General features: G+C 64.3%; 53 protein-coding genes (1 of these 53 running past the window's edge). 22 read left to right on the forward strand and 31 right to left on the reverse strand.

The window, feature by feature from the left end:
• The 11 genes from ACJD00_RS15445 to ACJD00_RS15495 form a co-directional block, all read right to left on the reverse strand.
• Positions 1-1,208, reverse strand: the 5' portion of a protein-coding gene (locus ACJD00_RS15445; RefSeq protein WP_418907778.1) for an amidase. The gene continues 235 nt to the left of window position 1, outside the view; the window shows 1,208 of its 1,443 coding nt (coding positions 1-1,208); the start codon lies at positions 1,206-1,208; the stop codon falls past the left edge of the window.
• Between the two features lie 29 nt (positions 1,209-1,237).
• Positions 1,238-2,608, reverse strand: a complete 1,371-nt coding sequence (locus ACJD00_RS15450; protein WP_418907779.1) for an MFS transporter — start codon at positions 2,606-2,608, stop codon at positions 1,238-1,240.
• Positions 2,609-2,996: 388 nt separating this feature from the next.
• Complete coding sequence (locus tag ACJD00_RS15455) at positions 2,997-3,764, reverse strand: aspartate/glutamate racemase family protein (RefSeq protein WP_418907780.1); 768 nt, start codon at positions 3,762-3,764, stop codon at positions 2,997-2,999.
• Between the two features lie 13 nt (positions 3,765-3,777).
• Positions 3,778-5,211, reverse strand: coding sequence for an amidohydrolase family protein (locus tag ACJD00_RS15460; RefSeq protein ID WP_418907781.1), 1,434 nt, complete (start codon positions 5,209-5,211; stop codon positions 3,778-3,780).
• The gene (locus ACJD00_RS15465; protein WP_418907782.1) at positions 5,208-5,975 is read right to left on the reverse strand and encodes an aspartate/glutamate racemase family protein; all 768 of its coding nucleotides are present in this window, start codon (positions 5,973-5,975) and stop codon (positions 5,208-5,210) included. The genes ACJD00_RS15460 and ACJD00_RS15465 overlap by 4 nt, the downstream gene beginning before the upstream one ends.
• Positions 5,972-6,640, reverse strand: coding sequence for a GntR family transcriptional regulator (locus ACJD00_RS15470; protein ID WP_418907783.1), 669 nt, complete (start codon positions 6,638-6,640; stop codon positions 5,972-5,974). The genes ACJD00_RS15465 and ACJD00_RS15470 overlap by 4 nt, the downstream gene beginning before the upstream one ends.
• A gap of 17 nt (positions 6,641-6,657) precedes the next feature.
• Complete coding sequence (locus tag ACJD00_RS15475) at positions 6,658-7,986, reverse strand: MFS transporter (protein WP_418907784.1); 1,329 nt, start codon at positions 7,984-7,986, stop codon at positions 6,658-6,660.
• Between the two features lie 247 nt (positions 7,987-8,233).
• Positions 8,234-9,685 (reverse strand): amino acid permease, encoded by a 1,452-nt coding sequence (locus ACJD00_RS15480; protein WP_418907785.1) that lies wholly within the window; start codon positions 9,683-9,685, stop codon positions 8,234-8,236.
• 140 nt (positions 9,686-9,825) lie between these two features.
• Positions 9,826-10,506: a GntR family transcriptional regulator gene (locus tag ACJD00_RS15485; protein WP_418907786.1), complete on the reverse strand. Its 681-nt coding sequence runs from the start codon at positions 10,504-10,506 to the stop codon at positions 9,826-9,828.
• 93 nt (positions 10,507-10,599) lie between these two features.
• Positions 10,600-11,961 (reverse strand): LssY C-terminal domain-containing protein, encoded by a 1,362-nt coding sequence (locus tag ACJD00_RS15490; RefSeq protein ID WP_418907787.1) that lies wholly within the window; start codon positions 11,959-11,961, stop codon positions 10,600-10,602.
• A 102-nt stretch (positions 11,962-12,063) separates the two neighbouring features.
• Positions 12,064-12,435 (reverse strand): DUF3817 domain-containing protein, encoded by a 372-nt coding sequence (locus tag ACJD00_RS15495; protein WP_418907788.1) that lies wholly within the window; start codon positions 12,433-12,435, stop codon positions 12,064-12,066.
• A gap of 201 nt (positions 12,436-12,636) precedes the next feature.
• On the opposite strand from ACJD00_RS15495, the gene ACJD00_RS15500 reads away from it, so the two are divergent.
• From ACJD00_RS15500 to ACJD00_RS15520, 5 genes are read left to right on the forward strand one after another with little or no spacing between them, the layout of a single operon-like run.
• Positions 12,637-13,368 carry a dipeptide/oligopeptide/nickel ABC transporter ATP-binding protein gene (locus ACJD00_RS15500; protein WP_418907789.1) on the forward strand — a complete coding sequence of 244 codons (732 nt, stop codon included), beginning with the start codon at positions 12,637-12,639 and terminating at the stop codon, positions 13,366-13,368.
• A complete protein-coding gene (locus ACJD00_RS15505; RefSeq protein WP_418907790.1) occupies positions 13,365-14,138 on the forward strand; it encodes an ABC transporter ATP-binding protein in 774 nt (257 codons plus the stop codon). The genes ACJD00_RS15500 and ACJD00_RS15505 overlap by 4 nt, the downstream gene beginning before the upstream one ends.
• Positions 14,135-15,358 carry an MFS transporter gene (locus ACJD00_RS15510; RefSeq protein WP_418907791.1) on the forward strand — a complete coding sequence of 408 codons (1,224 nt, stop codon included), beginning with the start codon at positions 14,135-14,137 and terminating at the stop codon, positions 15,356-15,358. Before ACJD00_RS15505 ends, ACJD00_RS15510 begins: the two co-directional genes overlap by 4 nt.
• A 15-nt stretch (positions 15,359-15,373) precedes the next feature.
• On the forward strand, positions 15,374-16,894 hold the full coding sequence (locus tag ACJD00_RS15515) for an ABC transporter substrate-binding protein (protein WP_418907792.1): 1,521 nt from the start codon (positions 15,374-15,376) through the stop codon (positions 16,892-16,894).
• Complete coding sequence (locus ACJD00_RS15520) at positions 16,891-18,654, forward strand: ABC transporter permease subunit (RefSeq protein WP_418907793.1); 1,764 nt, start codon at positions 16,891-16,893, stop codon at positions 18,652-18,654. Before ACJD00_RS15515 ends, ACJD00_RS15520 begins: the two co-directional genes overlap by 4 nt.
• A gap of 70 nt (positions 18,655-18,724) precedes the next feature.
• On the opposite strand, the gene ACJD00_RS15525 is transcribed toward ACJD00_RS15520, so the two are convergent.
• From ACJD00_RS15525 to ACJD00_RS15540, 4 genes are all read right to left on the reverse strand, one after another.
• Entirely contained in the window at positions 18,725-19,870 is a 1,146-nt protein-coding gene (locus ACJD00_RS15525; protein ID WP_418907794.1) for a glycerate kinase, read from the reverse strand.
• Between the two features lie 111 nt (positions 19,871-19,981).
• Positions 19,982-21,775, reverse strand: coding sequence for a glyoxylate carboligase (gene gcl / locus ACJD00_RS15530; protein ID WP_418907795.1), 1,794 nt, complete (start codon positions 21,773-21,775; stop codon positions 19,982-19,984).
• Positions 21,776-22,123: 348 nt separating this feature from the next.
• Complete coding sequence (locus ACJD00_RS15535; protein WP_418907796.1) at positions 22,124-23,008, reverse strand: 2-hydroxy-3-oxopropionate reductase; 885 nt, start codon at positions 23,006-23,008, stop codon at positions 22,124-22,126.
• Between the two features lie 34 nt (positions 23,009-23,042).
• Positions 23,043-23,840, reverse strand: a complete 798-nt coding sequence (locus tag ACJD00_RS15540; protein WP_418907797.1) for a hydroxypyruvate isomerase family protein — start codon at positions 23,838-23,840, stop codon at positions 23,043-23,045.
• Positions 23,841-24,139: 299 nt separating this feature from the next.
• Here ACJD00_RS15540 and ACJD00_RS15545 point away from each other — a divergent pair, with 299 nt between their 5' ends.
• The 3 genes from ACJD00_RS15545 (at position 24,140) to ACJD00_RS15555 (ending at position 26,737) form a co-directional block, all read left to right on the forward strand.
• Complete coding sequence (locus ACJD00_RS15545; protein ID WP_418907798.1) at positions 24,140-24,280, forward strand: hypothetical protein; 141 nt, start codon at positions 24,140-24,142, stop codon at positions 24,278-24,280.
• Between the two features lie 162 nt (positions 24,281-24,442).
• Complete coding sequence (locus ACJD00_RS15550) at positions 24,443-25,972, forward strand: NCS1 family nucleobase:cation symporter-1 (protein ID WP_418907799.1); 1,530 nt, start codon at positions 24,443-24,445, stop codon at positions 25,970-25,972.
• Between the two features lie 24 nt (positions 25,973-25,996).
• Complete coding sequence (locus ACJD00_RS15555) at positions 25,997-26,737, forward strand: aspartate/glutamate racemase family protein (RefSeq protein WP_418907800.1); 741 nt, start codon at positions 25,997-25,999, stop codon at positions 26,735-26,737.
• A 90-nt stretch (positions 26,738-26,827) separates the two neighbouring features.
• On the opposite strand, the gene ACJD00_RS15560 is transcribed toward ACJD00_RS15555, so the two are convergent.
• From ACJD00_RS15560 to ACJD00_RS15570, 3 genes are all read right to left on the reverse strand, one after another.
• Positions 26,828-28,192: an MFS transporter gene (locus ACJD00_RS15560; RefSeq protein WP_418907801.1), complete on the reverse strand. Its 1,365-nt coding sequence runs from the start codon at positions 28,190-28,192 to the stop codon at positions 26,828-26,830.
• Between the two features lie 74 nt (positions 28,193-28,266).
• Positions 28,267-28,902, reverse strand: coding sequence for a GntR family transcriptional regulator (locus ACJD00_RS15565; RefSeq protein WP_418907802.1), 636 nt, complete (start codon positions 28,900-28,902; stop codon positions 28,267-28,269).
• A gap of 145 nt (positions 28,903-29,047) precedes the next feature.
• Positions 29,048-29,728, reverse strand: a complete 681-nt coding sequence (locus ACJD00_RS15570) for an SDR family oxidoreductase (RefSeq protein WP_418907803.1) — start codon at positions 29,726-29,728, stop codon at positions 29,048-29,050.
• Positions 29,729-30,053: 325 nt separating this feature from the next.
• Here ACJD00_RS15570 and ACJD00_RS15575 point away from each other — a divergent pair, with 325 nt between their 5' ends.
• The 4 genes from ACJD00_RS15575 (at position 30,054) to ACJD00_RS15590 (ending at position 33,917) form a co-directional block, all read left to right on the forward strand.
• Positions 30,054-31,040, forward strand: coding sequence for a siderophore ABC transporter substrate-binding protein (locus ACJD00_RS15575; protein ID WP_418907804.1), 987 nt, complete (start codon positions 30,054-30,056; stop codon positions 31,038-31,040).
• A 99-nt stretch (positions 31,041-31,139) separates the two neighbouring features.
• The gene (locus ACJD00_RS15580; protein WP_418907805.1) at positions 31,140-32,120 is read left to right on the forward strand and encodes an ABC transporter permease; all 981 of its coding nucleotides are present in this window, start codon (positions 31,140-31,142) and stop codon (positions 32,118-32,120) included.
• On the forward strand, positions 32,113-33,165 hold the full coding sequence (locus ACJD00_RS15585) for an iron chelate uptake ABC transporter family permease subunit (protein ID WP_418907806.1): 1,053 nt from the start codon (positions 32,113-32,115) through the stop codon (positions 33,163-33,165). Before ACJD00_RS15580 ends, ACJD00_RS15585 begins: the two co-directional genes overlap by 8 nt.
• A complete protein-coding gene (locus ACJD00_RS15590; protein ID WP_418907807.1) occupies positions 33,162-33,917 on the forward strand; it encodes an ABC transporter ATP-binding protein in 756 nt (251 codons plus the stop codon). Before ACJD00_RS15585 ends, ACJD00_RS15590 begins: the two co-directional genes overlap by 4 nt.
• Here ACJD00_RS15590 and ACJD00_RS15595 read toward each other — a convergent pair.
• Positions 33,914-34,381 (reverse strand): hypothetical protein, encoded by a 468-nt coding sequence (locus tag ACJD00_RS15595; protein WP_418907808.1) that lies wholly within the window; start codon positions 34,379-34,381, stop codon positions 33,914-33,916. The two genes, ACJD00_RS15590 and ACJD00_RS15595, sit on opposite strands and share 4 nt — an antisense overlap.
• Positions 34,378-34,890, reverse strand: coding sequence for a DM13 domain-containing protein (locus ACJD00_RS15600; RefSeq protein WP_418907809.1), 513 nt, complete (start codon positions 34,888-34,890; stop codon positions 34,378-34,380). Before ACJD00_RS15600 ends, ACJD00_RS15595 begins: the two co-directional genes overlap by 4 nt.
• 156 nt (positions 34,891-35,046) lie before the next feature.
• Between ACJD00_RS15600 and ACJD00_RS15605 the strand changes: the two genes are divergently transcribed.
• Both ACJD00_RS15605 and ACJD00_RS15610 read left to right on the forward strand, forming a co-directional pair.
• The gene (locus ACJD00_RS15605; RefSeq protein ID WP_418907810.1) at positions 35,047-35,748 is read left to right on the forward strand and encodes a response regulator transcription factor; all 702 of its coding nucleotides are present in this window, start codon (positions 35,047-35,049) and stop codon (positions 35,746-35,748) included.
• Positions 35,745-36,902 carry a sensor histidine kinase gene (locus tag ACJD00_RS15610; RefSeq protein WP_418907811.1) on the forward strand — a complete coding sequence of 386 codons (1,158 nt, stop codon included), beginning with the start codon at positions 35,745-35,747 and terminating at the stop codon, positions 36,900-36,902. Before ACJD00_RS15605 ends, ACJD00_RS15610 begins: the two co-directional genes overlap by 4 nt.
• Positions 36,903-36,928: 26 nt before the next feature.
• On the opposite strand, the gene ACJD00_RS15615 is transcribed toward ACJD00_RS15610, so the two are convergent.
• Positions 36,929-37,723 (reverse strand): hypothetical protein, encoded by a 795-nt coding sequence (locus tag ACJD00_RS15615; RefSeq protein WP_418907812.1) that lies wholly within the window; start codon positions 37,721-37,723, stop codon positions 36,929-36,931.
• A gap of 10 nt (positions 37,724-37,733) precedes the next feature.
• Positions 37,734-38,963: an MFS transporter gene (locus tag ACJD00_RS15620; RefSeq protein ID WP_418907813.1), complete on the reverse strand. Its 1,230-nt coding sequence runs from the start codon at positions 38,961-38,963 to the stop codon at positions 37,734-37,736.
• A 66-nt stretch (positions 38,964-39,029) separates the two neighbouring features.
• Here ACJD00_RS15620 and ACJD00_RS15625 point away from each other — a divergent pair, with 66 nt between their 5' ends.
• Positions 39,030-40,457, forward strand: coding sequence for a phytoene desaturase family protein (locus tag ACJD00_RS15625; protein ID WP_418907814.1), 1,428 nt, complete (start codon positions 39,030-39,032; stop codon positions 40,455-40,457).
• Between the two features lie 114 nt (positions 40,458-40,571).
• On the opposite strand, the gene ACJD00_RS15630 is transcribed toward ACJD00_RS15625, so the two are convergent.
• Positions 40,572-40,901 (reverse strand): nuclear transport factor 2 family protein, encoded by a 330-nt coding sequence (locus ACJD00_RS15630; protein ID WP_418907815.1) that lies wholly within the window; start codon positions 40,899-40,901, stop codon positions 40,572-40,574.
• An 18-nt stretch (positions 40,902-40,919) separates the two neighbouring features.
• Positions 40,920-41,675 (reverse strand): SDR family oxidoreductase, encoded by a 756-nt coding sequence (locus ACJD00_RS15635; RefSeq protein WP_418907816.1) that lies wholly within the window; start codon positions 41,673-41,675, stop codon positions 40,920-40,922.
• 68 nt (positions 41,676-41,743) lie between these two features.
• Between ACJD00_RS15635 and ACJD00_RS15640 the strand changes: the two genes are divergently transcribed.
• Positions 41,744-42,439 (forward strand): TetR/AcrR family transcriptional regulator, encoded by a 696-nt coding sequence (locus ACJD00_RS15640; RefSeq protein WP_418907817.1) that lies wholly within the window; start codon positions 41,744-41,746, stop codon positions 42,437-42,439.
• A gap of 58 nt (positions 42,440-42,497) precedes the next feature.
• Here the strand turns inward: ACJD00_RS15640 and ACJD00_RS15645 are convergent, their stop codons facing one another.
• From ACJD00_RS15645 to ACJD00_RS15660, 4 genes are all read right to left on the reverse strand, one after another.
• Positions 42,498-43,406 (reverse strand): dihydrodipicolinate synthase family protein, encoded by a 909-nt coding sequence (locus ACJD00_RS15645; RefSeq protein ID WP_418907818.1) that lies wholly within the window; start codon positions 43,404-43,406, stop codon positions 42,498-42,500.
• Positions 43,407-43,489: 83 nt separating this feature from the next.
• Entirely contained in the window at positions 43,490-44,467 is a 978-nt protein-coding gene (locus ACJD00_RS15650) for an ArsA family ATPase (protein ID WP_418907819.1), read from the reverse strand.
• Positions 44,458-44,724 (reverse strand): cory-CC-star protein, encoded by a 267-nt coding sequence (locus ACJD00_RS15655; protein ID WP_418907820.1) that lies wholly within the window; start codon positions 44,722-44,724, stop codon positions 44,458-44,460. The genes ACJD00_RS15650 and ACJD00_RS15655 overlap by 10 nt, the downstream gene beginning before the upstream one ends.
• The gene (locus ACJD00_RS15660; protein WP_418907821.1) at positions 44,721-46,427 is read right to left on the reverse strand and encodes a carbon starvation protein A; all 1,707 of its coding nucleotides are present in this window, start codon (positions 46,425-46,427) and stop codon (positions 44,721-44,723) included. The genes ACJD00_RS15655 and ACJD00_RS15660 overlap by 4 nt, the downstream gene beginning before the upstream one ends.
• A 284-nt stretch (positions 46,428-46,711) precedes the next feature.
• On the opposite strand from ACJD00_RS15660, the gene ACJD00_RS15665 reads away from it, so the two are divergent.
• Entirely contained in the window at positions 46,712-47,794 is a 1,083-nt protein-coding gene (locus ACJD00_RS15665) for a Fic family protein (RefSeq protein ID WP_418907822.1), read from the forward strand.
• A 69-nt stretch (positions 47,795-47,863) separates the two neighbouring features.
• Here the strand turns inward: ACJD00_RS15665 and ACJD00_RS15670 are convergent, their stop codons facing one another.
• Together ACJD00_RS15670 and ACJD00_RS15675 are read right to left on the reverse strand one after the other, a co-directional pair.
• Positions 47,864-48,655, reverse strand: coding sequence for a carbonic anhydrase (locus ACJD00_RS15670; protein WP_418907823.1), 792 nt, complete (start codon positions 48,653-48,655; stop codon positions 47,864-47,866).
• A 122-nt stretch (positions 48,656-48,777) separates the two neighbouring features.
• Positions 48,778-49,377, reverse strand: a complete 600-nt coding sequence (locus ACJD00_RS15675) for a GNAT family N-acetyltransferase (RefSeq protein WP_418907824.1) — start codon at positions 49,375-49,377, stop codon at positions 48,778-48,780.
• 105 nt (positions 49,378-49,482) lie between these two features.
• Here ACJD00_RS15675 and ACJD00_RS15680 point away from each other — a divergent pair, with 105 nt between their 5' ends.
• From ACJD00_RS15680 to ACJD00_RS15700, 5 genes are read left to right on the forward strand one after another with little or no spacing between them, the layout of a single operon-like run.
• Positions 49,483-50,130, forward strand: a complete 648-nt coding sequence (locus ACJD00_RS15680) for a TetR/AcrR family transcriptional regulator (protein ID WP_418907825.1) — start codon at positions 49,483-49,485, stop codon at positions 50,128-50,130.
• A gap of 3 nt (positions 50,131-50,133) precedes the next feature.
• Positions 50,134-51,741, forward strand: coding sequence for a carboxyl transferase domain-containing protein (locus tag ACJD00_RS15685; RefSeq protein WP_418907826.1), 1,608 nt, complete (start codon positions 50,134-50,136; stop codon positions 51,739-51,741).
• Between the two features lie 5 nt (positions 51,742-51,746).
• Positions 51,747-53,777, forward strand: a complete 2,031-nt coding sequence (locus tag ACJD00_RS15690) for an acetyl/propionyl/methylcrotonyl-CoA carboxylase subunit alpha (protein ID WP_418907827.1) — start codon at positions 51,747-51,749, stop codon at positions 53,775-53,777.
• On the forward strand, positions 53,774-54,277 hold the full coding sequence (locus ACJD00_RS15695; protein ID WP_418907828.1) for a MaoC family dehydratase: 504 nt from the start codon (positions 53,774-53,776) through the stop codon (positions 54,275-54,277). Before ACJD00_RS15690 ends, ACJD00_RS15695 begins: the two co-directional genes overlap by 4 nt.
• On the forward strand, positions 54,274-55,098 hold the full coding sequence (locus tag ACJD00_RS15700) for an HpcH/HpaI aldolase/citrate lyase family protein (RefSeq protein WP_418907829.1): 825 nt from the start codon (positions 54,274-54,276) through the stop codon (positions 55,096-55,098). Before ACJD00_RS15695 ends, ACJD00_RS15700 begins: the two co-directional genes overlap by 4 nt.
• 12 nt (positions 55,099-55,110) lie before the next feature.
• Here ACJD00_RS15700 and ACJD00_RS15705 read toward each other — a convergent pair whose 3' ends face one another.
• Positions 55,111-56,220, reverse strand: coding sequence for a hypothetical protein (locus ACJD00_RS15705; protein WP_418907830.1), 1,110 nt, complete (start codon positions 56,218-56,220; stop codon positions 55,111-55,113).
• Positions 56,221-56,313: the final 93 nt, after the last annotated feature.

Consider the following 56,313-nt stretch of genomic DNA (forward strand, 5'->3'; position numbering starts at 1 on the left):
GGATCCACCGCCGGGACACTGGCTACCGGAAGCAATAGAATCTGGAACTCATCGAGGAAATGAAGCATCTGCGACCAGATCTCATCGCGGGCATCAAGCGCCTGCCGATACTCGGCTACCGAATAATCCGACGCACCCAAAATGGAGCTACGCATCGGCTCACTCACCTGATCCTCGCGCCCCTGCGCCAATTCACGCACCTCGGGCATACCTGCGGTAGTGCGCAACCGGATAAAGGTTTCTGCTGCACGTTCAAGGGCTGCCGGACGACGCCGGACGGTCCGCAGACCACGAGTAGCGAGGGCCTCGGCCGCACGTTGCACCACCTCCACGACGTCGGCACGCACCGGGAAATTACCTTCTCCGTCGCACCAGGCGATCGCGGAAGGTTGCTCGTGGGCCGGGCGAGGTGCCACCGGGACCGTGTTCGGGTCGATACCGTCCGGGCCGGCGAGCACCTGCAATAGCGTGGCGTGGTCCGCGACCGAGCGCGCCAACCAGCCCACCGAGGAGAGCCGGTGCAGTACCGACATGGAGTTTGGCGCCGGGAAAGAATCTGGACGCGGAACAAAGGGCAACATTCCGGTCTGCGGGATCAGTCCAACGGTGGGTCGCATACTCGTCAGCCCCGTGCAGTGCGCGGGCCAGCGGATGGAGCCGCCGAAGTCGGTGCCAAGACCAAAGGCCGCCATTCCGGCGGCGACCGCCGCACTGTCGCCGCCGGATGAACCGCCGGAGGTGAGTTCGCGATTCCAGGGATTCCAGGTGTCCCCGAAGACCGGATTGCTCGAATGGGTTGGCACGGCCAGTTCGGAACAGTTCGCCTTGCCCACCACGATCGCCCCCGCATCGAGCAGGCGCTGCACGGCAGTGGCCGAGGCATGCGGATGGTAATCCTTCAGCAAGGTACTGCCCGCGGTGGCCCGCATTCCGGCCACCGACAAGGTGTCTTTGACCGTAAAGGGAACACCATGCAGTGCTCCGAGCCACCGCCCACGGGCCGCCGCCGCGTCGGCGGCCCGTGCTTGTTCCATGGCCAGGGGGTTGAGCGTCACCACCGCGTTCAACGCCGGATTCGCTCGGTCGAGAACTTTCAGGTGTAGCGCCATGCAATCTTCGGCGCTGATCTCACCAGCGCGGATGCGGCGAGCCCATTCGGTGGCCGGTACGCCCAATGTGGTGCTGATGTCGTCGGTGAGATGACTCATGGCTTTCCTGTTCCTTGTTGACCGGAGATTTATCGCGTGTGCGGGTCGCTGGCACTACCGGCCTCCGTCATAGCGATCTTGCTGGTTTCCTTGGCGAGGTAGACGCACAACACCATCAGTCCCAGCGCCAAGGATAGGTAACCGGCCACCGTGAATCCGGTCTGTGTCAGCACGATCAGTTGCATGGCGATCATCGGGGCGAAGCCGCCACCGAAAACGCCGGCCATCTGGAAGCCCACGGCCGACCCGGTGTACCGAACCTTCGTGGCAAAAAGCTCCGGAATGAAAGAGGCGATTGGCGCATACATGGCCGCCACGATCACCAAGCCGATGGCCGGCGCGATCAGCACTAGGAATGGAATGCGCGAATCGAGCATCGCAAAGAAGACGAAGCTATAGGCAATGCCTGCCAAGGCGCCGCCGATCATCACCGGGCGCCGACCCAACTTATCGCACAGCGAGCCAAAGAACGGCAGTGCGATCATCTGGGCGACGGCAGAAATCGTGGACGCGGCCAACGCCAGTGACTTGCTCAAGCCGAGGTGCTCGGTACCGTAGACCAAGATAAACATCGCGAAGATGTAGAACGCGATATCGCTACCGATGCGCGAGCCAATGGCCAGAGCCAGTTCCTTCTTGTAGTGCTTGAGCACGTGAAGCAGCGGGGCCTTGACCTCGCTGGCGCGCTGCGCTTCCTCCCTGGCCTCGGCCTGGGCGAATACCGGGGATTCCGCCAACTTCACGCGAATGTACAGGCCGATGGCCACCAGTGCGAAGCTAACCAGGAACGGGATGCGCCAACCCCAGCTGAGGAACTGCTCCTCGGTGGTCACGGCGGTAATCAGCGCGAAGACGCCGGTGGCCAACAACAGTCCGGTCGGCGCGGCGGTCTGCACCATGGAGCCGAAGAAGCCGCGTCGCCCCGAGGTGTCCGACTCGGTGACCATCAGCGCCGCGCCGCCCCATTCTCCGCCTAGGCCCAAGCCCTGCACGAAGCGCATGAGCACCAGCAGAGCCGGTGCGGCCACGCCGATCGCCGCGTAGGTCGGCAGAAGACCTACGGCGGCGCTGGCCAAGCCCATCATCAAAAGGGTGGCCACCAGAACGTTCTTGCGCCCAATCTTGTCTCCATAATGGCCAAAGAGGGCCGCACCCAGAGGCCGCACCACGTAGCCCACGGCGTAGGTGGCCAACGCCAGCAATAGCCCGGTGGCTGGTTCGGAGCCCGGGAAGAAGAGTACCGGGAACACAATGGCTGCGGCGGTGCCATAGGCGAAAAAGTCGTAGTACTCGAGCGTGGTGCCCACGAAGCTTGCGGCGACTACACGCTTCATGGAGTTATCGCCGCCCCGAGGCTTGGAACCCCTGGCGGAACGCTGAATGGCTGATGTGCTGGGCATGGGCCCTCCTGATACTGCGTGGGTGGGTGGCGTGTGTTGCGCGGTTGAAACCGTGGTGCCACGCCGTGCCACCGGTGAAGATACTGCGGATCGTCTCTGAATTCAGAGTGGCCGACCCGGGATCTACCGGTGCCGGAATTTGGGATCCCGTTTGTGGATCCCAAATAAATGATTGCGTGATCCGCATCACTGAGCAATGCCTATTTGGGCTGTAATTTCAGCCAAAAATCCCATGATTTCGCGGATCCCTACCTGCCGCTTGGATGAACCTTCAGGCGGGAAGGGCCGGCAGTCCACCGCTCAAGATCATGGCGGGACGGACGCCACGCAGCACGAGGACCGGCGCGCCATGGCGGCGCACCGGTCCTCGCAGAAGGGTCGATCGTTGCTAGCTGGAGAGCAGTCGGCCCCAGCGTGCGTCCAGCGGCGCTCCCCCAGCCAGCGTCAGGGCATGCCAGAGCGTCACGGCCACCGAGTCGAGCACCGGTAGTCCGCTTTCGGCTTCCAACTGTTCCACCACGGGTGCTCCGTAGAGGTTGGTGCACAGGAAGATCAATGCATCGGGATTCGTAGCAAGCAACTGCCGCGAACCATCGAGCAGGTCCCGCGGTTGGACACGGGCAAAGGACTCGTTGTCGCTCAAATCGAAGTGACGACTTCCGGTGATCTGCACTCCGCAGTCGGCGTAACGCGCCGCGATCTGCAGGTTCACATCCGGGGTGTAGGGCGTGAGCAGACCGATGCGCTGTAGCTCGAAGCGGTCGAAGGCTTCGAGATAGGCCAGTGTGCTGGTGGTGGCCGGGATACCGGTGGCCTCGGTGATACAGGCCGCGATCTTCCGATCGTGCTCGGCACCCAGCCAGGATCCGCTGGTCCCGTTCCAGGCGATGACGTCCACATCGGCGGTGGCCAGTAGCTCGGCGGCGGCCTGCATGCCGGCCACGTCGAACTGCTGATCCGAATCTGCGTCCAAGGCGATCCGGGTGACCGGGATGCGGGTGCTGTGCACCGTAACGTCGTCCCGGTCCCCGAGGATTCGGTAGGTCTGCGGCTCTAAGCAGGTATTCGAGGAGGGAACGATCATGCCCAGCCGGAGCGGGCGGGTGGCCGAGGTGTCGGCCGTCAACGCGACCGACTCGGTCAGGTTTTTCAACATAGCGGCTCCTTGATTAGCGGACGGTCAGCGGGGCTGGATGGGGTTGGCCGAGCGATGGCCAGTTCACCGCTTCGGAGTAGCGCGCCTGCGGTAAGAAGCGTCCCACCGCGCCGGGGTCGGTGAAGCCTTCGGCATCGAGCACGACGGTGCCGCGGCTGAGCACGGTCTCGGGCCAGCCGCGCAGTTCCATCCCTTCGAAGGGTGAGAAGTCGGTGCCCATGCGAAGCGTCGTGCCATCCACCGCGCGCATCTTAGCGGGGTCGATGAGCACCAGGTCGGCGTCGAAGCCTGGTGCGATGCTGCCCTTGCCGACCAGCCCGTTGAGTCGGGCCGGGGCGGTTGCGAAGACCGAGACGAAAGTCTCCAGCCCGCTCAGGTCCTCGCCGACCATGTGGGTGTAGGTCACCGGCAGACGGGTTTCCACACCGGGCAGGCCGTGGGGCATCATCCGCAGATCGTCCAGACGCTCACGCTTCTGGCTCAGATTGTAGGCCGAATGATCGGAGGCGACCGTGTCGATGGCCCCGTCGGTGAGGCGCTGGCGCAGCGCGAGCATGGTGGCCTTGTCCCGCATGGGCGGGCAGCAGGCGTAGAACTCGGGCAGCTCGCCTGCGTAGACCTCGTCGTTCAGTGCCACGTAGTGCGGGCAGGTTTCCGAATGGATCGGCAGGCCACGCTCGCGGGCGGCGCTGACTAGATCCACGGCGCCCGGGGTGGACTGGTGCACAAAGTAGACCGCGGCGCCGGTGTATTCGGCCATATCCAGCACCTCGCGCACGCTGGCTTCCTCGGCCAGCTCCGGACGGGTGGCCGGGAGGTGCTCGATGCTAATCTGCCCCTCCTCGGCATGCCGGGTGGTGCAGTCCACGATGATCGGGTCATGTTCGGCGTGCACATAGGCCAGCCCGTCGATCCGCGCCATTTCGCGCAGCACCTTGATCATGGTGTCGCCGTCGGCCATGGTGGTGCCGCGGTTGGTGGTGTAGAGCTTGACCGAGCGGATGCCGCGTTCGACCAGTGCGTCGAGCTGCGCCGGTACCGTCTCGTCCCAGTCGATCACCGAGGCATGCAGGGCCACATCGCAGCGTGCCTGGTCGAGCAGCGAGAGTTTATACTCGGCGGCTTCGAGGGGGCTCTGGCTGGTGTCGGCGGGTATGCCGAAGTCCAGAACCGTGGTGGTGCCTCCGGCCAACGCCGCGGCGGTGGTGGTGGCGTAGTCGTCTACGGTGTCGTAGCGCCCGGTGCGCTGGGCGATATGGCAATGCCCGTCCACTCCGCCGGGAATTACGAGCTTTCCGCTGGCGTCGATGATGCGCTCGGCTGCGGGTACGGGTTCGCTGGCATCGATGACGCGCTCGATGAGTCCGCCACGGATGAGCACATGCGCGTGGCGCCGCCCGTCGGCGTTGACCACGAGCCCGTGGGCGATGACCACTGTGTCTTTCATGCCTTTACCTTTTCCGCTGTGCCCTGTCGGGCAGCTAGTTGTGCGTCGAGGGCCGCGGAGAGTCCGCGGCGTTCCTTGCGAGGGGGTGGCCCGTAGGAGCCGGCGCGGTGCGTGCCGCTATGCAGGGCCACAATGGCCTCGGTGAGTTTCACGCCGGCGGAGATGCCGTCAACCACGGGTACCGGGATCTGGTCGGAAACCTCGCGGGCCAATCCGGCCAGCGGCGCTCCGGCCAGAATGATCACATCGGCTCCGTCGTGCTCCACAGCGTGGCGAGCGAGTTCCACCAGCTTGTCGCCGAAGTCCCGCTGCACGGTGCCGATGCCGCCGAGCGGGTCGCTCAACGAGTGGATCGAGGCGAGCCGCGAACCGTAGCCATAGGATTCAACGGTGTCGCGGTACCAGGCGGTGATCCGCGCGGAGATCGCGATGATCGAGAAGCGGCTGCCTTGCAGCGCGGCGGCCGCTAAGGCGGCCTCGGTCATTCCGATCACCGGCACCTGGCACAGTTCTTTGAGGGCAGGCATCCCGGGGTCGCCAAAGGCGGCGACCAGCACGGCGTCGTGGCCGGGGTTCTCCGCGATCGCCTCGGCCACCGCGGGTGCGGCGATCAACGACTCGAGACGGGTTTCGATATATTGCATGCCCGTGGCGGCGGTCCGTACGCTCAGCTCGGTGTCGGCCGCGGCGCTGCGTTGCGCCTCGGCGGCGATCAGCGCGCTGACGTCGTCGGAGATATTGGGGTTGATCACTAGTAGTTTCATTGTTGTCCTGAGGTGACGGTGGCGTGCAGTTCGGGAAACTGCGCACGGTATTTGGCGATGTGACGGGCCGATTCGGCGGCGGCGGTGTCCGGCTCACCGCTCGCGATGGCCGCCAGTAGCCGACGATGTTCGCCGATCAGTTCGGCGAGGTCATCCACGTGCCGGAAGAGCCAGTGCAGGCGTCCGGTCAGTGGGGCCAGTGCGGCCCGTAGCAGGTCGTTGTCGGCGATGTCGATGACGCGGTCGTGGAACTCGTTGTTCGTGCGTTGCGCCTTGTCGCGGCGGCCGGCCGCAAGGAGCGCATCGGCCGCGTCCAGTAATTCGGAGAGGTCTTCCAACTGCGTTGCGGTGGCTCGTTCGGCCGCCAATCGGCAGGCCAGAACCTCCAGCGCCCCGCGCAGATCGAAGAGGTCTCGCACGTCTTTTTCGGTGAGTGAGGCGACCAGCGATCCGCGGGTGGCCTTTTCGACCACCAGACCCTCTTGGCGCAGCATGCGTAGCGCTTCGCGCACCGGCAGGCGCGACACACTGAACTCCGCGGCCAGATCGCGTTCGATCAGCCGGGTGCCCGGTGCGTAGTATCCATCGAAAATACGTTGACGGATGGTGTCGCGCACCTGTTCGCGTAGTGGTGCGGCCTTAGGGGTTCGCGGATCGCCGGTCATGGGTTTGCCTTTACTTCTTAGATGGCCAGTCGCTTGGAGTAGTCGAGGGTAATCACGGAGATCCCCATGATCAGGGCCGACCCGACGAAGTAGAGCAATGCCCAGGTGTAGCCGCCGGTGGCACCCACGATCAGACCCACCGCGATGGGAGTGAGGAAGCCGGCGATATTGCCACTGAAGTTCATCGCGCCACCGAGCACGCCGGCGTTAGCACGGCCGCCTAACGTGGCCGGAACGGCCCAGAACAGGCCTACCCAGCGCAGGAAGAACAGCACGATCGACAGCATGATGACCGCGGTAATCGGATCCGGGATCACGGTGGTACCCACCAAGCCTAGGGTCACCATGACCGCCGAGAGCCCCAGCAGCGTGCGCATGACCTTATTGGTGCCAAAACCCTTGCTCTGCAGGGTGTCGGCCAAGCGTCCGCCGATAATTTCCCCGACGAATCCGGCGCCGAAGATCACAAAGGTGGACCAGCCGATTTCCTTCAGGTCGAAACCCTTGGATTCCGAAAGATACAGCGGGCCCCAGGTAAGCAGGCCGTAGAAGACACCGTTGAAACCGAACCAGCCGAAGCACATGGACCAGAAGGAACGGTACTTCAGGTAGTTGCGTAGCTTGCCCTTGCCGTTGCTGCCGGCATTGGCTTCGTCTTCTTCGCGGTGCGCAGCCTCGATATAGTCGGCTTCGGCCTCGCTCATGGATGGGTGACTGCGGGGGTTATCGCGTACGTACCACCACACGGCCCAACCCAATAGCACGGTGGCCGCACCGGCGATGATAAAGGCCCAGCGCCAGGAACCGGTCAACGCGATCAGGCCGGCAATGGCGATGCCGCCAAGACCCGCACCCAGTGGGGCACCGGCATCCAGAATGGTGGCACCGCGGCCGCGTTCCTTCGCTGGCATCCACAGGGCGTTGAGCTTTCCGCCAGCCGGCATCACACCGGCCTCGGTCACGCCGATACCCATTCGAGCGATGAACATGGACAGGAAACCACCGGAAAGGCCGGAGGCCGCGGTGGCCGCTCCCCAGCCCACGCAGGAGGCGGTGAGCATTTTGCGGGGACCGAAACGGTCGATCAACCAGCCGACCGGTACCTGCATTGCCGCATAAGTCCAGAAGAAAGCCGAGAGCAAGAGCCCCAGCAGTTCCGGTGGCAGGTTGAATTCTTTCTGAATCATCGGCAGAGCGACCGAAATCGAACCACGGTCGATGTAGTTCACGGTGACCAGAATCAGCAGCAGAATGAATAGTTTCCAGCGCACATTGGTGACCTTGGCGGTCGAATCGGTGCGCGGCGCGTCCTTGAGTGGAGGGGATGTTCGTTGGTTCGTAGACATATAACGTCCTCGTCGAAGCTGCGGTGTATGGGGGCGGCAGTCGACGGGGCGCGCTTCCCATCGTGGTGCGTTCGCACGGCATCCTGCCTTGGGATCCCAAATTGGGATCCCATTTAAGATTAGGTGTGAGCCACGCCACCAACAAGGGCGCTTTGGGCTTCTTTTCCATCCCAAATCCGCATGAAGAAGGGGGCCGCAGGTGCGTAGCAACGCACTCGCGACCCCCGCTAACCCTCGGTGACTAGGGCTACCGCAGACCGTCCACGGATTCGACCTGATGCTGCAGTTCGAGCTCGCCATCGGGCTGTTCATCGAATTCGTCGTTTTCGGGCGCTTGCTTACCGCGCACGAAGAACCAGTAGCAGGCGCCAAGAGCCAGCACCCAGACCGCGCCGGTAATTAGCGCGCTACGGGTATCGGGCACCACGCCGATCATGACGATCACGAAGATCATGAAGGCCACGGCTAGGTAGCTGCCCAGCGGCCAGAAGGGAATCTGGAAACCTGCGGACTTCAGGCCCCTGCGGGCAATTTCGCGCTTCATCCCAATATGCGAGAGCAGAATCATCAGCCACACCACAACGGTGGCGAAGGTAGCCAAGGCGGCGATCAGGAAGAAGATCTGATCCTCGAACCAGATATTGAGCACCACGCCGATCAGCAACGCCACAATCATCGACAGCGAGGTCACCCACGGCACGCCATTGGCGGTGGTTTTGGTAAAGACCATGGGCGCCTGGCCCTGCTTGGCCATACCGTGAATCATGCGTCCGGCACCGAAGATATCGGCGTTGATGGCCGAAAGCGCTGCGGTGATCACGATGAAGTTCAGCACGTGAGCCGCCGAGGACAGTCCGATGCTCGAGAAGATCGATACGAAGGGGCTTTCATCGCCATTGATGGTGTTCCACGGCTGAATGGACATGATGACGCCGAGGGTCAGTACGTAGAAGAGCAGAATGCGGATCGGAACCGAATTGATAGCCTTCGGAATCACCTTGCGTGGATTCTGCGCTTCACCGGCGGTGATGCCAATGACTTCGGTGCCGCCGAAGGCGAACATCACGATGGTGAAGGACATGAGCATGCCCATGATGCCATTGGGCATGAACCCGTCATGCGAGAAGAGATTCGAGATGCCTGCGGCACCTTCGGACTGGTTGCCCAGGCCAAAGACGATCACGGCGATACCACCGGCGATCATCGCGATGATCGCCACGACCTTGATCAGCGAGAACCAGAATTCCAGCTCACCAAATACCTTCACGGAGAGCAAATTGACCGCGGCGATAAAGAAGACCACCGCTAGGATCCAGATCCACCGCTCAACATTCGGGAACCAGAAACCCATGTAGACGCCGAAGGCAGTGACATCGGCCAGTGCGACAACGAACATTTCGAAGGTATAGGTCCAGCCCGTCACGAACCCGGCGAAGCGTCCCACATAGCGGGTGGCGTAGGAGCCGAAGGACCCGGAGATCGGATTGCGCACCGCCATCTCACCGAGGGCACGCATCACCATGAACACCACGGCGCCGCCGATCACATAGGCAAGCAACACCGCCGGACCTGCCATTTGGATGGCGCCGGCCGAACCGTAGAACAGCCCTGTGCCGATGGCCGAGCCGAGCGCGATGAACCGGATGTGCCGGGTACTTAGTCCTCTTTTGAGACTCTGGGCGGGTTGGCTGGTTCTCACGATACTCCTTGGAACTGCGGACTCTTACACACGGCCCACGAGGGCCACGCCCTCTATGTAATCGCGCTCACAAGTCTGCCGTACCGCAGAATTCACACCGGCCGTCCGGAATCCCGGACTACCCGATTGATATTCAAGAGTTAGTGAATACCGGCCTCGGTTGCAGCTTCATCCTCACGGGCTCGCTTATCGGCGAGGCTACCGCGGCTGGTATTCAGGTGCTGCTCGACCAACCGCTTGACCAGCTCGACATCGCGTTCCGCGATGGCCTCGAAAAGTAACTCATGCTCGTGGGCCATAGTCTGCAGATCGTCGTGTTGCGCCAAAAGCCAACGCATTCGCGGAGCCAACGAACTTTGCAACTCCAAGAGCAAATCGTTGCCCGCCAGCTTGATAACCACTTCGTGAAAGCTCGCCCCGGCACGTCGCGCCGTGGTGTAATCCTGGTTCGCCGCGGCAGCCAACTCCCGGTCGAGCACCTCGCGAAGTTCCGCCAGTCCTTCCCGAGTATGGCGTTGTGCGGCCAGGGTAAAGGTCATGGCCTCGAGCGCCGCGCGCACTTCGTGCAGGTCGGCCACGTCGGAGGCCGAAAATTCGCGGACCGTGGCCCAGGTGCGCGGACGCGGAGTCACCAAACCTTCGGAGACCAGCACCCGCAGAGCATCGCGGATGGGCAATCGGCTGACACCGAGTTCTTCGGCGAGATCGCGCTCCACCAGACGGCTACCGGGCTTGCGCACGCCATCGATAATTTCGTTCCGGATTTGCTCGATGACACGCACCGATTCCGGTTCGAAGTCCTTACCTGCCAAGCCATTCACCTGCTTTACGCCGTCAACTGTCCGTTGTTAATTGTTGCTTAAAAATCGCCATTTAAGGGGAAACGCGAAAGAACTCGTTCACAATTTCTTGGTCTACGCCTCGAGTGCTGGACGCGGTTTCACGCGGACCCAGGCGGCGGCCCGATCACTTGTGATACCGATCAGGGCCACGCACTGCAGGGTCGCCATGGTCAGTGTCCCATCCAAACGAATACTGACCCCGGGTGAAAAGTAATCAAGAGCTGTCAATAAGACACCCGCCGCGAGGGTCGCCATCAGCACAAATCGAGCCCGGTGGCGGCGCTTGAACATCAGACGCACCAGTTCGATTTGGAAGGCCAACAGCACTACGAAAAAGCCGATGATCATGGCCACCCAAGTGGTCCTTTGCCAATCGTCAATGGGCTGATCGACAAATCCAGATGGGTCGGTCACCGCCGAGATCGCCGTGATCAGGGTAATGGCTATGGCCAGCAGACCGCCGGTGACCATACCCAGCGGTGCCTTGGTCAGGGCCTCGTGCGAATGGCGGATCTGCACCTCTTCGCCCTCATCCGAGGACTGCGCCGCAACTTGGCTGACATCGACAATTGGCAGGTTGCCGTCGGTGATAAAGCGGTCACCGCCACCGTTTCGGCTGTGGTAACCGGTGGTGAAATTCTCCAACACGCTGACCGTCAATTCGGGAGTGTGCTCGGTCATCGAGCTGATGACGTGATCGCGTTCGATATCGGTATTCTCGTCGATCCGGTGCGTGATCTGCATGGTGAACAACGACAGACCGACGTTCGAATCGAAAGTACCGGCACCTAGCCAATCCACGTCCGTGCCGCCGGGCAAGAGCCACCCTTGCGGGGTGTGCCAGAACCTCACGTGATGGCGCTTCTTGGGATTGCCCTCCACCTCTTGCTGATAGGCCACGTTTTGCGGGCGACCGAAGAGCATCAGCGGCGACACCGGGGCGGTGGGATAACTGCGCCGGAAGATCGTGGAAACTACGATCTTCAACGCCGAGCTCAGCGTGACGTCCTCCGCGCGATGCCACCCGGCCTGGCGCATGGCCTGGTCAAGCTGCGCCAAGGAGCCGTTGACCGCAAGGTTGATCGGATCTCCGAGCAAGCCATCGGCAGTTCGCGAACGCCCGAAGAAGTAATCCGGGACGTAGAGATCCGAAAGCATCCGGTGAATGCGCGGCAACGCCAAATAGGCCAAGATAGCCCAGACGGGGATAAATAGTAACGGCCCAAGGACGTGCCGAAAGCCCTGGGTGGAGACCACTACCGCGAGCCAGAGGGCGGCCACGGTTGCGAAGAGAAAGAAGATCCGGTCTACGAGCGTCGAATGCGAGACCGGCTGCTGCATGCTCAGCGCCCAGCGGCGCACCGAAGCACGGCTCGCATCAAATTTCGCGTCGTCTTTCACCCGGTCTATGGCGGCTCGCCAATCCCACGGCATCGTCCCGGTCGTCCTTTCGGTGGCTAATGTGCGGGCTTAGCGCCCCGTCTTCATTATGGCCGCCCCCGGGCACGCCGCGAGGTCATCGTGGGGATGACTTTTCTAACCGGAGACGCGTAACCGCCCAGAACGTGCCATCCACAGCTCGAAGGGCCAGGTAAGGAACGGGAGCGTGGAGACCGCGCAGCCGAGAAGGAATACCCAGATTTTCCAGCGGAATACCACCGCCGCGGCGAGCGCGGAGGCCAAGAAAAGCAGCCAGGTTATACCGTGGGCCCAACCAAAAATCGTCACGCCGAGGGCATTTCCGTTGATCACGTATTTAAACAGCAAGGACGTGAGCATGCCGACCCACGTGAGGCATTCGAGCAATGCAATACCCCGAAAGACGCCGGCGACCCAGCGCTGTTGCACTGCGGTGCCACGGGCCGGAAGCGTGCTCGGCGTGGAGGTCATTTCCTGAGTTAATGACACGTGGGTTCCTTGTGCTGTCTTGGTTGATGGTTAACCTCACCAGAATATCGAGGTAGCGCCGGCCGAGGGGCAGTTGGTAAGGCAGCTAACATTCTGCGCTGCCCCCTACGTCGTGGAACGTAAAGCTACTCTACCGTAGTTTTGATATTGCAACTCATTCGCAATAAGGTTTAGGTGCCCCTCCGAACATTGCGAGCCACCATGAAATCACCCGCCGTAGAATTCGACGCCCTGCACCTGAGCGTTGGCCATACCGAACTGCTGAAGAATCTCAGCTTCCGCATTGAGGAAGGCGAACGCGTCGCGCTCATTGGCCGTTCCGGTTCCGGTAAATCGCTCTGCGCCGGGCTAATGCACGGTGCCACCGGCCCGGCGCAACAGAGGCGCGGCTCCGTGCGTCTCTTCGGACAGGACCTACGTTTCAGTGCGCGCAAAGACCGGGCGGCTCTCACCCGTGTCAGCAGCATGTCTCAGGATTCCTTCACCGCGCTTAACCCTCTGGTGCGCGTGGGTCGGCAGCTCGCCAAGGCCTTGGGCGCGCCGAGCGGCAATGACCCGCAGGTCCTGCAGATGCTCGAACGGGTCGGCTTCGAAGACCCGAGCCCGGTGGCGCGTTGCTACTCCGGCACGCTCTCCGGCGGGCAACGACAACGCATCTGCCTCGCGATGGCCCTAGCCCAGCGCGCCGATCTGCTCATTCTCGACGAGCCCACCACCGCACTGGATATGGTCACCCAGGCAAGTATCCTGCGACTGATCGATCAGACCGTGACCGAGCTGGGCGCCACGCTGGTCTTCATCACCCACGACCTGCCCGTGGCGGCACAGCTCTGCGACCGCGCGATCGAATTGCGCCACGGGACGGTGCATACGCAGCGTAGCCTGGCCCTGTCCGAAGCAGCGCACCCGCACGCACTGGCGGCGAGCGCATGAGCACCTTGCAAGCCCACGCACTGAGTAAGCGCTTTGGCCGCGGTCGGCAGGCACGCCAGGTGCTCACCGATGTGAGCCTGAGCATCGCGCCCGGTGAACGGCTAGGGCTCATTGGCCGTTCGGGAGCCGGAAAGACCACGCTGGCGCGCATCTTGCTGGGCCTGTTGCCGCCCGATGCCGGCAGCCTGGAGTTCGATGGGCAGGCGGTTCGGGCCACCGCGCGCTCCACCCTGCACTGGTACCGGCGCGCCGTGCAATATATACCGCAGGATGCCGCGGCAAGCCTCAGCCCGCGACTGACGGTGGCCAGCGCGCTGGCCGAACCGATGAAATACCTCGCCGTGCCCGGGGACCGGAAACTGCAGGCCCGTGCGGCCCTCGAGGCCGTCCAGCTACCGGCGACGGTGCTCGAGCGCTATCCGCAGGAGCTTTCCGGCGGCCAGGCACAGCGCGTGGCAATCGCCCGTGCCCTGTGCACCGGGGCGCAACTTCTGCTTGCCGACGAACCGGTCAGCGGCCTCGATCCGGAATTACGTGAGGCGGTGCTCAACTTGTTCATCCGGCTCGGTGCCGAGCGCGGCTCCGGAATGCTCTTCATCACCCACGACCTGCACGCCTTGGAGCGGCTCTGCGAGCGCACCCTGGTGCTCGATGGTGGGCGCATCGTCGAGCAAGGCGCTACCAGCGACATTCTGCGTAACTCCACCGCCGACTTCCCACGGCTGTTGCGTGCCTCGGTACCGGTGCCCCGGAGCGCTGTGAGCCGGTGAAGGCGAGCTCCACCCTGCGGTTCGCGCTGATCGCCCAGTGCGGATGCAATATCGGTTTCTTCGCGGTCATGCCGCTCCTGGCGCATGTGCTGGCCACCTCGCATGCGCTGAGCACCAGCGCTATCGCCCTGGTGCTGTCGCTACGCACCTTTAGCCAACAGGGCATGTTCTTGCTCGGCGGGATGCTCACCGACCGTTTCGGGGCGCGATCCACCCTGGTCTGTGGCTTCGCCCTGCGCATCGTCGGGTTTATGGCCTTGGGCTTTAGCGGGACGCTACCCTGGCTGGTGCTCGGTGCGCTGTGCACCGGCATCGGGGCGGCCCTGTTCTCCCCCGCGCTTCAGGTGCTCGTCTCACGGGCCGGTGCCAACTCTGCCCGCGGCACCGCCGGAAGTTTCGCCCTGTTTAATATGGTCGGCGAAATTGGCACGGCGCTGGGACCGCTAGTGGCGCTGCTTTTGCTTCCCACCGGTTTCGCGGCGCTGGCCACCGGCTGCGTGCTGCTTTTCGCGGTACTTGCGGTCGTCGCTTGGCGCGTGGTCCCGCCGCACCGAGCGGCGCCCTCCGGTGCCCGCCCCAGCAGGTCGCGGCCCAGGTTTTCCCGGCGCTTTCTCGCCTTCACGATCTTCAGCGCCATTAACCTAGTGGGCTACAACCAGCTATATCTCGGGCTGCCGGTGGAACTGCGCCGCATCCAGGCGCCGGGAGCGAGCATCGCCTGGATCTTCCTGGGGATCTCGCTGTTGTCCATTGCCTGCCAGCTGCCCTTGGCACGCCTCGGACGCCACCTGGGCCCTGGCGCCACCCTGCGCACCGGTTTCGGGCTCATGACCCTAGGGTTCGGCACGCTGGCGCTCGCGGCGCTGAGCCCGGGACGCGAACCGTGGAGTTACCTGCCGGTGGGTTGCATGGTGCTGTGCTTCATCCTCGGGCACCTATTGGTCGGCCCCACCATTTTGCACTTATGCAGTCAGGGTCCGGAGGCTTCGCGCGGCGCCCGGCTCGGCTTGCAGGCCAGCGTTTCGGGTGTCGCGGTGCTACTCACCGGGCTCGTCCTCGGCCCGCTGCTAGAACGCGCGGCACACAGCGGACCGCTGGCCGCACTGCCCTGGGCCCTGCTTGCAGTGCTCGGGCTGCTCAGCGCCGCGGTGATCACCCGCACCATACCGCCCGTGGCGGCCTCGGCCACCGCGGAATCCCAGCTTTCAACCACCAACTAAAGGAGTTGAACCACGATGTTCACCCGCACTCGCACCCGACTAGTTTCCGGCCTTGCGCTGATCGGCCTGATGCCGATGGCCCTGACCGGTTGCTTCTCTTCGTCGCAGGCCTCCGCCGAGCAGGAGAGCGAGCAACGCATCTCGCTGGCCATGCTGCAGCCGCCACGTTCCGGGCTGAGCCCGCTGAGCGATGATGCCTTTAAACTCTCCCGCTGGAACACCGCCGAAACGCTGACCGTGCTCAACGAGCAGGACGAGGCCGAACCGAAGCTGGCCAGCGCCGTAAACCGCGTCGACGAGCGCACCTGGTCCTTCACCATCCGTGACGGGGTGAGCTTTCACGACGGCACCGAGCTGACCGCCGAGGTGGCGGCCGCCGCCCTGCAACATGCCGTGGATGCCACCCCGCAGCCACGCATTCTCGACGGGGTGGAACTGAGCATCCGTACCGAGGGTGACAAGCTACTGATCACCACCGCGCAGCCCGACCCGCTGCTCTCGCACCGGTTCTCCAGCCCGCAGCTGTCCATCCTCTCCCCCGCCGCCTACACCGGACAGACGGTGAACCCGGTGGGCACCGGCACCGGCCCCTACGAACTCGTTGCCTCCAATGGCACCTCCTCGGCCACGCTGAACCGCTTTGAGAAGTACTGGGGCGAGCCGGCCGCCGCGGCCGGACTCGACGTGCACTATGTGCCCGACGGAACGGCTCGCGCGGCCGCGCTACGCACCGGCGAGGCCGATATCGTCGAGGCCATCCCGGTGGGCCAGGCCGCGCAGATCGACCCCTCGCTCATTTTCGAGGTGCCCATGCCACGCACCAATACGCTCTACTTGAACACCGAATCCGGTCCCTTCAAGGACCCTGCGGTGCGGGCCGCGGCCCGTGAAGCCATCGACCGGGCGCGGATCGTCGCCGACGTATACGAGCAGCGCGCCGACCAGGCCGCCGGTTTGCTCGGCCCGGCGCTACCCTGGGTCGCCGCCGAACGCGAGGCAGCCGCCTATCAGCAGACGCTGAACACGCGACCGGCCGCGGCGAAGGTGGACGGGGCGAAGATCAAGCTGGGTACCTTCACGGACCGGGCCGAACTTCCCGAGGTGGCCGTGCTCATTGAACAGCAACTCGAGGCGGCCGGCTTCGAGGTCACCCAGGACGTGCGCGAATACCAGTACATCGAGGCCGATGCGCTCGAGGGCAAATTCGACGCCTTCATTCTCTCCCGCGCCACCGTACTGGACTCCGGTGACCCGGTGGCTTACATGTACTCAGACTTCGCCTGCAAGGGTTCCTTCAACATTTCTCAGCTCTGCGATAAGGACATCGACCGGGCGTTGGCCGAGGCCAGTGCCGCGGCCCCCGGCGCCGAGCGTCGAGCCGCGATCGCCCGGGCCGAGTCGCTGATTTTGGCCAGCGATGCGGCGATCCCGATGCTCCACGAACGCGTCATTCAGGGTGAGCGGCAGGTACGCGACGCGGTCCGTGATCCGCGCGAGCGCGCGCTGGTTTCCACCTCCACCGCGATCGAACCATGAAATCGCTGATCGGGTGGGGCTCGCGGGTCCTAGCCTTCTCCGCCACGCTGGCCATCGCCGGGCTGCTTCCCTGGTTTTCCTCGGTCTCCGCCGAGCGGGCAATTCTGCGCGCACGCTATGCCGACCGTGAGGCCACCGATGAGGCCCTTGCCGCCATCCGCGCCGAGCTGGGGCTGGACCGCGGGCCCTGGCACATCATGGTGGACTGGTTCGCCGGGGTTTTGCACGGTGATTTAGGCACCTCGTGGGTTTCCCATACTCCGGTGGCCGAGGGTATTTTCGCGGCCCTCGCCGTCTCGCTGACACTTATGGGGTTGGCGCTGCTGGTCGCGTTGTGCTGCTGCATTGGGCTCTGCCTACCGGTGCTGCGCCGTGGCCTGAATGGAAAGGTGCGGGCTGGCAGCGGCGCGGCGGCCACCGCACTGACCGCGCTGCCCGAGTTCGTGCTGGCGATGCTGTTGATGCTGATCTTCGCGATCTGGCTGGGCTGGTTCCCGCCCTTCGGCTGGGAATCCCTGCACAATGCGGTGCTTCCGGCCCTGGCCCTCGGCATTCCGGCCGGCGGGTTGATGGGCAAGTTGCTCTCCGATTCGCTGGCGGCCACCCTCGCCGAACGCTGGGTCGCCACCTGGCAGCGGGCCGGCTACCGGCCGCTGTCCGTGGCCCTGGCGGCGCTACGGCGCGCCACGGCCCCACTGGTGGGACAGCTGGCGCTGGTGGTCATCGGGCTCACCGGCGGAGCCGTCGCGGTGGAACAGACCTTCGCCATCCCCGGGCTCGGACGGTTGATGCTCGGGGCGGCCTCGGCGCAGGACGTTCCGGCGCTGCAGGCCAGCCTGCTGGTGTTGCTGCTGCTCGCCGCGCTGTTGGGCACCGCCGCCGCGCTGGTGCGCTGGCTCATTCTGGGACCGGCCGTGCGCGCGGGCAATGTGCCGATCTCCGCCCTGGCCGGCGCCTCGACGCGACGCGACCTGTTGCTGCCGGGCGGGTGTCTGGCATTGTTGGCCGTCATCGTGCTCTGCGCCCTGCCGCGTGACCCCTTCGCCTCCGCACATCCGCGGCTGGCCGCGCCGAGCCTGTTGCTCCCCTTCGGGGCGGACGCCTCGGGACGTGACCTGCTGGCGCGGGTGGGGCACGGGGCGTTGCTCACTTTGGCGCTGGCTCTGCTGGTGGTGGCGATCTGCCTCGTGTTGGGCATTGTGCTGGGCAGCTTCCCGCGGCTGAGCATCGGCCCGTTGGAGGTCGCCAATGCGGCGCCGCCAATTATCGCCGGGCTGCTGGTGGCCACGATCTTCGGCCCCTCGGTGCCCGGGGCGGTGATCGCGGTCTCCGCGGTGGGCTGGGCCCCGCTGGCCGCGCACACCTCCGCGCTTTTACATGAGTTCTCGGCCCAGGCGCATATTCGCATGTTGCCGTTGCTCGGACTCAACCGCGCGCAGATCTATTTCCGGCACCTGCTGCCGCAGCTGCTCGGCCCGCTCCTGAAGCATGCGCTGTTGCGTTTGCCGGGGCTCGCGCTGACCCTAGCCAGCCTGGGGTATCTGGGGCTTGGCCCGAAGCCGCCGACCGCGGAGCTCGGGCTAATTCTGGCCGAGGGGCTGAACTATCTCGAGCGCGCCCCGTGGGCGGTGGCCGCCCCGGCCGGCGTGTTGGTGCTGCTCTCGATCCTCGCGGTAACCGCCGGCGCGCTGCGCTTACCGCGCCGCGTCCGCACAAATCCGCGAGGCCGCACGCTCGACGCCGTCGGGCCACGCGGCTAACCTCCCGCTTAAACGCAGCGTTCCCGCCGGGTCATCGACCCGGCGGGAACGCTGTTGCTGTGGTTAAGGCTTAGCTGGCGGTGCGCTTGAGCGCCAGATCCGCGCCGATCTGCTCGCCGAGCTTTTCGGCCGCATCCACCACCAGTTCGGCGGCGCGGGCCATGGCCTCCTCCGGGCTGTCCACCAGGTCCATGAGGGCAACGGTGGCGCGGAAGCCGGCCTTCTGCAGGGTTTCGGCATCCAGCGTGGTGCGCCCGCAGATGCCGTACACCGGCACCTGGTGTGCGGCGGCCATTTCGGACACGCCGATGGGGGTTTTGCCCTCTAACGACTGGCTGTCGAGGCTGCCTTCGCCGGTGATCACCGCGTCGGCCCCCTGCAGGGCCTGTTCCAGACCGGTGAATTCGAGGACGACGTCGATACCGCGGCGGCGCGTGGCACCGAGCACGGCCATGGCCGCGTACCCCATGCCGCCGGCGGCGCCGGCACCGGGGTTATTCCGGTAGCTGTTTTCCAACTGGGCCTCGACCTGATCGGCAAAGTGCCCCAGGGCCGCGTCGAGCTGCGCGACCTGCTGTTCGTCGGCACCCTTCTGCGGGCCGAAGACATGGGCCGCACCGTTCGCGCCGGTCAACGGGTTATCCACGTCGGCGGCAAGGAGCACGGTGGTGTCACGCAGGCGCGCATCCAGTTTGGACAGATCCACGGTGGACAGGTGCTCGAGCACCCCGCCGCCACCGGGTAGTTCGTCTCCGGAGGCGTCGCGGAAGCTGGCACCCAAGGCCTGCAACATTCCGGCACCGGCGTCGGTGGTGGCCGAACCGCCGACCCCGAGCACGATCTGGGTGGCCCCGGCATCCAGCGCATCCTTGATGAGTTCGCCGGTGCCGTAGCTCGTGGCGGTCAGCGGAGCCTTGCGCCCCTCGGGCAGCACATCCAGCCCGGAGGCCGCGGCCATTTCGATGACGGCCACGCCGTCCTTGAGCGCGTAGCTGGCCTGCAGCGGCTGGCCGGTGGGTCCGGTGACGGTGACCTGGCGCGGGGTGAAACCGGCGTCCAGGGCCGCGTCGACGGTGCCTTCGCCGCCGTCGGCTACGGGTACCGCGCTGGTCTGTACGCCGGGGATGGAGCGCTCAAGCCCGGTGGCGACGGCCTGGGCCACCTGCGCGCCGGTCAGGGTGCCCTTGAACTTGTCCGAGGCAATGACGATCTTCATCGGCTCTTACGCTCCTTGAGATGCAAAAAGTTTCGGTAGATGTGAACGCTGCCGCGCCCGCTCCCAGTATTGTCGGAAACGCGGCGCGGCAGCGTGATGTTACGTAACAGGTTAGGCGTTGACCTTCTCGCCGATGTTCAACGGCACCAGGGCGGTCGGTGCGTCGGCCGGGCTCAGGGCCAGGTCCTCGAACTCGTTGACGGCGTCCAGCTGGGCGCCCATGGCGATGTTGGTGACGCGCTCGAGGATGACCTCGACAACCACCGGCACCTGATGCTCGGCGGCCAGGCGACCTGCCTCGGCGAAGCCCTCGGCCAGCTTGGCCGGGTCTTGAACGCGCACGGCCTTGCAGCCCAGACCCTCGGCGACCTTGACGTGGTCCACGCCGTAGCCGTTGGTCTCCGGGGAGTTGATGTTATCGAAGGCCAGCGAGACGTGGTAATCCATCTCGAAGGGGCGCTGCGACTGACGGATCAGACCCAGGTAGGAGTTGTTGACCACCACGTGGATGTACGGCAGCTTGAACTGCGCGCCCACGGCGAGCTCCTCGATCATGAACTGGAAGTCGTAGTCACCGGAGAGGGCCACCACCGTCTCGCCCGGCTTGCCGCGCACCACACCCAGGGCGGCCGGTCCGGTCCAGCCCAGCGGGCCGGCCTGTCCGGCGTTGATCCACTTGCGTGGGCCGAAGACGTGCAGCATCTGCGCGCCGGCGATCTGCGAGAGCCCGATGGTGGACACGTAGGTGGTGTCCTCGCCGAAGGCCGCGTTCATTTCCTGGTACACGCGCTGCGGCTTGATCGGCACATTGTCGAAGTTGGTCTTGCGGTGGTTGGTACCCTTGCGGGCTGTCGACTCGTCGGCCCAGGCCGAGTAGTCCGGCACCGACCCGGCGGCCTTGCGCTCACGCACAACCTCCAGCACGACCTCGAGGAAGGCACCGGCGTCGGAGACGATCCCCAAATCCGGGGAGAACACGCGACCGATCTGGGTGGACTCGATGTCCACGTGCACGAACTTGCGGCCGGCACGGTACACGTCCAGCCCGCCGGTGTGGCGGTTGGCCCAGCGGTTACCGATACCCAGCACGAAGTCCGAAGCCAAGAAGGTTTCGTTGCCGTACTTGGTGTGGGTCTGGATGCCCACCATACCGGCCTGCAGGCGGTGGTTATCCGGGATCGCACCCCAACCCATGAGGGTCGGCGAGACCGGGATGTTCAGCTCTTCGGCCAGCTCGACGAGCTTGTCCGAGGCGTTGGCGTTGATGATGCCACCGCCGGCGATGATGATCGGACGCTCGTGGGCGGTGAGCAGGTCGACAACCTTCTCGGCCTGGCCACGGGTTGCGGCGGCCTTGACCACCGGCAGCGGCTCGTAGGCGTCGATGTCGAAGTCGATCTCGGCCAGCTGCACGTTGATCGGCAGGTCCAGCAGGGCCGGGCCCGGGCGACCCGAACGCATCACCTGGAAGGCCTTGGCGAAGTAGCCCGGCACCAGGCCCGGCTCCAGGATGGTGGCCGCGAACTTGGTGACCGGCTTGGCGATGGACTCGATGTCCACGGCCTGGAAGTCTTCCTTGTGCAGCACGTTGGTCGGCGCCTGGCCGGTGATGCACAGCATCGGGATGGAGTCGGCGATCGCGGCGTACAGGCCGGTGATCATGTCGGTGCCGGCCGGGCCGGAGGTGCCCAGGCAGAGGCCGATGTTGCCGGTGGCGCGGGAGTACCCGTCGGCGGCGTGCGAGGCACCCTCGACGTGGCGGTGCAGGGTGTGGTTGATTCCGCCATGCTGCTTCATCGCCGAGTACAGCGGGTTGATTGCGGCACCTGGCAGGCCGAACGCCTCGGTGGCGCCTTCCTTCTCCAGGATCAGCACGATCGCATCTACTGCGCGCATCTTTGCCATTTGAATCACAAATCCTTTGGGGTGGTACGCCCGCTTCGAGGGGGCGATGAGGTTCAGTCAGGAGGTAGAGACCTGGGGCGGGTGGAAAGAGCAAACGGTGAGCATCTGCCGCCGCACCGCTAGTGGCATCACGCAGATGAGTCACCATCGACGACGGAACCGTGAGCGTGACAGACGCTAGGTGTTAGGAACGAAGGACACCGTCTCCGGCGGTTCAGGGATCACCGGAATAAGGAGAAAGCTAATCTGTCCAGTTGCCGTCGGGTGGGGCCACGGTGCGGGTGCAGCCGTTTGCCGGTGCACCCGCCCCAGGAATTCTGTAGCCAGTCCCTTGCGGGAGAGGGAAACTTACTCGGCCTTGCCGGCGAGGCGCTGTACGCCGCGGAAGAGACCCGAGTGATCCAGTGCGCCGTCGCCGGAGGCCACGGTCGAGGTGACCAGCTGGGCCACGAGGGCACCGAGCGGGAGCACCACGCCAGCTTCGCGGGCGGCGGAGGTCACGATGCCCATGTCCTTGTTGTGCAAGGCCAGGCGGAAGCCCGGGGCAAATTCGCGGTCCAGGATCTTCTGGGCCTTCTGGTCCAAGACCTTGGAGCCGGCCAGACCGCCGCCCAAGACCTTGATCGCCGATGCGGTGTCGACGCCGTAGGCCTCGAGGAACACCACTGCTTCGGAGAGCGCCTGAATGTTGGCGGCAACGATCAGCTGGTTCGCGGCCTTCACGGTCTGGCCGGAACCTGCCGGGCCGACCAGCACGATGGTCTTACCCACGGCGTTGAGTACGTCCTGGGCTGCATCGAAGTCTTCCTGCGCACCGCCGACCATAATCGAGAGCACGCCGTCGATGGCACCGGCTTCGCCACCGGAGACCGGTGCGTCCAGCGGGCGCAGGCCAGCGGCGCGGGCCTCTTCGGCCAGGCGGACCGAAACGTCGGGGCGGATCGAGGAGTTGTCGATCCACAGCGCGCCGTCCTTGGCGTTGGCGAACACGCCTTCCTCGCCGGTGACCACGGCTTCAACATCCGGGGAGTCCGGGACCATGGTGATCACGACGTCGGCGTCCTTGACGGCCTCGGCGATCGAGGAGGCGCCCTTGCCGCCGGCGGCGACCAGGTCATCGATGGCCTTCTGGCTGCGGTTGAAACCGGTGACGGTGAAGCCGGCGTTGACGAGGTTCTTGGCCATCGGCAGGCCCATGATGCCAAGTCCGATGAATGCAACGTTCTGCGACATGTCTTACTCCAAAAAATCTAGGTGGTGCGGGTGCTTAGGCGGTGGCGGAAGTGGAGGTCAACCACTGGAAGGCGGTGGCGGCGTCCTGCTTGTATTCCAGGGCGACCTTGCCGGTGTAGCCCAGTTCGCGGGAGCGGTTGATCCAGTCGAAGAGTGGCAGCTCGCCGGTGCCCGGTGCGCCGCGGCCCGGAGCGTCGGCGATCTGGATGTGGCCGAAGTCCTTGGCGTGCGCCTCGATCACGGCGGCGACATCGTCACCGTTGACGGCCATGTGGTAGAAGTCGGCCAGCAGTGCGATGTTGCTGTTGCCCTCGGCCTTCACGGCGTCGACTACCTTCAGCGCGTCGGCGGCGGTCTTCAGCGGGTAGGCCTCGGTGCCGGAGACCGGTTCGATCAGTACGGTGCCGCCGATCTTGGCCACACCCTCGGTGGCGACCAGCAGATTCTTCAGGCCCAGCTCGTCCTGTTCGGCGGCCGAGTAGTCCGGCAGACGGTTGCCGTACAGGGCGTTGAAGGAGGTGCAGCCGGTGGCTTCGCCGATGGCGGCGACCACTGCCACGTTGTCCTTGAATTCGCTGCAGCGTCCCTTCCAGGAGACCAGGCCGCGATCGCCGCCGGGCATATCGCCGGCGAAGAAGTTCAGACCGTCGAGCTGTACACCAGCGTCCTTCAGCGAGGCGATGAATTCATCGACCTGCTTGTCGGTGGGTACGGCCTCGGCGAAGGGCCACCAGAATTCCACGCTGTCGAAGCCCGCGGCCTTGGCGGCGGCGGCGCGCTCGAGGATGGGCAGCTCGGTGAGCAGGATTGAGCAGTTCAGAGTGTAGGACACTTCGGTGCCTCCTTCAGGATCGGTCGCTGATTCCACAGAGCGGAATTTATGTTTTGCTTGATGAAAACTCTAGGGGGAGGCGCGGATCACTGTCAAGCAGTAGGCAGAGAAGTTTCGCAACCCCAAGAGAATCCCCAGCCAGCGGTAACTCGCGGCTCAGCGCGTGGGTAACAATTTCCAGCCAGCGAAAAGTTTTTTACCAAAAGATCTTGCGCGAGCATCTGGTCGACCATTAAGGTTAGTGAACCCAGTGATGTGGCACACATCTCGGAGTTGTAGTACATAGCTCAGGAGCAGCCATGAACCAACCACGATCCACCGGATCACCCAAGCGCCTTGCGGGCACCGCCCGCACCCTTGCTTCGCGCAGCAATTTTTACCTCTACAGCAACACCAACGTCGAGTTCTACGCGCACTTCGGCCAGCCGGTATTCCCGTAGATTCCTTAGGTTCCCAGCCCGCGACGTCGTCGTTTCTCTGGGCGCGCTCTGCGCCATTTTTAGACCGTCGCTCCCCCATTCATCGTGGCCGTAGTGCGTCCACTTCACGTCGCCTCGACGTAACCTCGCGCACCTCATGCCACCTTTTCTAAGGAACTCGCAATGGCGCTGCCCAAAACCAGCCCTACCGATGCTCAGCCAGTGTTGCTGACCACCAATTCTTCCGGCATTGCCCCGGAAAACCCCCACAATTTGAGCGCTTCGCTCTACAACCAGGACCTGGCCCCCACCACGAGATCCGGCCGCACCTGGAACGCCTACAGCATCTTCACGCTCTGGGCCAACGACGTGCACTCGCTGGGTAACTACGCCTTCGCCATCGGGCTCTTTGCCTTGGGCATGAGCGGATGGCAGATCCTCTCCGCACTGGGCATCGGTGCCCTGCTACTCTTCGTGCTGCTGAATCTCTCCGGGTTCATGGGCGAGAAGACCGGCGTTCCCTTCCCGGTGATGAGCCGCATCGCCTTCGGCATCAACGGCGCACAGATTCCCGCACTGCTCCGCGGCGCCGTAGCCATCGCCTGGTTCGGCATCCAGACCTATCTGGCCTCTCAGGTGCTCAGCGTGATGATCATTGCCGTTGCACCGGGCGCCGCAACGCTGCAGGAAACCAGCTTCCTGGGGCTGAATCTGCTGGGCTGGATCTGCTTCGTGGTCCTGTGGATCATTCAGTTGATCATCGTCAGCTACGGCATGGAGATGATCCGCAAGTACGAGGCCTTCGCCGGCCCGATCATCTTGGTCACCTTCCTGGCCCTAGCCATCTGGATGCTCTTCGAATCCGGTTTCAACATCTCGCTGAGCACCGGCGAAACCAAGTCCGGGCTGGATATGTGGATCGCCATCTTCGGCGCAGCGGCCCTCTGGGTCTCCATCTACGGCACCTTCGTGCTGAACTTCTGCGACTTCACCCGCGGTGCGGCCACCAAGAACTCGATCGTACGCGGTAACTTCTTCGGCATCCCGCTGAATATGCTCTTCTTCGGCGCCATCGTCGTGGTGCTGACCGGCACCCAGTTCTCCATCAACGGCACCGTGATCGCCTCGCCCTCGGATGTGGTCGCCTCGGTACCGAACACCTTCGCCCTGTTGCTGGCCTCCGGCGCCCTGCTGGTGCTGACCATCGCGGTGAACCTGATGGCCAACTTCGTGGCCCCGACCTACGCCTTGACCAACCTCTTCCCGAAGCACCTCGACTTCCGCAAGGCCGCGCTGATTTCCGGCGTGATCGGGCTGGTCATCCTGCCGTGGAACCTGTACAACTCGCCGCAGATCATCAACTACTTCCTCGGTGGTCTCGGCGCTCTGCTCGGCCCACTGTTCGGCATCATCATGGCCGACTACTGGATCATCCGCCGCGCGCGGGTGAACGTGATGGACCTGTACCGCTCCACCCCGGAGGGCACCTACTACTTCACCCGCGGTGTGAACTACCGCGCGGTCACCGCCCTGGCGATCAGCTCCGTAGTGGCCCTGCTGCTGGCCTTCCTGCCCGCGCTTCACGTGGTCGGCCCCTTCGCCTGGTTCCTTGGATCCGGCGCGGGCGCCATCGCCTACCTGCTGCTGGCCAAGCGGCCGGTGGATCTGGCCGACATCGACGGCGAAGCCATCGCCGTGGCACCGAAGCACTAGTCCGATCCTGGCAGGAAGAACCCCATGCGTATTCTCATTCTCAACGTCAACACCACCGCCTCGATGACCCAGGCCATCGGCGACTCCGCCCGTCAGGTCGCCTCCCCGGGCACCGAGATTGTCGAACTGACCCCGGACTTCGGTGCGGACTCCTGTGAAGGCAATTTCGAAAGCTACCTCGCGGCGTTGGCCGTCATGGACAAGGTCAGCAACTACCCCGAGCCCTTCGACGCCGTGATCCAAGCCGGCTACGGCGAACACGGGCGCGAGGGTTTGCAGGAACTGCTCGATGTCCCGGTCGTGGACATCACCGAGGCCGCAGCCTCCACGGCCCAATTCCTCGGACACAAGTACTCGGTGGTCACCACCCTGGATCGCACCGTGCCGCTGATCGAGGACCGGCTCAAGCTGGCCGGGCTCACCGACCGTCTCGCGTCGGTACGCGCCAGCGGGCTGGGTGTCCTCGAGCTTGAATCCGAGCCCGAGCGCGCCGTGCAGGCCATCGTGGAGCAGTCGCGCAAGGCCGTGCTCGAGGACAAGGCCGAGGTGATCTGCCTTGGTTGCGGCGGCATGGCCGAACTTGAAGAGCAGGTGCGTCTGGCCACCGGCGTGCCGATCGTCGATGGAGTGCGCGCCGCGGTCACCATCGCCGAGTCGCTCGTGCGGATGCGGTTGAGCACCTCCAAGGTGCGCACCTACGCCACCCCGCGCCCGAAGCAGATCACCGGTTGGCCGATCACCGCGGTTCCGGTCGTCGCCCGCTAAGGCAAACACGCTCAAGGGTCCGTCACCACGTTTAGCTGTGGTGGCGGACCCTTGCGCATATGTGCGGCACGTGGCACCGCTCCGGCACGCTTAATCCGCGGGCGTGCGCCGGATTCCCCCGAGTGTCTGCAGCAACAGCGGCAGCAGCACCAGCCCCGCCACCAGCGTGAGCGTGGCAAAGGAGGTCCCTGCCATCAGTGGACCGGACGCGAGCGCAGCGCCCGCGGCACACAGATTGGACAGCGCATCCACACCGCCCTGCGCCGAGGCGCGCGAGTGATCCGAGACCACGGTGGAAAACAGTGCCGAACCGGCAACGTTGACAAAGGACCAGCCCAGACCGAGGAGGATCAAGCTGCCCATAATCCAGCGCATATCCTGCGGCCACAGCCCACCGGCTAAGAGCGCCCCGGCAAAGAAGACCAAGCCGATTCCTATCGCGAACCGGTGCCCGATACGGTCGGCGATGAATCCGACCACGGGCGAGAGCGCATACATGCCCAGAATGTGCAGCGAGATGGTCAGCCCGACAAGGGTGACAGAGCCCCCGTGATGCGTGATGTGCACCGGGGTCATCGTCATCACCGAGACCATCACGATCTGTGCGCTGAGGATCGCCACAACCGCATACCGGGCCCGCCGATTGACGCGCAGTTCCTCGGCGATGCGGCCGAAACCGCCCCGAGCAGGTCGTGGGGCCGCGGGCGAGGTGGCGTCGTCGCGCTGCAGAATCAGCAAGGGGTCCGGTCGTAGCCAGATGAAAATCAGGACACCGGCCAACGCCATGCACAGACCGGCAATCAGGAAGGCTCCGGCGTAGACATTCAGTCCGGTCAGCGTTCCAAGCCACTGCCCGGGTATCCCGAGGTTCGGGCCAAGCACCATGCCGATGGTGCCCACCCAGACGACCAGCGCTAGACTCCGGCCCTTATGTGCGCTCTGCGCCAGGTCGGTGGCGGCGAAACGGGCCTGGAGGCTGATGGCCGAGCCCGACCCGATGAGTAGTAGGCCGAGGAACAACAGGGCCACCACGTTGTACTGGGCGGCCGGTACGAGTAGCAACCCACCGAGCGCGGCGAGCCACCAGCCACTGGTCAGTGCCACGCGGCGTCCGAAGCGCGCCGCGAGATTACCCAAGGGCACTCCGAACAGGGCCGCACCGAGCGTGCTGGCGGTTCGTGCCAGCCCCGCCCAGACTTCGCTGGAGGTGACTTCTTCGGCGAGCAGGATACCGATCGAGGGGGCGACGCCCACCCCGACGGTGCCGATCACCTGCGTGATCGCCAGTATCCACAGGGTCTTTCGTTGGATTCGGTCGCGTTCGTCGCCGCGGCCCGCCATAGCTGACAGCACGCCACCTGCTTGCTGTTCCTCTTGCCCGGCCATCTGCCCGCCTTTCACTGCCCCACGGCGGCTCTTGTTGGCCAAGCCGCCCGGATCTTCAGTGTAAAGCATCTGGGATTCATCTTGTATCCCAGATGCACGCAAGCGTCGCTAGCTGAACATTGAAGTGATTTAGTGCCTTGGATTCAGCTCGCTGCGCCGCTATCGGACATGTGCAACTGAAGGCGCTCGGCAAAGCCCTGAGCGTCGCGATTCGCCATCAATTCCACGAGCGCTTTGTGCTCGGCAATGATCTCCGCGCAGCGGCTTTGCAACATGTCCCCGGTGGAAAACAGCGCGAAACGGTGCCGGTCGGCCAGCCGGTCATAGAGTTCGAGCCGAATTCCGTTGCCGCTTACCTCGACGAATCGGCGATGGAAGGCGATGGTGAGGTTAACGAATTGCCGAAGGTCCCCTTGGGCAAAAGCTTCCTGTTGCGCTTCAATCGACGCCAGCTGCCGCTGCGCCATGCGCTGGCATTCGGCCTCCGGGGCATCGGCCACGGAGGTGCTCTCAAGTAGCCAGCGCGTATTGGCCAGCTCGGCGATTTGCCGCTCACTCAGACCCTTGACCAGCGCGCCACGCTTCGGGAAGATTTCGATCCATCCCTCTTGCTGCAAACGTCCCAGAGCGAGGCGCACCGGGGTGCGACTAAGACTGAACTCCTTGGCCAGCGAGGCCTCGCCGATCATGGTTCCCGGAGCGTAGGTACCCTCCAGCACGCCGTCGCGGATCAACAGGTACGCACGTTCAGATGCGCTCAGTTCCTCGATGTCCGTCACGTGGAGTTTCCCCTCGTTCGCCGTTCAAGGCGCGGTGATTCCACGCCTTGAACTACAGTACGTGAGTTCCCGAACGACTAATACAACGTGGGCCTTAACGAGCGTCCTTGGCACCTCGAAGCGCACCGGCGACCCGACCTGCCAACTAAGCCCAGGCCACTTCCATGGGGGTGTCCCCGTCGATGAAGTTGGCGGTCTGACGAATCAGCAGATCCTCGCCGAGCACCAGCGCAATGGCCTCGGCCACGTTCTCACGCGAGGTTGCCGAACTTTGCGGATCCGCCCCGTCAATCCTGCCGAAGGCATCGGCCACGCGCACCTTAGACGTGCCCGGCTCCAGGGTCAGCGCTCCGGGACCAAGGATCGTGTAGTCCAAAGCGGAGTCGCGTAGCACCTCGTCGGCCTCGTACTTTGCCTTGGCATAGGAGTAGAAGGAATGCGAAGGCTCGAGACGCTCGGCATCAACCAATGCGCTCAGATAGGAAACCATCACAAAGCGCTGCACGCCGCTTTGCTGCGCGGCCCGCATGGCCCGGGTTGCGGCCTCATAGTCCACCGCGTTGGTGCGTAGCGGGTTACCGCCACCGGCGCCTGCCGAGAACACGATGGCTTGGGCGCCGGCGAAAACTGCGGCCAGCTCATCGACGCCGGCCTGCTCGATGTCCAAAAGCACGGGTTTCGCACCCGCCCGCTCGACGTCGGCCGCGTGCTCCGGGTTGCGGATCAGCGACTCGACGGCAAATCCGCGGGCGCTTAGTTTCGGTGCGGCCAACAGGGCAACTTTTCCGTGCCCGCCAAGAATAACTACTCGTGGTGATGCGCTCATATTTCTCTCCCTCTTCGCTCGTCCTTGGCACAACCGACACCGGGCGCCAGACATTCCCGCCGGGCTAAACCATGGGATTCGGCACATCACCTCACCATGCCGCGTCGACACAATTAGGTTACTTTTTCTCGCCGTATTTCGACATATTTTCGGCGCGATTCCGCGGATTCATGAGGATGATGCGATGAATAAGGGAAATTAACCCTATCTAAAGTGAGGTATCTAACAAGACAATGGTTTAGCTTAATTTGAACAGCTAAGGCTAAGCTAATTTTCAGATCACCCAATCCGGCACCTATTCAGGGTGCCCAACTCGAAGGAAAACATGGCCTCCATGAAGCTTCGCGCTGCAGCGCTGCTGGGCGTCGCTGCCCTGTCCCTGACCGCCTGCGGTTCCACCACCGCCGCCCCGGCCGAATCCTCCACGCCGGCCGCCGAAAGCACGGTGACCTTCACCGACAACAACGGTGAGCACACCGTTAAGACGCCTTTCAGCTCGGTAGTGGCCACCGATAACCGCACCTTTGAGACTCTGGAGAGCTGGGGCGTGAAGCTTTCGGCCGCCGCCGTCGCATTGATGCCGGACACCATCGGCTACACCAAGGACAAGTCGATCGTCGATCTGGGTAACCACCGCGAACCAAATCTGGAAGCCGTCGTCGCCGTCAAGCCGGACCTGATCATCAACGGCCAGCGCTTCGCCGACTACGCCGACGATTTCGCCAAGCTGGCCCCGGAGGCCACCGTGGTGAACCTCGACCCGGCCGACGACAAGCCACTGGATGAGGAACTCAAGCGCCAGACCACCGTACTGGGCGAAATCTTCGGCGAGCAGGCCGAAGCCAAGAAGCTCAACGAAGAGTTCGATGCCTCCATCCAACGCGTGAAGGACGCCTACAACAAGGACGAGAAGGTCATGGCCCTGATCACCTCGGGTGGCGAGATCAACTACTCGGCTCCGGGCGCCGGACGCACCCTCGGTCCGGTCTTCGACATCCTCGGCCTGACCCCGGCCCTCGAGGTCGAAGGCGCCTCCACCGACCACCAGGGCGATGACATCTCCGTCGAGCAGATCGCTAAGTCCAACCCGGACTGGATGCTGGTCATGGACCGTGACGCCGCCATCGCCGCCGACGAGCAGGGTTACAAGCCCGGCGCCGAACTGCTGAAGAACTCCGAGGCGCTGGCCAACGTCACCGCCGCCAAGGAAAACAACGTCGTGGTCATGCCCAACGACACCTACACCAACGAGGGCATCCAGACCTACACCGAATTCTTCAACGAATTCGCCGACGCGCTGGAAGCCAAGTAACCATCAGCGTCGCGACGCGACCCTAGCAGTGGCGCAAACCGTTCGGAACGGTTTGCGCCGCTGTGCCGTATCCACCACACTTCATTTCACGGCGGCACCATGACACGCATTCCAACGGAGGCCAAGCCCAAGGGCCGGCTCTTCGAACCCAAGCTCCTGCTGGGCATTCTGGGGGTAGCCGCCCTGCTGGCGCTCTCCCTGTTCACCGGGGTCTACGACATTTTTGGCGCCGCGGACGGTGCCGAAATGTTCGCCATCACCCGCATCCCGCGCACCATCGCACTCGTCCTGGCCGGGGCCGCCATGGCCATGAGCGGGCTGGTCATGCAGTTACTGACGCAGAACCGGTTCGTCGAGCCCACCACCACCGGCACCACCGAATGGGCCGGACTCGGCCTGCTTGCGGTGATGATCATCGCCCCCAGCGCCGGACTACTGACCAAGATGACCGTGGCCATCGCCTTCGCCTTCATCGGCACCATGGTCTTCTTCTTGTTCCTGCGCCGGGTCTCGCTCAAGGCGTCGCTGACCGTACCCATCGTGGGGATCATGCTCGGTGCTGTCGTCGGGGCCTTCTCCACCTTCCTCGCGTTAACCACCGATATGCTGCAGTCCCTGGGGATCTGGTTCGCCGGATCCTTCACCTCGGTCATTCGCGGACAGTACGAGGTGCTGTGGATCGTCGCGCTGGTGGGCCTGGCCGTGTTCTTTGTCGCCGACCGATTCACGGTCGCCGGCCTGGGTGAGGAAATCGCCACCAACGTGGGCCTGAACTACCGACGCGTCATGTTGCTCGGCACCGGGCTGATCGCCATCGCCACCGGTGTGGTCACCGTGGTGATTGGCAACCTGCCCTTCCTAGGGCTCATCGTGCCGAACATCGTCTCGATGGTGCGCGGCGATGACCTGCGCAGCAACCTGCCCTGGGTGTGTCTGCTGGGCATTGCGATCACCACCGTCTGCGACCTCGTGGGACGCACCATCATCCGGCCCTTCGAAGTTCCGGTCTCGCTCATCCTCGGGGTGGTCGGCGCCGCGGTGTTCATCATCCTCCTATTGAGGCAGCGTAAACATGGCTAATCTACTGACTCGCCCGCTGACCCCCGCGCCGAGCCCGCGGATTCACCGCGGCTCCGGGGCGCTGCCCCACGGGCGCACCCGCACCCGCTACTGGGTGGTGTTCGGCATCCTGTTGCTGCTCGCCGTGAGCTTCGGTTTCGGCCTCTTGGCGTGGGATAACCCGATGCCACTGGGCACCGAAGGCTTCTGGCTGATCGCCAATATGCGCGCCAATAGCCTGCTGACCATGGCAATTGTGGCCTTCTGCCAGGCCGTGGCGACGGTGAGTTTTCAGACGGTCACCAATAACCGCATCATCACCCCATCCATTATGGGCTTCGAATCCCTCTACATCGCAGTGCAGACCGGAGCGGTATTCTTCCTCGGCGCCGCTGGCGTCAGCGCGGTGCAGGGACTCTGGCAGTTCTCGGCCCAGGTGGCCATCATGGTGCTACTTGCCTGCCTGCTCTACGGCTGGCTGCTCTCCGGCAAGCTGGGAAACATTCAGATCATGTTGCTCATCGGCATCATCCTCGGCGCCGGACTCGGGTCCATCTCGACCTTCATGCAACGGCTCTTAACCCCCAGCGAATTCGACATTCTCACCGCGCGACTCTTCGGCTCCATGTCCAACGCCGATATGAGCTACATGCCGGTGGCGATTCCACTGGTGGTGCTCGCCGGCACGGCACTGATCACTAGCTCCAAGCGGCTGAACGTCGTTGCACTGGGACGCGACACCACCATGAACCTGGGCATTAACCACCGCAGCGAGGTGATGCGCACGCTGTTCTTCGTCTCGATCCTGATGGCCGTGTCCACCGCGCTGGTCGGGCCGATGACCTTCCTCGGTTTCTTGGTGGCCACCTTGGCCTACCAGCTGGCCGATACCTACGATCACCGCTACATCTTCCCGGTCGCCTTCCTGACCGGGTTCGTGGTGCTCGCCGGGGCCTACTTCGTCATGAAGAACATCTTCTACGCCCAGGGCGTGGTCGGCATCATCATCGAAGCGGTCGGTGGCATCACCTTCCTGATCTTTATCCTCCGAAAGGGACGCCTGTGATTACCCTCAACGCAGTCCACAAAAGCTACAGCTCCGAGGTGTCCATCGGCCCGGTCACCCTGCAGATCCCCACCGGTGGCATCACCGCGCTGGTAGGCCCAAATGGGGCGGGCAAATCCACCATGCTCACCATGGTCGGGCGGTTGCTGGGCATCGACGCCGGCAGCATCGAGGTTGCCGGCTACGACGTGTCCTCCACCTCCTCGAAGGACCTGGCGAAAATCGTCTCGATTCTGCGCCAGGAAAACCACTTCGTCACCCGGCTCACGGTGCGCCAACTCGTCGGCTTCGGCCGGTTCCCCTACTCCAAGGGGCGACTGACCACCGCCGACGAGGAGATCATCTCGCGGTCCATCGACTTCCTCGACCTCGGCGCACTCGAACACCGCTATCTGGACCAACTCTCCGGCGGGCAACGCCAACGCGCCTATGTGGCCATGGTGCTGGCCCAAGACACCGAACACGTGCTGCTCGACGAGCCGCTGAACAACTTGGACATGAAGCATTCGGTGCTGATGATGCAGCATCTGAAGCGTGCAGCCACCGAGTTGGGACGCACCATCGTGATCGTGCTGCACGACATCAACTTCGCCGGTCACTACGCCGACTACATTTGCGCCATGAAGCACGGCCAGGTGGTGGAGTTCGGGTCTCCGGCGGACATCATGCGCGACGAAGTACTCACCGGTGTCTTCGACACCCCGGTGCGGGTGGTTGAGGGCCCGGCCGGACCGCTGGCGGTCTACTACTAGCCGACCTCCGGGGCGCGCCGGCGGCGCAGCAGACCGTCAAGACCGATGCGGTCGGCGGCGTGTGGGAAAAGCAGCAAGAGCACACCCAGTGCCGCCATCAGCGGGTAACTGGCGGTGAGCTGGTCACTGGACCAGTACATCAGCAGCGTACCCAGCGCCCCGGCCAGCACCAGCACGGTCCCCAACCCCAGAATCAGCAGCACCCCGAGCCCGGCCTCAAGCCACGGAATCAGCACCCCGAACAGGCCCGCCAGCGGCTCGATCACTTCGGCGGCGAACCACTTCATCGGCGCCGGGGTGCGGCTATTACCGGTCACCGAGTCGACCACCAACAACATATCGGCGGCACCGAACCCGGCGCGGAACTTAATCAGCGCCTCGGCGATCCACAAACCGCCCAGCACCACCCGGGCGATGGTCAGCGGCCACGCCGCCCATCGCGCGGCCGCCGACAGCCGACTCATGACAAGCTCGCCGCCCCGTACACCGTCTTGGCCTTATCGCAGTGGATCACGACGGTGTTGTACATGCCGGCCTGCATCTCATCGAGCGCAAACTCCTGCATGGCCTGGTCATACTGCACCTTGCCGAGCTCCATCCCGGCTTCCACATCGGCTTCGGTGCTGCCATTGGTCAGGTAAACGTGCAGATCCGGGGCCTCATCCGAGGCAAAGTCTTTCAAGATCAATTTCGAACCGCTCAGTTCCACGGTGCCGGTGACCATCTTGCCGCCAACTCCCTCAAACATGCCGGTTGAGGCCATCGGCTCCATCGAGTCCATCGATTCAGTTGGCGACATTGAATCCATCGGTTCCATGGAATCCATCGACTCGCTTGGCGCCATCGAATCCATCGATTCGCTCGGGGCCATGGATTCGCTAGGCGCACTGCCGGAATCCGCCCCACAGGCGGCCAGACTCAACGATAGGGTCAGCCCGGCGCCCAATGCCAAGGCCTTCGTAAGGGTACGCATGATGTGCTCCTCGTAATGTGCTGTAGCTCTCCGACGGCAGGGTGCCGCCGGGCATACTTCGACGGTAATGAGCGCCGGCGCCCGGCGGAGCGAAGATTTCAAGACCGTAAGATCTGCCGGCCACCGCATCTGCACTGGCCGCAGTAGGCTGAAAATATGCAACAGCGAGCCCGCGTCACCATCGTCGAAGACGACCCCACCGTGCTGAAGGTCGTCGGCGATTACCTGCGGGCCCAAGACTTCGAAGTGCAACAGTGCGCCGACGGAATCGCCGGTCGTGAGCTACTGTCCAAGGACCTACCCGACGTGTTGATTCTGGACCGGATGCTCCCCGGGCTCAGCGGCGACGAGCTCTGCGGCTTTGTGCGGAAGCGCGCACCGCAACTACCGATCATCATGCTCACCGCCCTGGGGTCGGTGGACGAACGCATCGACGGGCTCGAGCGCGGGGCCGATGATTACCTTCCCAAACCCTTCGCCCTGCGCGAGCTAAAGTTGCGTATCGACGCGCTGGTACGCCGGGCCCGTGGGCCGCAACCCACCGCAACCCCCTTCAGCTTGGGCGCCTTCACGATCGACCCGGCCCGCCGCATCATCTGGCAGGATGGTCGACAGATCGAACTAACCACCCGCGAATACGAGCTTTTCCTCTTTCTGCTGCGCAACCCGGACCGGGTACTCACCCGTGAAGACATCCTGCGCGAAGTATGGGGCTGGTCTTTCGGCGAAGCCTCCACGGTCACCGTGCACGTGCGGCGACTGCGCGAGAAAATTGAGGCCGAACCCCATTTTCCACGCTACCTGCGCACCGAATGGGGCGTGGGCTACCGTTTCACCGTCGACGGGAACACACCATGATGCTCAGCGGCACGGACCTGTGGATTATCCTCGGCACCTCGGCCGGATGCACCCTGCTGATCATGCTGCTCACCGCCGGGCTGCTGCGGCTGGCCGCGGCGCGCACCATTGTCGTGCAGTGGCTGATCTTGGTCGCCGGGGCCATTCTCTCCATCGTCGCCGCCACCGTGGCCATTGCCGCCGAAATGTACTTCTCCGGCCACGACCTTCAGGTTTTGCTGGCCGTGATCGGTATTTCGGCGCCCCTGTCCTTGGGCGCGGCCATCATCACCGGCCGGTTGGCTAGCAGTTCGTTGCGCGAAATGCGCGCCTCCGCCCAGCGGATCGGTGCCGGAGACGTGGTCACCGCCCGCCCCGCCGGGTCCAAAGAATTGACCGAACTCTCCGAACAGTTGGCCGACACCTCCGCACAGCTCGCCGGGGCACGCGCGCAACTCGAACAACTCGACGCCGCCCGCCGACAGTTTTTCGCCTGGATTTCGCACGACCTGCGTACCCCGCTGACCGGGGCCCGGATGCTGTGCGAAGCGCTGGAAGAAGACCTCGTCGACGACCAACCGCAGGCCCTGCGCAGCATCCGGTTCAAGGTCGACACCATGTCGCGACTGGTCGACGATCTCTTTGAGCTCTCCCGGTTGCAAAGCGGAGCCCTGCGCTTGCACCGCGAGCATGTGGCACTGATCGATGTGGTTTCCGAGGCTGCGGCCAATGTGGCCCGGCAGGCCGAGGCGCGCGACGTACGCATCGAACACCGCCGGCTCGAGGACAAGCTACTCTGGGCGGACCCGCATGAGTTGTCCCGGGTGATGACCAACCTGCTGGGTAATAGCGTGCGCCACGCCCCGGCGGGCACGGCGGTGGTGGTCTCGGCTGAACGCAATAGCACCGGACACCTGCTGGTCACCGTGCTCGATCAGGGACCGGGAGTGGACACCGAGGATCTAGGGCATATGTTCGAGGTCGGTTGGCGGGCCGGCAACGCCCGCACCCCGGGACCCGATGAGCACGACGCGCCGGCGCCGGGCACCGGGGCCGGACTAGGGTTGGCCATTGTGCGCGGCATCGTAGAGGCCCACGGCGGCACCGTGGCCGCAGCCCGTGGGGACGCCGGCTTCGAAATGAACATCAGCCTGCCGGCGGATAACCCGCACTAAGCGTGCGCCTCCGCGCCACAGGACCTTCACTCCCACAGCGCATGCGGGAACTCCGCTTCGATCTCGGCGGTAGCAGCCGAATGAAACATGGGGTCGTAGTCCGAGGGCTCGCACAACTCCACGAGGACAATGCTGGCCAGTTCCTCAATCAGAGATTGTTCGTCGGCCACCCGCGATTCCGGTAGCCCACCGAGGAAGCAGGCAACCACACGACCGAACGGCTCACGGTAAATCAGTACCTGGCGTCCATCGAGCGCATCACGAAGGGCCACAAAACCCGCTTGCTGCAGGTGACCCGGTGACACCCGAGCGAATGCCTCGCGCAGGTGCTCTTCACTCACGCGAGGTGCGCGGTAGGCCACCGCCGGCACGGACGGAGGGGCCTCGGAACCGCCGGAAGCCTCGTACCGCGCCACCGATGGCTCCCCAGTGGCACACCCGAAACTCTCCAGCTCATCGCGCGCAATGACGCTGCCAATTCCCAAGGGTTCATAGGAGCCGTGATAGCAGAATGTTCCGGCGTCGTCAGGCGGGTCCTGTCGCGTCGGGTCGGCCCCAGCCAGGCGCACCAATGAGACCGACGTTGAGCCCGCTTCGTTGCCTGCTGCCTCGGCCACCACGACGAACACTTCGTACTCCCCTCCTGCCGCGCGCAGTCGGGCCCACTGCAACACCTCAGCAACGTCGGAGGCTTCCCGGATCTGAAAGGTCTGCAGATTCCATGCACCAGTTTCCGGGTCGGCGTTCCACAGGTGAACCCGATAGGTCGGGTCGTTGGCCACCTCGGAGGGCGCGCACCGTTCGGTGACTCGAATAAACATGCCGCTCAGCTTACTCCGCCACCGGACGCGGCTTGCCATGAACGCGTCGCGGTAGAACCGGGGAACACAGCAACAACACCAGCCCCACCAACGGCACGACCAGCAGCGCCACCCGCAAACCCCAGGATTCGGCAACCAGACCCACCAGCGGCGGGGCGCCCAGGAAGCCCAGACGCATCAACCACGAGACCACGTTCAGGCCCGTGCCCGGCTTGAGCCCGGGCATCGTATCGGCCTGTGCCATCGCTGCCGGCACAGTGGTGGCCACCCCGAACCCGGCAGCCGCAAAACCCAGGATGCTCCCGGCGATACTGGGCCAGGCCAGTGCCGTACCCATGCCCAAAACCACCAGCAGGGCACCGAATTGCACCACGGTGCGCTGACCCCAACGATTAACCATCCCATCTCCAAGTAGCCGCCCCACGAACTGGGCGCCCACTAGGGCAATGAACCCGCTGGCCGCGACCGGACCCGGGGCATCCAACGACTGCCCCAGATACAGTGCCGCCCACGAATTTCCGGCGTCTTCCACGACGATCCCGGAGACCGCGATGAGCACCAGTGCGGCCATCACCAGCACGAGTCGAGAATGCCGTGGCGCCGCAGCGACATCACCGGGCTGCTGCGATTCCGTCTGTTCGGGCACGCCGCGGGTGACCGCCACCGGTAAGCAAAAACGCCAGGCCGTCAACGACACCACCGAAAAGAGCAACGCCGAAATCCCCAGGTGTAGCCCCAGCGGCAGCCGCAATGCCAACGCGCCGGCCGCCATCAGGCCGCCGAGCACCGCACCGACCGACCAGAGGGCGTGGAAGGAGTTCAAAATCGATCGCCCGTAGCGCCGTTGCACCGCCAACCCATGGGAGTTCTGCCCTACGTCGGTGATCGCGTCCATGGCCCCGCCGCAGAGCAGGGCCAGCGCCACCAGGCTCACCCCGGGCGCGGTGCCGGCGGCCAGCACGGACAACGCGGTGAGCAAGGTGCCGATCACCGCCACGGGTGCCGACCCCCAGCGTCGAATGAGCGCCGCCGCGGCCAGCCCCGCCAAGATCGCACCCAAGGGCCACGCCATGACGAGCAGACCATAGCTGGCCTCACCGAGGCCCAGCGAAGCCTTCAATTCCGGTAACCGCGGCACGAGGTTCGCGAAAATCGCCCCGTTGGTTAAAAACAGGGCGGAAACGGCCGCACGGGCACGGCGCAGCTCCCGGTCAGGCTGGGAAAGTATGGTGTAACTCACCGCACCAGTTTATTGATCGATCCGCGTTAGACTCGGAGAAACTCGCACTATTCTTTAGGAGCGTCCGTGCCCAGTGCCCTCATCGTCGGTAGCGGCCCGAACGGTCTGGCGGCCGCTCTCACCCTGGCCTCCGCCGGTCTCGAGGTAACCGTCCTCGAGGCCGCCGACACCCCCGGTGGCGGGATTCGCTCCGTGGAAGCCACGGTGCCCGGGCTGCTACACGACCACTGCGCCGGTTTCCACCCTTTCTTGGACAACTCCGCCTTCACGCGCGCCTTTGACCTTGCCTCGGCCGGGGTCAATCTGGCCCAGCCTCCGGTGCAGTATGCGCATCCCTTGGAGGACGGTGGCGCCGCCGTCTACCGCTCGCTCGCCGAAACCGCCGCCGGGCTCGGCGCCGATGGCGATAACTACCGGCGCCTGTTCGAACCCTTGGTGCGGCAGTTCGCCCCCATGTCCGAGGAGTTCCTCCAGCCGCTGCTGCACCTGCCCCGCCACCCGCTGGCCTTGGCCGGGCTGGGTATGCGCGCGCTCTGGCCGGCGACGCTACTGGGGCGCCTCTTCCGCGACGAACCGGCGCGGGCCCTCTTTGCCGGCACCGCCGCGCACGCCTTCACGAAGCTTTCCACCCCGCTGAGTTCGGCCATCGGTGTCTCGCTCTCCGCGGCCGCCCATGCCAACGGGTGGCCGGTGGCCGTCGGTGGCTCGCACACCATCGCCGAAGCGCTGATTACCCTGCTGGAACGGCACGGCGGCCAGGTGGTGACCGGTCATGAGGTCACCGGCTTCGGTGAGCTCGAGCAGGCCGACGTCGTGCTCTTCGACACCGGGCCGCGCACGCTGGCTCGCATTGTCGGCGACCGCCTACCGGCGCGTAGCCGCTCCGCCTACGCGAACTTCCGGCACGGTGCCGGCGCCTTCCAACTGTCCCTCGCCGTCGAGGGCGGGTTGCCTTTCGCCTATGAGCCGGCGCGGCGCGCGGGCACCGTGCACCTCGGTGGCACGCTGGCAGAGGTCGCCGAGGTGGAGGCGCAGGTTGCCACGGGGCGCATGCCCGAGCGCCCCTTCGTCCTGGTCGGGCAGCAGTATCTGGCCGACCCGACGCGCCGCAAGGGCGAGCTGGTCCCCGTAGACTGCTACGCTCACGTGCCCGCCGGGTACACCGGGGATGCCAGCGCGGCAATCCTCGCGCAGCTCGAACGCTACGCCCCGGGCGCCCGCGAGCGCATCATTGAGATCACCGCCCGGCCGACCGGACGGATCGAAGCGCTCAACCCCAACTTTGTCGGGGGCGATATCGTCACCGGCCGCAAAAGCCCCCGCCAGCTCCTGCTCGGACCCCGCGTCAGCGCCAATCCCTACCGCACCGGAGCCGCGGGCATCTACCTTTGCTCGGCGGCCACCCCGCCCGGACCGGGCGCCCACGGGCTATGCGGCTACTACGCGGCACGCACCGCACTGGCCGACCTCGAACGATCCCCGGCGCACGGCTAGGCGTATCTGAAGCTTCTGACGCCACCCATGAAAATGCGTGCTGCGGGCGAACGGGCTGATGCTTCTGGGCCTTACGGCCAGCCCCCGAAGCATCAGCCCGTCACCCATTGGTGCTTAGCCTTCGCGGATGGTCATTTTGGTCAGCTTGTCACCGCTGGTCTCGAAGGTGAACTTTGACATGCCGTTGGCGTGGGTGGACTTCCAGTCGCCCCGCACAATGACGTGCCCGTCTTCTTCGTGAACGCTTTCTATGTCCAATGTGCCGCGGGCTCCGATGAATTCCTTGTCGCTCCAGGCCTTGATTTCCTTGGTGCCGGTGAAGACCCGTCCCCAATCATCTACTACCCCGTCCGCGGTGAAAGCGTTCAGGAAGCCTGATTCGTCGTGCCCATTCACTGCCTTCCAGAACGAAGCAACCGGCTCGGGTACAGAAGTATTGCTCATTGATCTGCTCCTTGTTCTCTAGCGGGTGGTATATCCGCCGTTGGCGAAGATGGTCTGGCCGGTGATCCACCAACCGTCGGTGGCCAAGAACGAAACGATCGGGGCAATGTCTTCGATCTGGGTCAGTTGGCCGCCCATTGCCTGGGACTTGTGGAACTGCACTCGCTCGGGGGTTTCCTGCCCATAGAAGAACGGGGTATCCATTGGGCCGGGCGCGATCGCGGTGACCGAAATGCCACGCTCGGCGAACTCCTTGGCTGCCGCGCGAGTGAAGTGCTCGACCGGGCTCTTGCCGCCGGCGTAGGTCGAGTAGCCGTCGGTGAAGGCACCTAGCAGCGAGGTCACAATCGTGATGATCTTTCCGTTGTCGTTCAAGTGCAGGCCAGCTTCCTTGATGAAGAAGTAGGCGGCCTTGCTGTTGACGTCGAACATCGAGTCGTATTCCTCTTCAGAGGTTTCAACGATCGGCTTACGCAGCACCTTACCGACGGTGTTGACGGCAACGTCGATCTTTCCGAGGGCGGCTTCGGCATCGGCGAAGAGTTGCTGCACAGCCTCAGGCTTGCTCAGGTCTCCGCTGAGGATCACCCCGCGAGCTCCCGCGGCTTCGACCGCTGCCAGCGTTTCCACGGCCTGCGGGTGGGTGGATTCCGATTTGTAGTGGATCGCGACGTTAGCGCCAGCCTCGGCTGCTTGTCGGCTGATCAATCCGCCGAGGTTCTTTGCTCCTGCCGCAACGAGGACGTTCTTGCCTTCCAGAGTATGTGTGCTCAACGCTTTCTCCTTCTCGCTATGACACTAATACAAGTTTATGTACCAGTGGTATGCGCTACTATAGCAGTATGACAGAAGAGCGTCGAGGCGATACACGATCTCGAATTTTGGAGGTCGCGGCACAGATGATTGCCGCAACGCCGGGCGAGGACGTGTCATTACGTGCCGTATGCGCAGAGGTCGGCGTCAAAATGCCTACTCTCTACCATTTCTTCGGGAGCAAACAAGGCCTTTTGGAAGCAGTGGTGGAACGCGGGTTCGATCTCTACTTGGCCGAAAAAGAGGCACACGAAAGCTCCGGCGACCCCATTCAGGATCTCCGCGATGGCTGGGATGCCCATGTCGCCTTTGGTGTGGAGAATCCGGGCTTTTATAGCTTGATGTACGGGAAGGTGCGCCCCGGGTACTCACCTGCCGCGCAGTCGCGGCCCAGCGAAATCCTTCGCGGGATCACCTCAAAGGCCGAAGCGCAGGGTCGCCTCGTGGTCTCCTCGGAGCACGCCGCCGCTCACGTGCTAGCGACGAATATTGGAGTGACCCTGCGGATGATCACCTTGGCCCAAGAGGACTGGGAGCTGTCCAATGCCGTGCGCGAAGGCGTCATCTCGGCCATTACGGGCACTTCTGTTGCGGATCCGCAACGCTCTGTCATCCATCAGGTGCTGGACTATGCCAACGCACGCCCGGACGTGCTTGGAACCGAGGAGACGGCGCTGCTTTCGGCGTGGCTACGCAGGCTCTCGAGCCCGCACAAGGGGCGTTAGGCATAAGGCATAGGTCCGCCATCGCTGGGAAAGGCGCACCCGGACATGCCGGCGCGCTCTAGCTTTCGGCCGAGATCTCATCCAGGGCCGCCACGGCGCGCTCCACCACCGGACGCAGATTGGATCCGGCGGGCCGAAGCGGCAGTGGCAAGTTGTACTGACTGGCCAACCGTCGATGATGGGCAATGGCGGCCACGGCTCGCACGCTGCTACCTGCCTGGGCATAGAGCTCCCACACCGGCTCCAGGCGGGCCGAAACATCGTGGATCAGGTCCTCGTTCCCGGAATTAACCACCTGAAGCAGTTTGAGTGCGGCCACCGGTTCGGTACCGGCCAGCACGGAATGCCATAGCTGACACCCGCCGACAAGACCGGTGGCGGCGTGGGGGTCGCCCGATATTCCCAGCGTGATCTCATCCCCCACGGCACCACGAATACCGGTGATGCGCGCGGTGACCTCGGATTGAGGTCCGGGTACCGGAGGGATCTTGATCCCTGCGATCCCGGGCAGCGAAGCCAATTCTGCATAGAGTGCGTCGGTGAATTGAAAATGTGTGATGCGCGGGTTGTCGTAGACGGCCACCGGTAGCCCGCAGAACCCGGCCACCGACCGGTAGAGCTCGATCACTTCATCCTCACGCAGCGGCTGATAGCTCATGGGGGCCACCAGCACCGAGATAGCCCCCGCCTCGACCGCCACCTGAGCGTGCTCGAGCACCTCACGCAGGCTTATCGCCGAGATACCGACCTGCAGACGCACTCCCGGGAGCTGCTCGGCGGCAAGCTGCACGACCCGCTGTCGTTGCGCCATCGAAAGATAGGCGTAACTGCCCGTCGATCCCAACACCGTGACCGAGTCGATCCCCGCCTCGCGCACCCGCTGCAGCAAGCCGCGGAACGCCGCCTCATCCACTTCGCGTCCGTCGGACATGGGAGTCAGCAGGTACGCACTAAGTTCTTTGCTCATGATCGACGTCCCCTCATGTCAGGCTCTGGTTAGTTGGCGCGCTCTTCTTGCGATCACTGTAGGGCATTAAAGTGCACTCTCGGTTATATTTCGCCGAAGAGCTCCTGAGCCAGTCGGCTTAAGGCTTGCTGGCCGAGAAGCTCGCCGGATAAGAGCGGCACCTCGGTGATCGGTATCTTTGGTAGTCGCCCGCGAAGCAGCGCCAATTGCCGGTCTTCGGCCTCGCGCCGGGCGGCCAAGAGTTCACCGGCATCCGCCGGTGAGCGCCGGTTGGCGATCAAGGCGGCAATGGGAATCGCTAATTCGCCAAGTCGTTCGGCAAGTTCAACGGATTCGGCGACCGGTAGCGGTTCAGCGGCCAACGCGATCACAAATCCGCATTCGTCTCGATTTGTGACCAGCCGATGAAGATTCGCGAAGCGTTCTCTGCGCTTGATCAGCACCCGGCGCAGTTGCGCATCGCGTCGATCGGGCCCATCCTCGGCCCCCGGAGTCAGGCCGCGCAACGCGGCGGAGAAGCGCTCGGAGCGGTCCCGGTTCGCCAAGAGCTGCTCGGTCCAGCCACCTAGTTGTTCGGGTAACGCCAGAAGCCGCAAGGTATGGCCGCTCGGAGCCGTATCAAAAATCGTCAGGTCGTACTCGTGGGCTCCGGCCTCGACCGCTTCGGCAATGCGTTCGAGCATGGCCGACTCGTGGGTGCCAGGTGCCTGCCGCGCCAGCCGCAAATGCCGTTCGGCGGCCGTATGCATCCGCTCCGGAAGCATCTTGCGCATGGTTTGGCCCACCGCGGCCAGGTGGCGGTCCACGGTGCGTTGCGGATCGATCTCCACGGCATGCACCGTGCCGCCGGACCCGGCCTCTGCCACGAGGGTCGCCTCATCGCCGAGCCGCGCCCGCCAGAGATGCCCGAGGTTATGGGCAGGGTCGGTCGAAACCACCAGCACCCGTCGTCCCCGCTGGGCTAGACCCAGCGCGGTGGCCGAGGCCAGCGAGGTCTTCCCGACGCCTCCCTTGCCACCAAAGAACAGGACCTTCTTGCCCTCGAACTGGCTCAACAACACGACATATGCTCCAACGGCGAGGTTTCCATGCCCATGCGCCGATGCCAGGCATGGAAGTCTTCGTAGAGCATCGGCATGAGTTCGGCGGTGTAGTAGGCCGCGGGATCGGGCACCCCAAGCGCCTCGGCCAGGACGACGAGGGTGAACAAGTCGTCCTCTTCGCGCCGGGCTCGAGCGAAGGTCTGCCGGTAGGGTCCGGCATAGAACTGCTCAAGCCCGGCCACGAAAGAGGCCCAGCGTTCCCGCATGGTGCTCATCGCTTGAGCAGGTCTCCCACCACGTCGGGCACGTCGGCATCGGGAGCCTCCGGCGGGTCGGTAAAGGCCTTACGCAGGGCGACGACGGCCTCGACGGAGACCCAGACGGCCGCAAGGATGATGATGATATCCAGCACGAGCAACAGCCAATTGCCGGTGTCGACGAAGGTGCCGATCTGCACGAAGGCCGCATAGAAGGACATCACGAACACGAACAGCAGCGGGATGATCGCCGGCCAGGGGTTGCGGCGCTTGCGCACCAGCATGACCGCCACGATCAGCAGGGTCAGCGAGGCCAGCAGCTGGTTTGTGGTTCCGAACAGCGGCCAGATGGTCAAGCCACCGCTGCCGTCCATGCCCTGGCTGAAGACCAACGCCATGGAGACCACGAGCACGATGATTGTGGCCGTGTACTTTCCGAGCTTGATCCGCGCCGCATCGCCGGCTTCCTGCACCACGAAGCGCATCAGGCGCACGCCGGTGTCCATAGTGGTCGCCGCGAAGAGCACCGCCATGGTGGCCAGTACGGTGGCCGATAGCGAGACCGGCAAGCCGAGGCCGGCGTTGACCAGGTGGCCGCCGCCGGCGACGAATGCGCCGACGCCGCCCTGCCCGAAGGCCGTGTAAATTTCTTCCCACTGCGCCAGGGTCTGGAAACCGGCGGTGGTAGCCAGGATGGCGCCGAGCGCCAGCATGCCTTCACCGACGGCACCGAAGTAGCCGATAAACCGAGCATCCGGCTCGGAGTCGATCTGCTTGGCACTGGTTCCCGAAGAAACCATGCCGTGGAAGCCCGAGATCGCGCCACAGGCAATGGTGACGAAGAGCAGCGGGACGATCCCCGGGGTGCCGTCCGGGACGTTCTCGTTGATCGCGGGGACCACAAGTTTCGGGGCGCTGACCAGTACGGCGATAAACAGGATGGCCAGTCCAATAAACAGCTGCACGCCATTGATGTAGTCGCGCGGCTGGAGCAGGACCCAGACCGGAAGCAGCGAGGCGATGCCCGCGTAGACGAAGAGGGTGACGATCCAGAAGGTCGCCGGGCTCATGCCGAGGATCGTTTCGGGCAGCACCACGGGTACCGCATCGCCGAGCACGATCAACGAGTAGAGGGCCACGACGCCGATGGCGGTAACCAGCAGCAGGTTCCAGCGCAGCTTGTATACGGCCACACCCACGAAGAGCGCCACGGCTACCGCGCCCCAGGCCGGGATGACGGCGGTCGGGGTGGAAATCAGCAGGTTCGTGATGACCACGGCGAAGGCCGCCACCACCATGAGCAACAGCAGGAAGATCACCACGAGGAAGAGGTTCGCCCCGCGCTTGCCGATGTAACGGCTGGACAGCGAGCCCATGGAGCGTCCCTTATTGCGCTCCGAGGCCCACAGGGCGCCGAGGTCGTGCATTCCGGCGAAGAATACGGTGCCGATGGTGACCCAGAGGAAGGCCGGGAGCCAACCCCAAATCACCGCCACGGCCGGGCCGACGATCGGCGCCGCGCCGGCCACGGAAGTGAAGTGGTGGCCCCACAGCACGAACTTGTTCGTCGGGACGTAGTCGATCCCGTCGTTCAGTTCATGGGATGGCGCGGTGAAACTCGGGTCGAGCTTGTATACCTTCTGGGCAAGGTACTTGGAATACAGCAGGTAACCTCCGGCAAACATCGCCAGACCAATCACCAGCAGAACGATCGCACTCATCGTTTGCCTTTCGTCGACTGCTAACAGGGCTGGAACCCGCTGCCGTCTCACACATCACAGCTGGCTCCCAGAAAGCAGTCTACGTGAGCCGCACCACCTTGCGACCTCCGCATTTGCGGGGTGTCGGGTGCTCCCGGCCTTGGTCGTCTCGGGCGAGAAAGTGCACTTCAGTGCGCTTACGGCATTCCGCAAAACGTGTAAAGCTGGTTGACACGTTCCCAAAACGTGTAAAAAAATCGGCGAAATCTTTACACGTTTCGCGTGAACGCGCGTAGTCTGCTCCTATGTGGTTCCCCGACGTTCCCTTCAACGAACTCCCACCCCCACCCCGCGATGAGCTAGAAACCAAGACTGTCCTTAAAGCGACGACTGCAGCGCGCGCAGCCCTCGCCGCGCTTGACCAAGCCATCCATCGAATCCCCAATCCGGCCGTTCTCCTCAGCGCCGTTTCACTACTCGAGGCTCAGGCAAGTTCGGAAGTCGAGAACATCGTCACGACTACCGATGATTTGTTCCGTTTCGCATCATCCGTCGAAGAACACGCCTCGCCTGAAACCAAGGAAACCCTTCGATACCGCGAAGCGCTCTTCAAAGGGTTGCATAGCATCAAGAGCCGACCGCTCAGCACCACAACAGCCATTGCCGTGTGTTCAACAATCAACAACCACCAAACCGGAATTCGTAGACTACCTGGTACCTACATCGGCAAACCCTCGACTGGAATCGCGCGCTACACTCCTCCCGAGGGACATGAAGTAATAGCAAATAAACTTGCGGCATGGGAGCAATATCTGCACCATGACGACGACTTGGATCCGCTAGTAGTCATGTGTGCAGCTCATTATCAGTTCGAAGCCATTCACCCATTCCCAGATGGGAACGGCCGCACAGGCAGAATACTAAATGTCCTGCTTTTAATTGAGCGCGACCTACTTCGGCAGCCCATTCTCTATCTCTCCAAATACATCATCCAGCACAAGGACGAATACTATGACCGGCTATTGGCGGTTACGCGCGATAACGCGTGGGAGGAATGGATTACTTACATGCTCCGAGCAGTCGAAATGACCGCAAGAAGCACCCTAGGGCTTATAGATCACATTCAAGACCTTCAGTCGTCTATGCGCGAGGAGCTTCGCGCGACGCTAGGAAACACGGACGCCGATCTGCTGGATCTCCTTTTTGAACGCCCCTACTGCCGCGTTGCCGATGTTATCGAGCGATGCAGCGTTTCCAGACCGACAGCAACCAAGTGGCTCCGTGCCCTGACTGACGAAAACCACCTGGTCAGCCAGAGAGTCGGACGTGAGAACCTTTATATAAACCATAGGTTCCTTGCTTCACTCTCAAAGCATCACGACGTGTAAAGCCCGTTAACACATTCGCGAAACGTGTAAAAAAATCGGCAAATTCTTTACACGTTTCGCGCTCGCGAGCTAGCCGGTTACATCCCATTCGACCTCGCCGGTATTCAGGTCGTAGACCGCGGCGACCACCTTGGTGCGGCCGGCCTGAACCGCCTGACGAATGATGGCCGAGCGTTCGACGAGCTTTTCGGCCACCGCGGCGGCGTTGGCGCGCACCACCTTATCGATATGAGCCGCCTCGTCTCCCTCGGGCTTGACCTCGCGGGCCACGGGTGCAATTTCGTCGATGAAGTCCGCGATCTCTCCTGGAGCTTGCGGATCCTTCGGGTTCTCGGCCAGCGCCTTGACGGTCCCGGTGACCGCGCCGCAGGCGGTATGACCCAGGATCACAATCACCGGCACCTCATAGGGGCTGCCCACCGCGAACTCCATGCTGCCCACGAGCGTGTCATCGAGCACCTCACCGGCGGTTCGCGTGACGAACAGATCGCCGACCCCCTGATCGAACAGCAGCTCGGGTGAGACCCGAGAATCGACGCAACCGTGAATCAACGCCCACGGTTGCTGGTGCTCGGCGACCGCGGCTCGCGCCTCGGCATTTTGCCGGGGGTGTTGGGCGGTGCCCTGCACATAGCGCGCATTGCCCTCGCGCAACCGGGCCAGCGCTTCGTCCGTGGTGCGCGGTGCCTCGTCCGCCTCGGTGGCCGAAGCCCGTTGCCGCTCTGCCTGTGGCGCCGAGCAGGCGGCGAGTCCGGCCAGCGCCAGCAGGCCGCCGACTCCGGCGAGCATCCGGCGTCGACTCAGGTCAGATCCGTTGCGCGGTGCTGGGCTGTTAGTGAGGTCGTGCGCGTGGCTGGGCATGCTAACTCCTTGGAGGTTTCGACGTGAGCGACGAAAGTAGCTACGCCACCCAAACCCATCATCGAATTAAAATACCTCCATGTGAAAACCGAATCTCACTCTCCGAGAGATTCAGGCAAAGATTACGCACCGCCGCGTTGCTCACGCCATTCCTCGGCGAGAATGCCGTACATCATCCCATCCATCCACTGACCGCTGCGGTGCAGCCCAGACGCGCGACTATATTCCTCACGGCGCATCCCGAGGCGTTCCATAAGTCGCCAGGAGGGCTCATTCGCCGCGAAGCACCCCGCGACGACGCGGCGCAGACCTAGCGGGCCAAAGCAGAGGTCGATCACCGCACGCACGGCCTCGGTCGCATAGCCACGGCCGGAATAGTTGGGGTCCAGGGTCCAGCCGAGTTCGGCCTGACTGCTTTTAGCCGGTTCCAACAGCTCGGTCTGGGACCAGCCATCCTCGATGCGCACCATGACATCGCCAATGACCTTCGGAGCCGCCGAGCCCTCGGTCAGCTCGATCATCAGGGTGCGCGCCAAGCGTTGCGGGTCGGTGAACATTTCGAGGAACGCATCATAGGTCGTGGGCCCCGAGGTGATCCATTGGGTCACCTCGGGCAATTGGCGAAAGGTCCATACCGCCGGCGCATCCGCCGCAGTGGCCATGCGCAGTTGAAGTCTGTCGGTGCATAACGGCTGCGTCATGCTCGTCGATAACAGGGTCATGAGATAAGCATAAAGAGAAATCAATCGAGTGATTGACATCACAGCCAAAGTTGGATGTACTGAGCCTGTCAATCGATTGATCGAGTCCACGAAGGGGTGGCACCTATGGATCTAGGGCGAGTGCAACGCGCGGCCGTGGGTTGCTTCGCGCGCAAAGGGTTTGCTGCCACCGGCATCCGAGAACTGGGTGCGGCCGTCGGACTGAACTCCGCGACGCTGTACCACTACGTCGGCAGCAAACAGGAGCTTCTGGTGGAGATCATGCGCCGCTGCCTGGAGACCATGATCGAGCAGGGGCGTGCCGCCTGCGCCGCCGCCACGACCCCCACCGGTCAGCTGGCCGGGCTGGTCGCCTCCCATGTCGGTTTCACCGCCACCAACCCGCTGTCCTGCCGCGTGGCCGAACACGAGCTGCGCGCCCTGGAGCCCCCGGTGCGCGCCGAAATGCAGGCGCTTCGCGATCACTATGAGCAGCTCTTCACCGATGTGCTGCAGCGCGGTGCGCAGCAGGGCGACTTTCACGCCACCGACCTCGGCCTGGCCCGGCTGGCCATTATGGAAATGTCCACCGGCGTCGCCCACTGGTACCGGCCCGACGGGCGCAAGTCCCTCACCGAGGTCCAGCACGCTTTCGTGGCCATGTCCTACGCCCTACTTGGCGTGGACGCCGACCCACACAGCATCCTTCCCGCACCACCACCCCCGGTGCGACTTGCCAGCGAACCCACCGACGAGCTCAGCGACCAAGGATAAGTTATGCCCCTCTTGCCCAGCGCCTACACCCCCGGCGACCCGGCCCAACAGGAAAGCCGGCAGGCCTACGAGACACTCATCGCACAGCTACGTGAACGCATGGCCCGCGTCAGCGCCGGCGGCCCACCGGCCTCCCGCGAGCGCCATGTGGCCCGCGGCAAACTACTGCCGCGCGACCGCGTGCAACGACTCCTCGACGAAGACTCCCCCTTCCTGGAGTTAGCGCCGCTCGCGGCCGAAGACATGTATGAGGGGGCCAGCCCGGCCGCCGGCGTGATCGCGGGCATCGGCCTGGTGCACGGCCGCCGCGTCATGGTGGTTGCCAACGACGCCACCGCCAAGGGCGGCACCTACTTCCCGATGACCGTGAAAAAGCACCTCCGGGCGCAACAGGTCGCCGCCGAACACCGGCTGCCGTGCATCTACCTGGTGGACTCCGGTGGCGCCTACCTGCCGCTGCAGGATGAGGTGTTCCCCGACCGGGAGCATTTCGGGCGCATCTTCTACAACCAGGCCACGCTCTCCGCCGCCAAGATCCCGCAGATCGCCGCCGTGCTCGGCTCCTGCACCGCCGGCGGCGCCTACGTACCGGCGATGAGCGACGAGACGATCATCGTGCGTGAGCAGGGCACCATCTTCCTGGGCGGCCCGCCCCTGGTCAAGGCCGCCATCGGCGAGGTGGTCAGCGCCGAGGAACTCGGCGGAGGCGACCTGCACGCCCGCACCTCGGGGGTGGTGGATCACCTGGCCGAGGATGACGAGCACGCGCTGGAACTGGTGCGCGACGTCGTATCCACGCTGCCGCAGGATCATCCCCCGGTGTGGGAGGTGGCCGAGGTCAGCGAACCACGGTACGACCCGGCCGAGTTGACCTCCATCGTGCCGGTCGACGTCAACGCCCCCTACGAGGTTCGCGAGGTCATCGCCCGGATCGTCGATGACAGCGACTTTTCCGAATTCAAACCCGAGTACGGCACTACCCTGGTCACCGGCTTCGCGCGCATCCACGGCCACCGGGTGGGGATCATCGCCAATAACGGGGTGCTGTTCTCCGAGTCGGCGCTCAAGGGAGCGCACTTCATCGAGCTCTGCGATCAGCGCGGCATCCCGCTGGTGTTCCTGCAGAATCTGGCCGGGTTCATGGTGGGCCGCGATTACGAGGCCGGGGGCATTGCCAAACACGGAGCGAAAATGGTCACCGCGGTGGCCACCGCCCGCGTCCCGAAGCTCACCGTGGTCATCGGCGGTTCCTTCGGCGCCGGCAACTATTCGATGTGCGGGCGCGCCTACTCACCCCGCTTTTTGTGGATGTGGCCGGCCGCGCGCATCTCGGTAATGGGCGGCGCCCAGGCCGCCGGCGTATTGGCCAGCATTCGACGCGATGCGCTCGAGGCCGAGGGCCGCTCCTTCGACGAGGCGGCCGAGCAGGAACTCACCGCCCCGGTGCGCGCGCAGTACGAACATCAGGGCAATCCGTACTACTCCACCGCGCGGCTCTGGGATGACGGGATCATTGAACCGGCCGACACCCGGCGGGTGCTTGGCATGGCCCTGGACCTTTGCTCGCGCCAACCCCTGCCGGAAACCAACTTCGGCCTGTTCAGGATGTGAAACCCATGCAGAATCCACCTTTCGACACGGTACTTGTGGCCAACCGCGGCGAAATCGCGGTCCGCGTCATCCGCACCCTGAAGTCCCTGGGCATCCGCGCGGTGGCGGTGTATTCCGACCCGGATGCCACCGCCCTGCATGTGCGCGAGGCCGACGAGGCGATCCGGCTCGGCCCCGGACCGGCAACACAGAGCTACCTGAATATTGAGGCGGTACTCGACGCCTGCAAAACCAGCGGCGCCCAGGCCGTCCACCCCGGCTACGGGTTCCTCTCCGAAAACGAGCGGTTCGCCGCCGCGCTCGAGGCGGCCGGCATCAGCTTCATTGGCCCCAGCGTGTATTCCATGCACCTGATGGGCGACAAGATCAGCGCGAAAAACCACGTGGCCGCCCACTCGGTCCCCACCACCGAGGGCGTGGCCAAACCGGGGTTGGACGACGCGGCGCTGATCAGCGCGGCGGAGCGCATCGGCGCACCGCTACTGATCAAGCCCTCGGCCGGTGGCGGCGGTAAGGGCATGGTGGCGGTGCACGACCTGGCCGACCTGCCCGAGGCACTGGCCAGCGCCCGACGCACCGCACGCAGCGCCTTCGGCGACGAAACCCTGCTTCTCGAGCGGCTGGTCACCCGGCCGCGACACATCGAGGTGCAGGTACTGGCCGATCAGCACGGGAATATCGTGCATCTGGGCGAACGCGAATGCTCGCTGCAACGCCGCCACCAGAAGGTCATCGAGGAGGCCCCGGCTCCACTGCTCGAGGGACTACCGAATGGGGCCGCGATCCGCGAACGCCTCGGGGCCGCGGCGGTGGCCGCGGCCCGCTCGGTGGAATACACCGGGGCGGGCACCGTCGAATTTCTGGTCAGCGACGATCGGCCCGAAGACTTCTACTTCATGGAGATGAACACCCGCTTGCAGGTGGAGCATCCGGTCACCGAGGCGGCCATCGAGGTGGCCGGAGCCCCGATCGACCTGGTGGCCTGGCAGGTGCGCATCGCTGCCGGCGAGCGCCTGGACTTCACTCAGGACCAGGTGGCCTTTGTCGGCCACGCCGTCGAGGCGCGGGTCTACGCCGAGGATCCACAGGCCGGTTTTCTGCCCTCCGCCGGGCGGATTCTGGCGCTGAACGAACCGACCGGGCCGGGAATCCGCGTGGATTCCTCCTTGTGCGAGGGCGGGATCGTGGGCACCGACTACGACCCCATGCTGGCCAAGGTGATTGCCGCGGCGGACACTCGCGCCCAGGCCCTGGCACGACTGGACCGGGCGCTGGGTGAAATGCTGATCCTCGGGGTGCGCAGCAACCTGTACTACCTGCGCGCACTGCTGGCCAACGATGAGGTGCAGGCCGGGCGGCTGGATACCGGGCTGATCGAGCGCACCCTGGAATCCTTGCAGCCCGGAGCACCGGAGGCGGCGGAGGTCGTACTGGTCGCGGCCTGGGTCCACGCCCAGCGCAACATCGGCGACGGCCTCTTCCAGGCGGCCGACGGCTGGCGGCTGGGCGCGCAGGCGCTACCTGCCACGGTTCATCTGGCGTTGGACGAACAAAACTACCGGGTGCAGTTGAGCCCGGACGGGCACGCGGTGCTCCACCCCGAGGGCGCCGAACCCAGCGAGCACCACGTTGACGGCCCCGCACAGCGTTTGACGGTCGACGGCCGCACCCGGCCGGTGCACATCGTGCGCGAGGGCTCGCAACTATGGGTCCGCGCCGGAAGCCACACCCGCAATTGGCGGGTGCTCAGCCGGTCCGAGCGGCTGGCCGAACGACTGGCCGGTCTCAACCGCGAGGGCACCAGCAACGGGCAACTGACCGCCCCGATGCCGGGCACCGTGGTGGCGGTGGGCGCCGCCGAGGGGCATCAGGTCTCCCCCGGCGACCTGGTGGCCACCATCGAGGCAATGAAAATGGAGCACCAGCTCACCGCCCCGATCGCCGGGGTGCTGCGCCGAAGCCCGCTTGCGGTCGGCGACCTCGTCACCGCCGGTCAACTCATCGCAACCGTCGAACCAGTGGAAGAGCAGTCATGAGCCAGAGAATCGAACAGCGCGGACGCTACCTCGACGAGCTGGAAAGCGGCACCGTTTACGTGCACCGCCCGGGACGTACCCTCACCGAGGCCGATAACGTCCTGTTCACCACGCTGACCATGAACACGCAGGGGCTGCATTTGGATGAGGCCTTCGCCAGCGCCCAACCCTTTGGGCGGCGACTGGTCAATTCCATGCTCACCCTCAGTACGATGGTCGGCCAGTCGGTGGCACAACTGACCGAGGGGACCATTGTGGCGCAACTGGGGCTCAGCGACATTTCCTTCCCGCACCCGATGTTCCACGGAGACACCCTCTACACCGAGACCGAAATCCTCTCCGTCCGGCCCTCCTCGTCGCGGCCCGGGCAGGGCATTGCCACGATGCGCCATACCGGCTATAACCAAGAGGGAACCATCGTGGCAACCGCCAGCCGCAGCTGCCTGATGTGGACCCGCGCCGCCCACGAAGCGGCCAAAGCTCAGGAGCGTAGCCGATGACACATGCAAAATACTCCACGGGGCCGGCCCTCTTATTCTGCCCGGCCAACCGTCCCGAGCGCTTCGCCAAGGCGGCCGAACGCGCCGATACGGTGATCCTCGATCTGGAGGACGCGGTCGGTGAACAGGAAAAGGACGCCGCCCGGCAGGCGCTGATCGATCACCCGCTGAATCCCGAACGCACCATCGTGCGCATCAACCCGGTGATCAGCGGACATTTCCCCGCCGACCTGCGGGCCCTGACGCAGACCGAGTACCGCACCCTGATGCTGGCCAAAACCGAGGACGGTGCGGTGCCCGCCGCGCTGCCGGACTATCGGGTCATCGCCCTATGCGAGACCGCGCGCGGGATCGCCAATATCGCGGCCATCGCCGCCACCAACAACGTGGTGGGTCTGATGTGGGGCGCCGAGGACCTGATCGCCTCGCTCGGCGGCACCAGCTCCCGCGGCACCGACGGCAGCTACCGTCAGATCGCCCGCTATGCCCGCGCCCAGGTGCTGATACATGCCGCCGCGCACGGCAAGGCCGCGATCGATTCGGTGTACCTGGACATTCCCGACACCTCCGGCTTGCTTGCCGAGGCGCAGGATGCCCGCGCCAGCGGCTTCACCGCCAAGGCCTGCATCCACCCAAGCCAGGTTCCGGTCATTCGGCGGGCCTACTACCCCGATGCGCAGGAGGCCGCCGCGGCCTCGCGCATCCTGCGCGCCGCCACCGAGAATTCCGGGGTGTTCAGCTTCGAGGGGCAGATGATCGACGAACCGGTGCTGCGGCAGGCCCGCGCCACGCTGGCCGCCTGGGAGGCCGGGGAACAGTAGGCTCGACCCCGCCTATTCGGCGGCCTCGATGAGGCTTTCGGCCTCGCTGACCCCGGCGGAAATGACCGGCAGCAACCGTTCATCGACCTCGTAGGAATCGCCTGCGGCGCTCAACAGCCCAAAACCGGCCAGTGAGGCCAACGCGGCCTGCGCCTCGGGCAATACCACGTCGAATAGCTTCGGGCCCACGCTGCGTCGCAGCGGCTCAAACTCCGCATCCTTGCCGGTCACCGCGGTGACCAGCAGGTTCCGCAAGATCAAGTAGTGCGCCTCGTCGCGCTCGCTGAGGTCCTGATGCGGCAACAGGTGGCTTTGCACGCAGCCCACCGCCATCTCGAAGAGCACCTGGGCGCTGTCGCCGGCCTCCCCCTCGGTCAGGCTGGCGAAGGCCGCCTCATCGCGCACGACGAGTTCTTCGCCGGGTTCCACCACGGACATCACCGCGGCGTTCCAGACATGGGCGAAAACCTCCGGAGCCGGCGCATCACCGCTGGTAGTGGCCGGATCAACACCCACCGAACGCATGATCCGTTCCCGGGCCGGGCTGTCGTCGCGGGTGAATTCATCGAGGTGCACACCCTCACCGAGCGCCAGCGCGAGGTCCTTGACCTTCGTGTACAGGTCGGTGCCGCGCAGCAACTGCACCAGCTCCGCGTCATCCTCGGCGAACCCGGTCAGCGCGGATTCGAGGATCTCCTGCAGCGCTTCGAGCTCTTCCTGCGGACCCTCCCACAGACCGCGGGCGGCGAGATACTGCAGGTAGTCGATCCACGCCCCGAAAATTGGCTCGACCTCCACCCCTTCGGGCAGCGACACCAAGAATTCGGCGAATACCTCGCCGAACAGTTCCGGGTCGATGGCGCGCAGATGAGCGTTGCCGGCCGCCTGAGCGTATTCGCCGCCCACGGACTTCACGACATCTAGCTGCATCTCGGCCACCTGCTGCGCCTGCGACTCGTCGAAGCCCGGCGCTTGTTCGCGCACCCACAGGGCATAGTCATCACGTAGCGCGTCGAGCGCGATTCCTGCCTGCAACCGGTGCACGCTACGCCCCCGCGGAGCCGACTTGGCGGGGTTTCCCGCTCCGGCGTTCTTCTTACCCTGGCGTTTCTTGCCGGCCATGAGCCATCCTTGCTGATCGAGCGGAACTACGTCCCGTTAAGCCTACGTGCTCGCGCTGGCCACCGCGCGCCCGGACCGACACCAACTTGCCAG

It is taken from the genome of Glutamicibacter endophyticus, assembly GCF_048457885.1.
Lineage (GTDB): Bacteria > Actinomycetota > Actinomycetes > Actinomycetales > Micrococcaceae > Glutamicibacter > Glutamicibacter endophyticus.

What these genes read in the sequence shown, in the direction of transcription:
- ACJD00_RS15450 (WP_418907779.1), bottom strand. Translation starts at nt 2,608, where the DNA reads ATGCCCAGCACATCAGCCATTCAGCGTTCCGCCAGGGGTTCCAAGCCT.
- ACJD00_RS15455 (WP_418907780.1), bottom strand. Translation starts at nt 3,764, where the DNA reads ATGTTGAAAAACCTGACCGAGTCGGTCGCGTTGACGGCCGACACCTCG.
- ACJD00_RS15460 (WP_418907781.1), bottom strand. Translation starts at nt 5,211, where the DNA reads ATGAAAGACACAGTGGTCATCGCCCACGGGCTCGTGGTCAACGCCGAC.
- ACJD00_RS15465 (WP_418907782.1), bottom strand. Translation starts at nt 5,975, where the DNA reads ATGAAACTACTAGTGATCAACCCCAATATCTCCGACGACGTCAGCGCG.
- ACJD00_RS15470 (WP_418907783.1), bottom strand. Translation starts at nt 6,640, where the DNA reads ATGACCGGCGATCCGCGAACCCCTAAGGCCGCACCACTACGCGAACAG.
- ACJD00_RS15475 (WP_418907784.1), bottom strand. Translation starts at nt 7,986, where the DNA reads ATGTCTACGAACCAACGAACATCCCCTCCACTCAAGGACGCGCCGCGC.
- ACJD00_RS15490 (WP_418907787.1), bottom strand. Translation starts at nt 11,961, where the DNA reads ATGCCGTGGGATTGGCGAGCCGCCATAGACCGGGTGAAAGACGACGCG.
- ACJD00_RS15500 (WP_418907789.1), top strand. Translation starts at nt 12,637, where the DNA reads ATGAAATCACCCGCCGTAGAATTCGACGCCCTGCACCTGAGCGTTGGC.
- ACJD00_RS15505 (WP_418907790.1), top strand. Translation starts at nt 13,365, where the DNA reads ATGAGCACCTTGCAAGCCCACGCACTGAGTAAGCGCTTTGGCCGCGGT.
- ACJD00_RS15515 (WP_418907792.1), top strand. Translation starts at nt 15,374, where the DNA reads ATGTTCACCCGCACTCGCACCCGACTAGTTTCCGGCCTTGCGCTGATC.
- ACJD00_RS15520 (WP_418907793.1), top strand. Translation starts at nt 16,891, where the DNA reads ATGAAATCGCTGATCGGGTGGGGCTCGCGGGTCCTAGCCTTCTCCGCC.
- ACJD00_RS15525 (WP_418907794.1), bottom strand. Translation starts at nt 19,870, where the DNA reads ATGAAGATCGTCATTGCCTCGGACAAGTTCAAGGGCACCCTGACCGGC.
- gcl (WP_418907795.1), bottom strand. Translation starts at nt 21,775, where the DNA reads ATGGCAAAGATGCGCGCAGTAGATGCGATCGTGCTGATCCTGGAGAAG.
- ACJD00_RS15535 (WP_418907796.1), bottom strand. Translation starts at nt 23,008, where the DNA reads ATGTCGCAGAACGTTGCATTCATCGGACTTGGCATCATGGGCCTGCCG.
- ACJD00_RS15545 (WP_418907798.1), top strand. Translation starts at nt 24,140, where the DNA reads ATGAACCAACCACGATCCACCGGATCACCCAAGCGCCTTGCGGGCACC.
- ACJD00_RS15550 (WP_418907799.1), top strand. Translation starts at nt 24,443, where the DNA reads ATGGCGCTGCCCAAAACCAGCCCTACCGATGCTCAGCCAGTGTTGCTG.
- ACJD00_RS15555 (WP_418907800.1), top strand. Translation starts at nt 25,997, where the DNA reads ATGCGTATTCTCATTCTCAACGTCAACACCACCGCCTCGATGACCCAG.
- ACJD00_RS15560 (WP_418907801.1), bottom strand. Translation starts at nt 28,192, where the DNA reads ATGCTTTACACTGAAGATCCGGGCGGCTTGGCCAACAAGAGCCGCCGT.
- ACJD00_RS15570 (WP_418907803.1), bottom strand. Translation starts at nt 29,728, where the DNA reads ATGAGCGCATCACCACGAGTAGTTATTCTTGGCGGGCACGGAAAAGTT.
- ACJD00_RS15575 (WP_418907804.1), top strand. Translation starts at nt 30,054, where the DNA reads ATGGCCTCCATGAAGCTTCGCGCTGCAGCGCTGCTGGGCGTCGCTGCC.
- ACJD00_RS15580 (WP_418907805.1), top strand. Translation starts at nt 31,140, where the DNA reads ATGACACGCATTCCAACGGAGGCCAAGCCCAAGGGCCGGCTCTTCGAA.
- ACJD00_RS15585 (WP_418907806.1), top strand. Translation starts at nt 32,113, where the DNA reads ATGGCTAATCTACTGACTCGCCCGCTGACCCCCGCGCCGAGCCCGCGG.
- ACJD00_RS15595 (WP_418907808.1), bottom strand. Translation starts at nt 34,381, where the DNA reads ATGAGTCGGCTGTCGGCGGCCGCGCGATGGGCGGCGTGGCCGCTGACC.
- ACJD00_RS15600 (WP_418907809.1), bottom strand. Translation starts at nt 34,890, where the DNA reads ATGCGTACCCTTACGAAGGCCTTGGCATTGGGCGCCGGGCTGACCCTA.
- ACJD00_RS15605 (WP_418907810.1), top strand. Translation starts at nt 35,047, where the DNA reads ATGCAACAGCGAGCCCGCGTCACCATCGTCGAAGACGACCCCACCGTG.
- ACJD00_RS15610 (WP_418907811.1), top strand. Translation starts at nt 35,745, where the DNA reads ATGATGCTCAGCGGCACGGACCTGTGGATTATCCTCGGCACCTCGGCC.
- ACJD00_RS15615 (WP_418907812.1), bottom strand. Translation starts at nt 37,723, where the DNA reads ATGTTTATTCGAGTCACCGAACGGTGCGCGCCCTCCGAGGTGGCCAAC.
- ACJD00_RS15630 (WP_418907815.1), bottom strand. Translation starts at nt 40,901, where the DNA reads ATGAGCAATACTTCTGTACCCGAGCCGGTTGCTTCGTTCTGGAAGGCA.
- ACJD00_RS15640 (WP_418907817.1), top strand. Translation starts at nt 41,744, where the DNA reads ATGACAGAAGAGCGTCGAGGCGATACACGATCTCGAATTTTGGAGGTC.
- ACJD00_RS15645 (WP_418907818.1), bottom strand. Translation starts at nt 43,406, where the DNA reads ATGAGCAAAGAACTTAGTGCGTACCTGCTGACTCCCATGTCCGACGGA.
- ACJD00_RS15655 (WP_418907820.1), bottom strand. Translation starts at nt 44,724, where the DNA reads ATGAGCACCATGCGGGAACGCTGGGCCTCTTTCGTGGCCGGGCTTGAG.
- ACJD00_RS15660 (WP_418907821.1), bottom strand. Translation starts at nt 46,427, where the DNA reads ATGAGTGCGATCGTTCTGCTGGTGATTGGTCTGGCGATGTTTGCCGGA.
- ACJD00_RS15665 (WP_418907822.1), top strand. Translation starts at nt 46,712, where the DNA reads ATGTGGTTCCCCGACGTTCCCTTCAACGAACTCCCACCCCCACCCCGC.
- ACJD00_RS15670 (WP_418907823.1), bottom strand. Translation starts at nt 48,655, where the DNA reads ATGCCCAGCCACGCGCACGACCTCACTAACAGCCCAGCACCGCGCAAC.
- ACJD00_RS15675 (WP_418907824.1), bottom strand. Translation starts at nt 49,377, where the DNA reads ATGACCCTGTTATCGACGAGCATGACGCAGCCGTTATGCACCGACAGA.
- ACJD00_RS15680 (WP_418907825.1), top strand. Translation starts at nt 49,483, where the DNA reads ATGGATCTAGGGCGAGTGCAACGCGCGGCCGTGGGTTGCTTCGCGCGC.
- ACJD00_RS15685 (WP_418907826.1), top strand. Translation starts at nt 50,134, where the DNA reads ATGCCCCTCTTGCCCAGCGCCTACACCCCCGGCGACCCGGCCCAACAG.
- ACJD00_RS15690 (WP_418907827.1), top strand. Translation starts at nt 51,747, where the DNA reads ATGCAGAATCCACCTTTCGACACGGTACTTGTGGCCAACCGCGGCGAA.
- ACJD00_RS15695 (WP_418907828.1), top strand. Translation starts at nt 53,774, where the DNA reads ATGAGCCAGAGAATCGAACAGCGCGGACGCTACCTCGACGAGCTGGAA.
- ACJD00_RS15700 (WP_418907829.1), top strand. Translation starts at nt 54,274, where the DNA reads ATGACACATGCAAAATACTCCACGGGGCCGGCCCTCTTATTCTGCCCG.
- ACJD00_RS15705 (WP_418907830.1), bottom strand. Translation starts at nt 56,220, where the DNA reads ATGGCCGGCAAGAAACGCCAGGGTAAGAAGAACGCCGGAGCGGGAAAC.